Source organism: Corynebacterium sp. MSK041, assembly GCF_030232265.1.
In the GTDB taxonomy this organism is placed as follows: Bacteria; Actinomycetota; Actinomycetes; order Mycobacteriales; family Mycobacteriaceae; genus Corynebacterium.
Map to the genome: position 1 here is coordinate 1 of NZ_JASPJK010000001.1, position 57,671 is coordinate 57,671.

At 60.6% G+C, this 57,671-nt stretch carries 55 protein-coding genes and 1 pseudogene (1 of these 56 running past the window's edge); 37 read left to right on the forward strand and 19 right to left on the reverse strand.

From position 1 onward, the window contains the following. Together QP968_RS00005 and QP968_RS00010 are read left to right on the forward strand one after the other, a co-directional pair. Positions 1–279 (forward strand): HNH endonuclease signature motif containing protein (locus QP968_RS00005; protein WP_284854281.1); only part of this gene is annotated, 279 nt, incomplete at its 5' end. 287 nt (positions 280–566) lie between these two features. Beyond that, a complete protein-coding gene (locus tag QP968_RS00010) occupies positions 567–1,061 on the forward strand; it encodes a GNAT family N-acetyltransferase (RefSeq protein ID WP_284854282.1) in 495 nt (164 codons plus the stop codon). A 78-nt stretch (positions 1,062–1,139) separates the two neighbouring features. On the opposite strand, the gene QP968_RS00015 is transcribed toward QP968_RS00010, so the two are convergent. Both QP968_RS00015 and QP968_RS00020 read right to left on the reverse strand, forming a co-directional pair. Continuing rightward, positions 1,140–2,342, reverse strand: a complete 1,203-nt coding sequence (locus QP968_RS00015) for an acyl-CoA dehydrogenase family protein (RefSeq protein WP_284854284.1) — start codon at positions 2,340–2,342, stop codon at positions 1,140–1,142. 5 nt (positions 2,343–2,347) lie between these two features. Further along, entirely contained in the window at positions 2,348–3,541 is a 1,194-nt protein-coding gene (locus QP968_RS00020) for an acyl-CoA dehydrogenase family protein (RefSeq protein ID WP_284854285.1), read from the reverse strand. Positions 3,542–3,804: 263 nt separating this feature from the next. On the opposite strand from QP968_RS00020, the gene QP968_RS00025 reads away from it, so the two are divergent. The 21 genes from QP968_RS00025 (at position 3,805) to QP968_RS00125 (ending at position 22,018) form a co-directional block, all read left to right on the forward strand. Further along, the gene (locus QP968_RS00025; RefSeq protein WP_284854286.1) at positions 3,805–4,110 is read left to right on the forward strand and encodes a hypothetical protein; all 306 of its coding nucleotides are present in this window, start codon (positions 3,805–3,807) and stop codon (positions 4,108–4,110) included. 17 nt (positions 4,111–4,127) lie between these two features. Beyond that, positions 4,128–4,538: a nucleoside-diphosphate kinase gene (gene ndk / locus QP968_RS00030; RefSeq protein WP_284854287.1), complete on the forward strand. Its 411-nt coding sequence runs from the start codon at positions 4,128–4,130 to the stop codon at positions 4,536–4,538. Positions 4,539–4,682: 144 nt separating this feature from the next. Beyond that, entirely contained in the window at positions 4,683–5,066 is a 384-nt protein-coding gene (locus QP968_RS00035; protein WP_284854288.1) for a PhoD-like phosphatase N-terminal domain-containing protein, read from the forward strand. Beyond that, entirely contained in the window at positions 5,051–5,443 is a 393-nt protein-coding gene (locus QP968_RS00040) for an alkaline phosphatase D family protein (RefSeq protein ID WP_284854289.1), read from the forward strand. The genes QP968_RS00035 and QP968_RS00040 overlap by 16 nt, the downstream gene beginning before the upstream one ends. Positions 5,444–5,635: 192 nt before the next feature. After that, positions 5,636–8,491, forward strand: coding sequence for a translation initiation factor IF-2 N-terminal domain-containing protein (locus QP968_RS00045; protein WP_502870894.1), 2,856 nt, complete (start codon positions 5,636–5,638; stop codon positions 8,489–8,491). A 210-nt stretch (positions 8,492–8,701) separates the two neighbouring features. Then, positions 8,702–9,007: a 50S ribosomal protein L21 gene (gene rplU / locus QP968_RS00050; protein WP_284854290.1), complete on the forward strand. Its 306-nt coding sequence runs from the start codon at positions 8,702–8,704 to the stop codon at positions 9,005–9,007. 26 nt (positions 9,008–9,033) lie between these two features. Further along, a complete protein-coding gene (rpmA, locus tag QP968_RS00055) occupies positions 9,034–9,378 on the forward strand; it encodes a 50S ribosomal protein L27 (protein ID WP_102723117.1) in 345 nt (114 codons plus the stop codon). 297 nt (positions 9,379–9,675) lie between these two features. After that, positions 9,676–11,190, forward strand: coding sequence for a GTPase ObgE (gene obgE, locus QP968_RS00060; RefSeq protein WP_284854291.1), 1,515 nt, complete (start codon positions 9,676–9,678; stop codon positions 11,188–11,190). 3 nt (positions 11,191–11,193) lie between these two features. Further along, entirely contained in the window at positions 11,194–12,306 is a 1,113-nt protein-coding gene (proB, locus tag QP968_RS00065; protein ID WP_284854292.1) for a glutamate 5-kinase, read from the forward strand. 3 nt (positions 12,307–12,309) lie between these two features. Continuing rightward, positions 12,310–13,230, forward strand: a complete 921-nt coding sequence (locus QP968_RS00070; RefSeq protein ID WP_284854293.1) for a D-isomer specific 2-hydroxyacid dehydrogenase family protein — start codon at positions 12,310–12,312, stop codon at positions 13,228–13,230. A gap of 18 nt (positions 13,231–13,248) precedes the next feature. Continuing rightward, entirely contained in the window at positions 13,249–14,541 is a 1,293-nt protein-coding gene (locus QP968_RS00075) for a glutamate-5-semialdehyde dehydrogenase (RefSeq protein WP_284854294.1), read from the forward strand. A 142-nt stretch (positions 14,542–14,683) separates the two neighbouring features. Then, a complete protein-coding gene (locus QP968_RS00080; protein ID WP_284854295.1) occupies positions 14,684–15,136 on the forward strand; it encodes a hypothetical protein in 453 nt (150 codons plus the stop codon). 11 nt (positions 15,137–15,147) lie between these two features. Beyond that, positions 15,148–15,771, forward strand: a complete 624-nt coding sequence (gene nadD / locus QP968_RS00085; RefSeq protein ID WP_284854296.1) for a nicotinate-nucleotide adenylyltransferase — start codon at positions 15,148–15,150, stop codon at positions 15,769–15,771. Between the two features lie 85 nt (positions 15,772–15,856). Next, positions 15,857–16,333: a ribosome silencing factor gene (gene rsfS / locus QP968_RS00090; RefSeq protein ID WP_284854297.1), complete on the forward strand. Its 477-nt coding sequence runs from the start codon at positions 15,857–15,859 to the stop codon at positions 16,331–16,333. A 25-nt stretch (positions 16,334–16,358) separates the two neighbouring features. After that, positions 16,359–17,000 (forward strand): histidine phosphatase family protein, encoded by a 642-nt coding sequence (locus QP968_RS00095; RefSeq protein WP_284854298.1) that lies wholly within the window; start codon positions 16,359–16,361, stop codon positions 16,998–17,000. Next, the gene (locus QP968_RS00100; RefSeq protein WP_284854299.1) at positions 16,997–17,821 is read left to right on the forward strand and encodes a DegV family protein; all 825 of its coding nucleotides are present in this window, start codon (positions 16,997–16,999) and stop codon (positions 17,819–17,821) included. Before QP968_RS00095 ends, QP968_RS00100 begins: the two co-directional genes overlap by 4 nt. A gap of 139 nt (positions 17,822–17,960) precedes the next feature. Then, positions 17,961–18,632: a ComEA family DNA-binding protein gene (locus tag QP968_RS00105; RefSeq protein WP_284854300.1), complete on the forward strand. Its 672-nt coding sequence runs from the start codon at positions 17,961–17,963 to the stop codon at positions 18,630–18,632. Then, positions 18,632–19,999, forward strand: a complete 1,368-nt coding sequence (locus QP968_RS00110; RefSeq protein WP_284854302.1) for a ComEC/Rec2 family competence protein — start codon at positions 18,632–18,634, stop codon at positions 19,997–19,999. Before QP968_RS00105 ends, QP968_RS00110 begins: the two co-directional genes overlap by 1 nt. A gap of 5 nt (positions 20,000–20,004) precedes the next feature. Further along, positions 20,005–20,940: a DNA polymerase III subunit delta gene (gene holA, locus QP968_RS00115; RefSeq protein WP_502870895.1), complete on the forward strand. Its 936-nt coding sequence runs from the start codon at positions 20,005–20,007 to the stop codon at positions 20,938–20,940. Between the two features lie 44 nt (positions 20,941–20,984). After that, positions 20,985–21,374, forward strand: a complete 390-nt coding sequence (locus tag QP968_RS00120; RefSeq protein WP_284854304.1) for an ankyrin repeat domain-containing protein — start codon at positions 20,985–20,987, stop codon at positions 21,372–21,374. After that, positions 21,371–22,018: a LysE family translocator gene (locus tag QP968_RS00125; RefSeq protein ID WP_284854305.1), complete on the forward strand. Its 648-nt coding sequence runs from the start codon at positions 21,371–21,373 to the stop codon at positions 22,016–22,018. The genes QP968_RS00120 and QP968_RS00125 overlap by 4 nt, the downstream gene beginning before the upstream one ends. Before the next feature lie 121 nt (positions 22,019–22,139). Here the strand turns inward: QP968_RS00125 and rpsT are convergent, their stop codons facing one another. After that, positions 22,140–22,406 (reverse strand): 30S ribosomal protein S20, encoded by a 267-nt coding sequence (gene rpsT / locus QP968_RS00130; RefSeq protein WP_284854306.1) that lies wholly within the window; start codon positions 22,404–22,406, stop codon positions 22,140–22,142. A gap of 195 nt (positions 22,407–22,601) precedes the next feature. Next, a complete protein-coding gene (locus QP968_RS00135) occupies positions 22,602–23,120 on the reverse strand; it encodes a type II toxin-antitoxin system PemK/MazF family toxin (RefSeq protein ID WP_284854307.1) in 519 nt (172 codons plus the stop codon). A gap of 111 nt (positions 23,121–23,231) precedes the next feature. Here QP968_RS00135 and lepA point away from each other — a divergent pair, with 111 nt between their 5' ends. Genes lepA through QP968_RS00150 form a run of 3 tightly spaced genes read left to right on the forward strand, consistent with a single transcriptional unit; the run spans position 23,232 to position 26,600 of the window. After that, complete coding sequence (gene lepA / locus QP968_RS00140) at positions 23,232–25,103, forward strand: translation elongation factor 4 (RefSeq protein WP_284854308.1); 1,872 nt, start codon at positions 23,232–23,234, stop codon at positions 25,101–25,103. A gap of 58 nt (positions 25,104–25,161) precedes the next feature. Next, positions 25,162–26,442, forward strand: coding sequence for an alpha/beta fold hydrolase (locus tag QP968_RS00145; RefSeq protein ID WP_284854309.1), 1,281 nt, complete (start codon positions 25,162–25,164; stop codon positions 26,440–26,442). A gap of 11 nt (positions 26,443–26,453) precedes the next feature. Further along, the gene (locus QP968_RS00150) at positions 26,454–26,600 is read left to right on the forward strand and encodes a hypothetical protein (protein WP_284854310.1); all 147 of its coding nucleotides are present in this window, start codon (positions 26,454–26,456) and stop codon (positions 26,598–26,600) included. Here the strand turns inward: QP968_RS00150 and QP968_RS00155 are convergent. Further along, positions 26,597–27,487 (reverse strand): ribokinase, encoded by an 891-nt coding sequence (locus QP968_RS00155; RefSeq protein WP_284854311.1) that lies wholly within the window; start codon positions 27,485–27,487, stop codon positions 26,597–26,599. The two genes, QP968_RS00150 and QP968_RS00155, sit on opposite strands and share 4 nt — an antisense overlap. 102 nt (positions 27,488–27,589) lie before the next feature. Here QP968_RS00155 and QP968_RS00160 point away from each other — a divergent pair, with 102 nt between their 5' ends. Then, positions 27,590–28,858 carry an acid phosphatase gene (locus QP968_RS00160; protein WP_284854312.1) on the forward strand — a complete coding sequence of 423 codons (1,269 nt, stop codon included), beginning with the start codon at positions 27,590–27,592 and terminating at the stop codon, positions 28,856–28,858. Between the two features lie 5 nt (positions 28,859–28,863). Here the strand turns inward: QP968_RS00160 and QP968_RS00165 are convergent, their stop codons facing one another. The 12 genes and pseudogenes from QP968_RS00165 to QP968_RS00220 all read right to left on the reverse strand — a co-directional run bounded on the left by QP968_RS00165 (position 28,864) and on the right by QP968_RS00220 (position 44,411). Beyond that, positions 28,864–30,246, reverse strand: a complete 1,383-nt coding sequence (locus tag QP968_RS00165) for an ATP-binding cassette domain-containing protein (protein ID WP_284854313.1) — start codon at positions 30,244–30,246, stop codon at positions 28,864–28,866. Continuing rightward, positions 30,243–31,061, reverse strand: a complete 819-nt coding sequence (locus tag QP968_RS00170; protein WP_284854314.1) for an ABC transporter permease — start codon at positions 31,059–31,061, stop codon at positions 30,243–30,245. The genes QP968_RS00165 and QP968_RS00170 overlap by 4 nt, the downstream gene beginning before the upstream one ends. After that, complete coding sequence (locus tag QP968_RS00175) at positions 31,058–32,008, reverse strand: ABC transporter permease (RefSeq protein ID WP_284854315.1); 951 nt, start codon at positions 32,006–32,008, stop codon at positions 31,058–31,060. The genes QP968_RS00170 and QP968_RS00175 overlap by 4 nt, the downstream gene beginning before the upstream one ends. After that, positions 32,005–33,510, reverse strand: coding sequence for an ABC transporter substrate-binding protein (locus tag QP968_RS00180; RefSeq protein WP_284854316.1), 1,506 nt, complete (start codon positions 33,508–33,510; stop codon positions 32,005–32,007). Before QP968_RS00180 ends, QP968_RS00175 begins: the two co-directional genes overlap by 4 nt. A gap of 47 nt (positions 33,511–33,557) precedes the next feature. After that, positions 33,558–34,322: a GntR family transcriptional regulator gene (locus QP968_RS00185; protein WP_350309327.1), complete on the reverse strand. Its 765-nt coding sequence runs from the start codon at positions 34,320–34,322 to the stop codon at positions 33,558–33,560. Between the two features lie 95 nt (positions 34,323–34,417). Further along, positions 34,418–35,398, reverse strand: a complete 981-nt coding sequence (locus tag QP968_RS00190; RefSeq protein ID WP_284854822.1) for an LLM class flavin-dependent oxidoreductase — start codon at positions 35,396–35,398, stop codon at positions 34,418–34,420. A gap of 220 nt (positions 35,399–35,618) precedes the next feature. Continuing rightward, positions 35,619–36,710 carry an HNH endonuclease signature motif containing protein gene (locus QP968_RS00195; RefSeq protein ID WP_284854317.1) on the reverse strand — a complete coding sequence of 364 codons (1,092 nt, stop codon included), beginning with the start codon at positions 36,708–36,710 and terminating at the stop codon, positions 35,619–35,621. Between the two features lie 275 nt (positions 36,711–36,985). Then, entirely contained in the window at positions 36,986–38,401 is a 1,416-nt protein-coding gene (gene brnQ, locus QP968_RS00200) for a branched-chain amino acid transport system II carrier protein (RefSeq protein WP_284854318.1), read from the reverse strand. A 92-nt stretch (positions 38,402–38,493) separates the two neighbouring features. Beyond that, positions 38,494–39,576, reverse strand: a complete 1,083-nt coding sequence (locus QP968_RS00205; protein WP_284854319.1) for a phosphotransferase — start codon at positions 39,574–39,576, stop codon at positions 38,494–38,496. Positions 39,577–39,585: 9 nt separating this feature from the next. Further along, complete coding sequence (gene treS / locus QP968_RS00210; protein ID WP_284854320.1) at positions 39,586–41,328, reverse strand: maltose alpha-D-glucosyltransferase; 1,743 nt, start codon at positions 41,326–41,328, stop codon at positions 39,586–39,588. Between the two features lie 11 nt (positions 41,329–41,339). Continuing rightward, the gene (locus tag QP968_RS00215; protein WP_284854321.1) at positions 41,340–42,485 is read right to left on the reverse strand and encodes a MalY/PatB family protein; all 1,146 of its coding nucleotides are present in this window, start codon (positions 42,483–42,485) and stop codon (positions 41,340–41,342) included. A 42-nt stretch (positions 42,486–42,527) separates the two neighbouring features. Then, positions 42,528–44,411: pseudogene (locus QP968_RS00220) on the reverse strand (ABC transporter ATP-binding protein). Between the two features lie 56 nt (positions 44,412–44,467). Between QP968_RS00220 and QP968_RS00225 the strand changes: the two are divergent. Both QP968_RS00225 and idi read left to right on the forward strand, forming a co-directional pair. Then, positions 44,468–45,010 carry a hypothetical protein gene (locus QP968_RS00225; protein ID WP_284854322.1) on the forward strand — a complete coding sequence of 181 codons (543 nt, stop codon included), beginning with the start codon at positions 44,468–44,470 and terminating at the stop codon, positions 45,008–45,010. A 20-nt stretch (positions 45,011–45,030) separates the two neighbouring features. Next, complete coding sequence (idi, locus tag QP968_RS00230) at positions 45,031–45,591, forward strand: isopentenyl-diphosphate Delta-isomerase (RefSeq protein WP_284854323.1); 561 nt, start codon at positions 45,031–45,033, stop codon at positions 45,589–45,591. 22 nt (positions 45,592–45,613) lie between these two features. Here idi and QP968_RS00235 read toward each other — a convergent pair whose 3' ends face one another. Beyond that, positions 45,614–46,888 carry a carboxylesterase family protein gene (locus tag QP968_RS00235; RefSeq protein ID WP_284854324.1) on the reverse strand — a complete coding sequence of 425 codons (1,275 nt, stop codon included), beginning with the start codon at positions 46,886–46,888 and terminating at the stop codon, positions 45,614–45,616. A 33-nt stretch (positions 46,889–46,921) separates the two neighbouring features. Here QP968_RS00235 and QP968_RS00240 point away from each other — a divergent pair, with 33 nt between their 5' ends. Together QP968_RS00240 and QP968_RS00245 are read left to right on the forward strand one after the other, a co-directional pair. Next, entirely contained in the window at positions 46,922–47,089 is a 168-nt protein-coding gene (locus QP968_RS00240) for a hypothetical protein (RefSeq protein WP_284854325.1), read from the forward strand. Positions 47,090–47,095: 6 nt separating this feature from the next. Further along, positions 47,096–47,236 carry a hypothetical protein gene (locus tag QP968_RS00245; protein ID WP_284854326.1) on the forward strand — a complete coding sequence of 47 codons (141 nt, stop codon included), beginning with the start codon at positions 47,096–47,098 and terminating at the stop codon, positions 47,234–47,236. A gap of 68 nt (positions 47,237–47,304) precedes the next feature. On the opposite strand, the gene malQ is transcribed toward QP968_RS00245, so the two are convergent. Continuing rightward, positions 47,305–49,476 (reverse strand): 4-alpha-glucanotransferase, encoded by a 2,172-nt coding sequence (malQ, locus tag QP968_RS00250; protein WP_284854327.1) that lies wholly within the window; start codon positions 49,474–49,476, stop codon positions 47,305–47,307. A 172-nt stretch (positions 49,477–49,648) separates the two neighbouring features. Between malQ and QP968_RS00255 the strand changes: the two genes are divergently transcribed. The 6 genes from QP968_RS00255 to hrcA form a co-directional block, all read left to right on the forward strand. Continuing rightward, the gene (locus QP968_RS00255) at positions 49,649–51,496 is read left to right on the forward strand and encodes an AMP-dependent synthetase/ligase (protein WP_284854328.1); all 1,848 of its coding nucleotides are present in this window, start codon (positions 49,649–49,651) and stop codon (positions 51,494–51,496) included. 99 nt (positions 51,497–51,595) lie between these two features. Next, positions 51,596–53,398 carry an AMP-dependent synthetase/ligase gene (locus QP968_RS00260; RefSeq protein ID WP_284854329.1) on the forward strand — a complete coding sequence of 601 codons (1,803 nt, stop codon included), beginning with the start codon at positions 51,596–51,598 and terminating at the stop codon, positions 53,396–53,398. Positions 53,399–53,570: 172 nt separating this feature from the next. Further along, positions 53,571–54,239 carry a hypothetical protein gene (locus QP968_RS00265; protein WP_284854330.1) on the forward strand — a complete coding sequence of 223 codons (669 nt, stop codon included), beginning with the start codon at positions 53,571–53,573 and terminating at the stop codon, positions 54,237–54,239. Between the two features lie 380 nt (positions 54,240–54,619). Next, a complete protein-coding gene (locus QP968_RS00270; RefSeq protein WP_284854331.1) occupies positions 54,620–55,531 on the forward strand; it encodes a putative endonuclease domain-containing protein in 912 nt (303 codons plus the stop codon). Positions 55,532–55,551: 20 nt separating this feature from the next. Next, entirely contained in the window at positions 55,552–56,685 is a 1,134-nt protein-coding gene (gene hemW / locus QP968_RS00275; protein WP_284854332.1) for a radical SAM family heme chaperone HemW, read from the forward strand. Between the two features lie 68 nt (positions 56,686–56,753). After that, positions 56,754–57,671, forward strand: partial view of a heat-inducible transcriptional repressor HrcA gene (hrcA, locus tag QP968_RS00280; RefSeq protein ID WP_284854333.1) — the 5' portion only. 108 nt of this gene lie beyond the right edge of the window; the window shows 918 of its 1,026 coding nt (coding positions 1–918); its start codon is at positions 56,754–56,756; its stop codon lies off the right edge, out of view.

Sequence of the window (57,671 nt, forward strand, 5' to 3'; positions counted from 1 at the left end):
TTGTCACCAATGTGTCCGGTACCGGATTGTCGGCATGCGGCGGATAACTGTCAGGTCCACCACATCAAAGCCTGGTCACAGGGTGGGCTAACCAACATGGATAACCTGGCCATGTTGTGCCGGTATCACAACCGCACCAACGATGATGACCCAGAACGCAGCTACCACGGCCGGGTGGACAACATCCGGGGCGCACCAATGTGGAGATCACCCCGCGGACACATCGTCCCGAATACCGTCCACCCCTTTGGAGCAATGACACTGCTCTACGGGCGGTAACCCACCAAGTAGCCGGCATGTCCGGCCATTTGGTGTGCCCAAAAAGAGTTGGTTTGACGATGACGAATCACGCACGGCATAACCGCAGGTCGCGAAGCGCTGCGCCGCGCGATAGTCAAACCGGCCCATCAATGCACTAGGTCTCGGCGGTCAAAAAGGATTAACCAGCGTGAGGGCTGAGGGCGTGGGTGCTAATGCCGTAGAACTTAGAGCCCAGCCCACGTTCGCTCCCGAGACCGATTGCTACCCTCGTCCTGATTACCTTCATTTTGCTACCGTTGCTACCCATGAAGATTGTGCCTTGGGGCCAAGTCACGCAGATACCTAACGTTGAAGAAGACGTCTTGAAGTCAGTCAAAGATGAACAGACGGTGCGCTTCACTCATGTTCCCGATCCGTATACGGAAGACCATCTGCGTGCGTTTCTGTCTGCGCCGCCCGCAGGGGTGAGGCGCTTCGCAATCGTGCTCGAGGGGCGCTACGCCGGCAACGTTGAGCTAAGGCACACTTCGGGGCATGTCGCTGGGCTCGGATATACAACCGCACCGTGGGCGCGGGGGCGTGGCGTCATGACACAGGCGGTCCGTATCGTGACGCAGAGAGCGCACGAGGAAGGCACTCACCGTGTCGAACTTCGCGCTGCGGTAGACAACCATGCTTCGCGTCGAGTTGCGCAGCTTGCAGGCTTCAGTTTCGAAGGAATTAGCAGGCATGCTGAGTTACTGCGTGGCACATACAACGACGTGGCGGTGTACGCGCACCTCGCTACAGACAACAGTTAAAAGAATAGGGGATGCCCCCGAACTGTTCGGGCACAAGAAACCGGGCCCAGCACGTTGCCAGGCCCGGTGTTAGCAGTGCTATGAGCGGTAGGCGCTCACGCCGGTGATCGATTTGCCCACGATGAGGGACTGCATTGTGTCAGTGCCCTCGTAGGTGTGCAGGGATTCGATGTCGGCGTGGTGGCGTGCCACGTCGTTCTCCAGCAGGATGCCTACGCCGCCGAACATGTCGCGTGCGTCGGCGGACACCTTGCGGGCGCCGCGGGTGTTGTGCACCTTGGCTAGGGCTGCCTGCTTCTCGTTGAGTTCGCCGGCTTCCTCAAGTTCGAGAAGGCGACGGCAGTACAGCGCCATGGAGGTGACTTCCTGCAACATGTCAGCTAGGCGCTGCTGGATGATCTGGTTCTTCACCAGCGGGCGGCCGAACTGGACGCGGCGCTGGGCGTAGTCAAGCGCCTTCTCGTAGCAGTCAATCGCCATGCCGAGTGCCACCCACGCCACTGCGATGCGGGTGCCGGTGAGCACCTTCGCGGTGTCGCGGAAGGAGTGGGAGTTGGGAAGGCGGCGGTCGTCGGACACGCGGACGTCGTTAAGCTTGATGTGCGCTTGCGGGATGCCGCGCAGGGATGCCTTACCGACGATCGTTTCCGCCGAGTACCCCTCCTGGTCTTGGTCAACGATGAAGCCCTTGACTTCACCGTCTTCCTCATCACGTGCCCAGACGATGGTGATGTGGCCGACGGAACCGTGGCCGATCCACTTCTTCTCACCGTTGATGACCCACTCATCGCCTTCGCGGCGAGCCGAGGTTTCCAGGCCGATGGAATCGGAACCGTGATCTGGCTCGGTCAGCGCGAACGCACCGCGGATCTCCATGCGGGACATCGGGCCCAGGTACTTGGCCTTCTGCTCCTCAGAGCCGCACATGTCGATCGAGCGCATGGCCAGGCCAGACTGCACGATGTGTGCGGTGGCCGTCGACGCGTCCGTACGTGCGAACTCCATCTGGATCAGGCGGTTTGCACGAATGGAAATACCGGGCTGGCCATCGATGGAAATGCCGTCGGTGACAAGGCCACGGCGTGCTGCTTCCTCAACACCAGGGATGTTGTACTCGGCCTTCTCCCACGCCTCGTTGATAGAGGGGCGGGCGAATTCCATGAACTCGCGGGCCTTCTTCCACCACTCCAGGTCCTCACCGTCAACATCGGCGAAGACCTGGTAGTAGTCCGTCTTCGGGTTCAGCAGAGCTGCAACCCCATCTACATTCTGATCTGCCATGGCGACTAACCTGCGAATGCGCCGACGCCGGTGATGGACTTGCCCACGATGAGTGACTGCATGGTGTCCGTGCCTTCGTAGGTGTGCAGTGCCTCGATGTCGGCGTGGTGGCGTGCCACGTCGTTCTCCAGGAGGATGCCCACACCGCCGAACATGTCGCGTGCGTCAGCGGAGATCTTGCGTGCTGCACGGGTGCAGTGGACCTTTGCCAGAGCTGCCTGCTGCTCGGTGAGCTGGCCGGACTCCTCGAGCTCGAGGAGGCGACGGCAGTACAGGAAGATGGAGGTCAGGTCCTGCAGCATGTCCGCGAGGCGCTGCTGGATGATCTGGTTCTTCACTAGAGGGCGGCCGAACTGGACGCGGCGCTGTGCGTAGTCGAGCGCCTTCTCGTAGCAGTCGGTTGCAAGACCGAGGGATGCCCATGCGACGGACACGCGGGTGCCGGCCAGCACCTTTGCGCAGTCGCGGAAGGAGTTTGCGCCGGGCAGACGGCGGTCATCGGAAACGCGCACGTTGTTCAGCTTGATGTGTGCCTGCGGGATGCCGCGCAGGGATGCCTTGCCGACGATCGTCTCCGCCTCATAGCCCTCCTGGTCCTGGTCCACGATGAAGCCCTTGACCTGACCGTCAGCGGTGTCGCGTGCCCAGACGATGGCGATGTGGCCGACGGAGCCGTGGCCGATCCACTTCTTCTCACCGTTGATGACCCATTCGTCGCCGTCCTTCTCAGCGGTGGTCTCCAGGGCGATGGAGTCAGAGCCGTGGTCCGGCTCGGTCAGCGCGAATGCGCCACGGATTTCCAGGTGACACATCGGCTTGAGGTACTTTGCCTTCTGCTCCTCGGAGCCACACATGGCAATGGATTGCATAGCCAGGCCAGCCTGAACGCCGAATGCGGTGCCCATGGAGGCATCCGTACGTGCGTACTCGAAAGCCATCAGGCGGGCAGCGCGCACGGACATGTGCGGCTCCCCCTCGATGTCGATGCCATCACGGAACAGGCCACGCTTACCCGCTTCTGCGACGACCGGGATCTGGTACTCGGCAGTCTCCCAACCCTTGTTGATGTAGGGGCGGGCGAATTCACCGAACTCGCGGGCCTTCTTCCACCACTCCAGGTCCTCACCTTCAACATCGGCGAATACCTGGTAGTAGTCGGTCTTCGGGTCGAGCAGTTCGTGGACTGGGTTGTCAGCCATGAGTTCCTCTTTCTTGGATTCCGGGGAGGTCTCACCCCGTGAATGTGGAGCAAAACCATAACGCCTTCAATTGTGACTTATGTCGCAGGTGTTTACAAATGAAAGCGAGGCGATTTTTGTGGGATTGCTCGCACTCTTTTCCCTGAACGTGCGCCCTGGGCTAAAGGCGCGGTCCTAGCTTAAGTTTCGGCTTAAGTTTCGCTCTGGAATTCACTGAGCAGGAGCTGTGAAGAATTTGGTCACCTCTACTAATGTGAGACAGCATGAAAGCCCTTTACCTCATCGTTGCGGCGCTTGGCTCGATCGTGGCTATCGCTGGTGTGTACCTGGATTTTCCTCGTGTGATCAACATTGCCGCGGTTGCCTTAGCTGCCGTGGGTTTGGTTCTGTGGCTGGCGAAGAATTATGCCTCGATGGAGAGCGCTCCCATTGAATTAGATGAGGAGCAGCGCGGGGTCATCGAAGAGATGAAAGCGGACGGTGACGTGGATAAGGCGGCGCGTCAGATCCAGTTGTGGTTCCGGAATGTGAGCTATGGCGAGGCCGCGACCGTCGTGAGGGAGCTCTAGGCGCTAAGGTTGGAAATATGACTGAACGTACACTGATTCTGATTAAGCCGGACGGCGTTAAGAACGGCCACGTGGGAGAGATCATTTCCCGCATCGAGCGCAAGGGCCTGAAGCTCGTTGAGATGGATCTGCGCACCGCTGATCGCGCAACCGCTGAGAAGCACTACGAGGAACACAAGGACAAGCCGTTCTTCGGTGAGCTCGTTGACTTCATCACCTCCGCACCGTTGGTGGCTGGCATCGTTGAGGGCGAGTCCGCTATCGCCGCGTGGCGTCAGCTGGCTGGTGGCACCCACCCGGTCGAGGCAGCAACGCCTGGCACCATTCGCGGTGACTTCGCTCTGAGCGTCGGCGAGAATGTCGTTCACGGTTCGGATTCCCCAGAGTCCGCTGAGCGTGAGATTGCCATCTGGTTCCCGAACCTCTAGGAGCACGCCATAACGCTTCAGTCCCCACCAACTGGTGGGGACATTTTTATTGTTCGGTTACGCAAACATGACATAAAAAAGAAATTTTGAACTAAAACTCATTTCCGGTTGCAGGGCCTGCTAGCAGGGCTAATACTTACGCGCATGTCTAAGAATCTCCCTCGCCGCCGTTCCCTCACCGGCTCCGCTGCTGTTGCTGCTGGGGCAGCAATCTCGCAGGCTGTCCCCGCGCGGGCGCAGCTGTCCTCTACTTCGTCGGCATTGTCTTCTGCGCGTTTGCCACAAGAGCCGGCACCGGCACCGTATGCCGCGTTTATGCACGGTGTGGCTTCGGGGGATCCGATTCCGAATTCGGTGATTATTTGGACTCGTGTCACCGTGTCGCCGGAGGCAGTGCCAGGTTCGGGGCTCGGGGCTGATGTGGATGTGCAGTGGGAAATTGCGACGGATAGGGAGTTCACCAACATCGTTAGCTCTGGCATGCAGCGTGCCACCGCGCGGAGCGTGCACGTTTGTCCAACCTGCTGAAGGGGACCACACCGCACACCCTGTTCTTGACGGGTGATATCCACTCCGAGTGGGCGCATTCCGTGCAGCACAACGGGGCGGAGATGGTGTGCACCTCCATCTCGGCGCCGAATGTGGACGAGATCGTGACCACCTATACCAAGACCTACGCCCCGGAGGACAACCCGATCTCGCACCTCGTCGAAGGTGTCATGTACTCGGCTAACCCGTGGGTCAACCACGTTGACTTTGATTCCCACGGTTTCGGTGTCGCACGCGTGCAGAAGGACCGTGTGACCATGGATTTCTACCGTGTCTCGAACGTGGAGGATCCCGCCGCGCAGACGCGCCATGCGGTCTCCCGCACGTGGGTTGTTGGGCACGGTTTCCAGGCTTAAGCCCTCTTTGCTTATCGACGTTCCCACCGTCCCCGCACAAGCTATGCCACAATAGGTGTCAAGCTTTTACACACTCGTACTACCGTGCGGGCGTGGACACGCAGCTGTGCGGCGGCGGTGGATTTCTTTTCACCAGCGCCCGGCTGGTGAACGTGGACGGGTCCTGCACGGTCAATTGAATAGGAGATTTCCGTGTCGGATAAGGACGACATTGCAACCCCCGACAAGCCACGTCGTCGGGCTTCGAAGCAGTCCACTGCTGCGAAGAAAGCCGCGAAGAAAACTGCGAAGAAGACGGCCAAGAAGGCTGTAAAGAAATCTTTGAAGCAGCCTGCTGCTTCAAGGCAGTCTGCTGCTTCAAAGCAGTTGATGGACCGTTCCCAGATTCAGGACAAGACTCGCGTGTTCGCGTTGGCGAAGACTCTGGGGATGCAGTCGAAAGAACTGATCATTGCGCTGAGCGATCTGGGCCTGGTCAAGGTGGCGCAGTCCACGCTGACGCGTGCAGAAATCGAGCAACTTCTGGATGCACTGGAGCAGGCTCCTGCCACCCCCTCTGCACAGCAGGACAGCGCTGACACGAAGAGCGCTGAGAAGGAGGCGGATGAGAAGATCCGCCACCGCGTGCGCAAGGACGTGGAAAACGAGATCAATCAGATCACGGAAAAGGTCGAGGCGGATCTCGAGCAGACCATGGCTGAAGACTCTGAAGATGCACCCATCGACGTTGAGGATCTCGTCGAGGAGATCTCTGCTGAAGAAGCTGCCGAAGTTGAAGCGCACGCCGCGGAGGTAGAAGAAGCCACCGAGGTGTACGCGCCGGTCTTCAAGGCTCCGAGTGCATCCCGCAGGCGTGTGCGGCGGTCGGGCAGTGGGGCGAAGGAGAGCGTCGAAAAGCAAGAAGCAAAGCAAGAACCTGCTGAGGAGCAGATTCAGGAACCCAAGGCGATCAAGGGCTCTTCGCGCTTGGAGGCGCAGCGTCGCCGTCGCACGGAGCGGCGTGAGGAGGAACGCAAGCGTTCCCGCGTTGTCTCGCAGGCTGAGTTTTTGGCGCGACGCGAGTCCGTGGAACGCACCATGGTTGTGCGCGAACGTGCGCGCCATGATGGTCCGGGCAAGCTGACGCAGGTCGGCGTTCTAGAGGATGGCCTGCTGGTCGAGCACTTCGTGGATTCGGACGAGAGTGCCTCCATGATTGGCAACATCTACCTCGGCCGTGTGCAAAACGTGCTGCCGAGCATGGAAGCCGCGTTCATTGACATCGGGCAGGGCCGTAATGGTGTGCTGTACGCCGGTGAGGTGGACTGGAAGTCTGCTGGCCTGGGCGGTCGTTCCCGCCGCATTGAGCAGGCGCTGAAGTCCGGCGACCAGGTGCTGGTTCAGGTGACCAAGGATCCGGTAGGACACAAGGGTGCCCGCCTGACCACCCAGATTTCGCTTGCGGGCCGCTTCCTCGTGTACGTCCCGGGTGGTCGCAGCGCTGGCATTTCTCGCAAGCTGCCCGCCCCGGAGCGCAAGCGCCTCAAGGACATCCTGGCCAAGGTGGTGCCGGGTAAGGGTGGCGCGATCATTCGTACCGCTGCGGAAGGCGCATCGGAGGAAGCCATCGGCGCCGATGTTGAGCGCTTGCACACCCAGTGGGAGGCCATCCAGGAGCAGGCGGAGAAGGAAAAGAACTCCCCGGGTGCGAAGCCAGTCACTCTGTATGAGGAGCCGAAGCTCCTGGTGAAGGTCGTGCGTGACTTGTTCAATGAGGACTTCGATGCCCTCGTTGTTGATGGCAAGAAGTCCTGGAACGTCGTGCATAATTACGTTCAGTCTGTCGCGCCGGACCTGCTGGACCGTGTGGAGAAGTTCGACCGCAGCGAGCACGACGGCAAGGACGCCTTCGAGGTTTACCGCATCGACGAGCAGATTCAGAAGGCCCTGTCCCGCACCGTCTGGCTGCCGTCTGGTGGCACTTTGGTCATCGACCGTACGGAAGCCATGACCGTCATTGACGTCAACACCGGCAAGTTCACGGGCTCTGGCGGTTCGCTGGAGGAGACGGTGACCTCCAACAACATGGAGGCCGCGGAAGAAATCGTGCGTCAACTGCGCCTGCGTGACATCGGCGGCATGATCATCATCGACTTCATCGACATGATCCTCCCCGAAAACCAGGAGCTCGTCCTCCGCCGCCTCAAGGAAGCCCTCGGTCGCGATCGCACCCGCCACCAGGTCTCCGAGGTCACCTCGCTCGGCCTCGTCCAGCTCACGCGCAAGCGGTTGGGTACGGGGCTCGTGGAAACGTTCTCCACTAAGTGCGAGCACTGCGATGGTCGGGGCATCGTGCTTACCGACGACCCCGTCACCGACTCCACCCACCCCTCCGACTCTTCTGGCTCGGAACATGGCCGTAGCCGTTCCTCTCGTCGCCGTAAGCCGGCCCAGGATCCTGGCAGCCACCCAACCGCACTGGCAATGAATGCGCACGAAGATTCGCACGATGAGGTTGAGGAGACCAAGGAATCCTCCAGCATCGAAGACCTCGCCGATGCAGTGGTGTCTGCTGAGGGCACTACCGACTCCGCGGTCGAGCAGCCCAAGCGCCGCTCCTCCCGCCGTCGTGGACGCCGTGGCAGCGGTCGTGGACGTGGTCGCGCTGAGGGGCAGCAGAAGGAGCAGCAGGCCTCCGTGCCGGAAGCTGCCCAGACCACTTCTCAAACCTACGAAGAAGCACTGGAAGAATTCGAGAACTCCCCACGCCGCAAGCGCAAGACCCGCGGCAACTCCAAGTCTGACCACCGTCCGCGCCGGGAAGACTTCGATAAAACAACCCCCGCTGGTAAGCCCGAACCGGCCGAGAAGCCAGTTGAGACCGCTCCGGAAGAGAAGACGCCCGTTGTCCGTAGTACTGGCAGTCGGGGGAGGAGGCGTGCGACGAGGAGGGCGTCGACAAGCGTGCAAAGAACACCTGAGCCCACGCAACAGCAAGAGGTGAAGGAGACCGCGCCACGCACCCCCGCCCGCGGACGACGACGCGCGACGCGAAGGCGCACCACCTAGAAACGGACACACGGCGCTCACGCATAAGAGCAGTTTGGTCTTTGCGGGGGCGCCGGTGTAATCTTTGACAGTCGCTGTTTTGGGGCGCGCCTTTCGTGATTAAGCATGCGGGCGAGGCTGCCGTTAATAACCCAAAACACAATCAAGAATGTAGACAGTGGTGCCGTGGCATGCCGGCGCCGTGCGAGAAGAAGAAAGGGGTAACCCGCTATGTACGCAATCGTCAAGACCGGCGGAAAGCAGTACAAGGTTGCCGAAGGCGACCTCGTTCGGGTCGAGAAGATCGAGGGTGAAGCTGGCGATTCTGTGGCGCTCACCCCTGTTCTGCTTGTCGACGGTGCCAAGGTAACCGCCACCTCCGACGACCTGGCCAAGGTCAACGTTTCCGCTGAGATCGTTGAGCACGGCAAGGGTCCGAAGATCAACATCATGAAGTACAAGAACAAGACCGGTTACAAGAAGCGTCAGGGCCACCGTCAGCAGCTGACCACCATCAAGATCACCGGCATCAAGTAACCCGAGACGTTTAGAGAGGAACCACAATGGCAACCAAGAAGGGTGCATCCAGCACCTCGAACGGCCGCGACTCTGAGTCCAAGCGCCTCGGTGTGAAGCGCTTCGGCGGCCAGCAGGTCAAGGCAGGCGAGATCCTCGTTCGCCAGCGCGGCACCAAGTTCCACCCGGGCGACAACGTCGGCCGTGGCGGCGACGACACGCTCTTCGCGCTCGCAGCTGGCTCCGTCCAGTTCGGCATCAAGAAGAAGCGTCGCATTGTCAACATCGTCCCCGCTGACGGCGAGGGCGTCGCTTCCGAGGTCATCGAGGCTGCTAACGAGGCAGGCTTGGTCGATGACGCAGTGGTCGAGGAGAAGACCGCTACCGCGTAAGCCAGCGTGGGGCGCTTGAGTCCCACGGCCATGCTTGAAGAGCGCGCCGCGATCCCCGGGTGGGGGTTGCCGGCGCGTTTTTGCGTGGGTGGGGCGTGGGTGGCCCTTTGCCGGCTGGAAGCTGTGTAAAATTTTACATTTCCCCGGTAACTACCCTGAGATAGAAATCCCTGACCAGCAGGTTTATTTTCGGCCCGAGGACCGGGTGTCATTTTTTACACCGGCGCCGGTAGTTTCGTGTTTAAACCCCACCCGTTCGGATCCCGACCGCTGAACCCCTAGGAGAGGAGACCCACCATGGCTCAGTTCGTTGATCAGGCTGTCTTGCATTTGCAGGCCGGCGATGGTGGCCACGGCTGTGTCTCTGTGCACCGTGAAAAGTTCAAGCCGTTGGGCGGCCCTGATGGGGGAAACGGTGGGCACGGTGGAGACATCATCTTGGTGGTCTCACCCCAGGTGCACACGCTGTTGGACTTCCAGTACCGCCCGCACTTGAAGGCGAAGCGCGGCGGTAATGGTGAAGGTGACCACAGGAATGGTGCGCGCGGTGAGGACCTAGTGGTGGAGGTTCCCGTCGGCACAGTGGTGCGCAGTGCGGATGGGGAGATCCTGGCTGACCTGGTCGTACCTGGCACCCGTTTTATCGCGGCTGAGGGTGGCTTCGGTGGCCTCGGCAACGCGGCGCTGGCCACAGCGAAGCGCAAGGCCCCCGGCTTCGCGCTGAAGGGCGAGGCTGGTCAGGCGCATGACCTGATCCTTGAGCTGAAGTCCATGGCAGACGTGGGGTTGGTGGGCTTCCCGTCGGCGGGTAAGTCTTCGCTCATCTCGGTTCTCTCGGCAGCGAAGCCGAAGATCGCGGACTATCCGTTCACTACCCTGCAGCCGAATCTTGGTGTGGTGGACGTGGGCCATGACACGTTCACTATCGCTGATGTGCCTGGCCTGATCCCGGGTGCGAGCCAGGGCAAGGGCCTCGGCCTGGACTTTTTGCGGCATATTGAGCGCACCGCTGTGCTGGTCCACGTGGTGGATTGCGCGACGATGGAGCCGGGCCGCGACCCGCAGTCGGACATTGAGGCCTTGGAGGCGGAGCTGGATTCCTACGCGGAGCAGCTCGAGGCGGATGAGACCGGTTTGGGTGATCTGCGTGAGCGCCCCCGGATTATTGTGCTGAACAAGGTGGACGTTCCCGAGGCGAAGGAGCTGGCGGAGTTCCTCGAAGCTGACCTGAGGGAGCGCTTCGGTTGGCCGATTTTCATGATTTCTACCGCTACCCGTGCGGGCTTGGATGAGCTGAAGTGGGCGTTATGGGATGTGGTGAAGGCTGCTCGTAAGGCTCGCCCGAAGGTCAAGGAACAGACGGAGCGCCAGGTTATTCGGCCAAAGGCAGTGGATCGTGGGGATGATGTCAGTGTGATACCGGATCCGGACTACCCCGGCGGCTGGTTGGTCGTGGGAGAGAAGGCGGAGCGGTGGATCCGCCAGACGGACTTTGAAAATGATGAGGCGGTGGGTTATCTCTCCGACCGCCTCAATAAGGCTGGCGTGGAGGATCAGCTGCGTAAGCTGGGCGCGCATGAGGGCGATACCGTGACGATTGGGGAGATTTCGTTTGATTGGGAGCCGTCGATAGGCGGGGACCCGACGGCAGCGGGTCGCGGCCAGGATGCGCGTCTGGGGGGCACGGATCGTATGTCCGCGGCGGAGCGCAAGCGTGCGTCGCAAGCGCGCAGGGGGCTTATCGACGAATACGATTTCGGCGACGACCTCCTCAATCGCACGGAAGCCGACCGCGAACGTTGGCAGGGATAAGGCATGGATCTTCGGGAACAGATCGCGGGCGCGAAGCGGATTGTGGTCAAGCTGGGCACGAGTTCGTTGGTGGATGAATCCTCGGCGGTGTCGCAGGACAAGATTGACCGCATCGTGGATGCGTTGGAAGCGCGGATGGGGCGCGGCAGCGACGTGATCGTGGTGTCTTCCGGTGCTATTGCTGCGGGGATGGCGCCCTTGGGGCTTAAGGCCAGGCCAAAGGACTTGGCCACGAAGCAGGCGGCCGCCGCAGTCGGCCAGATTCACCTGGCGCAGTCCTGGGGGCAGTCTTTTGCCCGGTATGGGCGTGCGATTGGGCAGGTGTTGTTGACGCAGTCTGATGCGGGTGTGCGTGAGCGCGCCCGGAATGCACAGCGCACTATTGATCGGTTGCGGCAGATGGGCTCGGTCCCGATTGTCAATGAGAATGACACGGTGGCCACCACGGAGATGAGGTTTGGGGATAACGATAGGTTGTCGGCGATCGTCGCCACGCTTATTTCTGCTGATGCTCTGATTTTGCTGTCTGATGTGGATGGCTTGTACGACCGGAACCCGGCGGACCCGGGCGCACGCTTCGTGGATGAGGTGCGTAGTGGCAAGGACTTGGAGGGGGTCGTCGCGGGCGATGGCGGGCGCTTTGGCACCGGTGGTATGGCCTCGAAGGTGTCGGCGGCACGTTTGGCTACTCGTGGTGGTGTGCCGGTGTTGTTGACGTCGGCGGAGAAAATCGAGGACGCGCTGGGGGATGCCCAGGTGGGCACCGTCTTTCATACGCGCCCGGAGTCGAAGCTGTCGGCGTGGAAGTTCTGGGCGCTGTATGCGGCGGATGCAGAAGGCACGCTGTATCTCGACGAAGGTGCCGTGCAGGCTGTGACGCGCGGCGGGACCTCGCTTCTAGCGGTGGGCATCACGGATACTGAGGGCGACTTCCACGCCGGGGATATCGTGGAGATTCTGGGGCCGAATGGGCAAGCGATCGGCCGCGGAGAAACTGCCTACGGCTCAGCGGAATTGGCGGGCATGCTGGGCAAACATACGGACGAGCTGCCGGCTCATCAGCGTCGTTCGGTGGTGCACGCGGACTACTTGTCCAATTATGCCTCTAGGCTCTAAGGCATGAAGTTTGCAATTTTGCCAAGGCCCTGGACCCAGACCGTCGCTGAATTGGAAGCGGAAGGGCACGAACATGTGACCCTTGAGGGGAACCCGGATGTGCTCATCTATCACGGTGGGGCAGAGGACTTCCCGGAAGAGGTTCCGGAGTCAGTGCAGTTTGTCCAGTTCGCGTGGGCGGGCATTGATGCACTCGCTGAGGCCGGAATTCTCAAGCGTTCAGGTCTGCGGTGGGCAAATGCTGCTGGGCTTTACGACGACAACGTGGCCGAGTCCACCCTCGCCCTCTTGTTGGGGGCGTTGCACCAGTACCGGCGTGTAACGCGGGATGGGTCGACGACGCGGGATATTGCGCATGAGACGCAGTACCTGGTGGAGGATAAGACGGTGGCGATTGTGGGGGCAGGGGGAATTGGGAAGAAACTGCTGTCCTATATGGCCCCGTTTGGCGTGCACACGATCGCGGTGAACCGTTCTGGCCGCCCAGTGGAGGGTGCGGATGAGACAGTCCCGATGGCGGACATCGAGTCCAAAAACGTCTGGGGCCGCGCGGACGTGGTGGTGCTGCTTGCCCCGCTGACAGAATCCACCCGCGGTTTGGTCAATGCGGATGTGCTTGCGCAGATGAAGGAGACCGCGGTACTGGTCAATGTGGCCCGCGGACCATTGGTGGTCACGGACGACCTGGTGGAGGCACTCAACAACGGCACGATTGCGGGTGCGGCGTTGGATGTGACCGACCCGGAGCCACTACCGGCCGATCACCCGTTGTGGGACTGTGACAGGTGTTTGATGACACCGCATACGGCCGGCACCCCGCGCTTTGGCAAGCAGCGCATCGGTGGATTGACCCTGCGAAATTGGGAGGCGTTGCAGCGCGGGGAAGCAATGCCCACCGAAGTTGATGTGGAGCAGGGGTATTAGGCGCTAGGATCGGGCCTCATGACTGACGCAACACGTGCCACTGACCGTGAGGAAGAGCGCGCTGAGGTTCTGGCCAAGGCGCACGTAGCCAAGGACGTGGCTCCGGTGGTGGCCACGCTGTCAACGTCGGCGAAGAATGAGGTGCTTCTCGCCGCCGCCAAGGAGCTGGTGGCGCGCACGGACGAAATCATCGCGGCGAACGAGCGCGATATTGCTGCTGGGCGTGAGGCGGGGCTGTCCGACTCCCTCATTGACCGGTTGGCGCTCGACGCTGGTCGCGTGGAGGGGATTGCTGGGGGGTTGCGTCAGGTGGCGTCGCTCGAGGACCCGGTGGGGGAGGTGCTGCGTGGTTCGGTGATGCCGAATGGCATCAAGATGAAGCAGGTCCGCGTCCCCTTGGGCGTGATGGGCATGGTTTATGAGGCGCGCCCGAATGTCACGGTTGATGCGTTTGGCCTCGCCCTGAAATCCGGCAACGTGGCGTTGCTGCGTGGCTCCAAGTCGGCGCGCCACTCGAATGCGCAGCTCGTGGACATCCTCCAGGATGTGGTCGCGGCGCATGGTCTGCCACGTGAAGTTGTTCAGCTCTTGCCGTGTGAGACGCATGATTCCGTGCAGGATCTCATCACCGCGCGCGGTCTCGTCGACGTGGTCATCCCTCGTGGTTCTGCACGGCTTATCGACGCAGTCGTGACCGGCGCCACCGTCCCCGCCATCGAAACCGGCACGGGTAACTGCCACTTCTACATTGACCGGGATGCGGAGCTGGATTCCGCGATTGAGATGCTCCTCAATGGCAAGACCCGCCGCTGCTCGGTGTGCAATGCAACGGAGACCGCGCTTATCGACGCCGGATTGGACGTCGCAGATCAGCTCCGCGTGGTGGAGACGCTGCAGGGGGTTGGGGTGAGGGTGCACGGGGACGTCGATAAGCTTGCTGCGATTGGCGCGCAGAACGTGGAGGCCGCAACCGAAGCTGACTGGTCTGATGAGTATCTCTCCATGGACATCGCTGTAGACATCGTCGATGGCGTGGACGGGGCGATCGCGCACATCGCGCGCTACTCGTCGGGGCACACGGAGGCGATTGCCTCGCTCAATGCGTACACCTTGCAGGAGTTCGCGGACCGTGTGGATGCAGCGGCGGTGGTGCTCAATGCATCGACGGCATTCACCGATGGTGAGCAGTACGGGATGGGTGCGGAGATTGGTATTTCCACCCAGAAACTGCATGCACGTGGCCCGATGGCGCTGCCGGAATTGACCAGTACGAAGTGGATTCTTGAAGGTACGGGACAGACCCGTCCATGATGGTGTGTGCGTGGTCACTCAATGTGTCATACGTACATTGAGTGAGTATGATGAGCGGTAATTGAGGCATTAGTTGCAATGTCCACGACTTGCTGGAGTTGTGGGCTAACTACACCGCCAACTTGAACGTAAAGGAAAGGTCATGCGCCCTATAAAGACGGTTGCTGTTGCAGCAGTAGCATTCGCAACCACGCTTGGGCTTCTACCTGTGACACCTGTTGCCAGCGCGCAGACGGAAACTAACGTGAACGCAGAAAGCGATTGGAATGCTGTTGAGCGCCCGCCTGCGTTCGAAAAGGGTGGCGCGGTTTGGGTATTGATGAACGGTGTCTATGTGAGAGTAGACAAGATTCCGGATCTACCGGTTCCTCCCCCAGACCGTGGGGCAGAGGACCCGCAAAAGCCTGAGCCAGGATCAAACTCTAAGCCGGATGGCTCCTCAACGACGACCGCTGGGAACGTGATCGCCTGGGTCGCACCACTGCTGATCATTGCGGGAGCTGTAGCTGCCGCCGCTGCAGTCTTTCGCCACCAGTTCCCCACAGGCCGGTTGATGGTGTACTTCCAGCCGGGTGATCATCTGGGGAACCACTAGGGCTTGAACCTATGTCTGATCAATCTGCCATGTCTGACTACGCTCCCCGTCGCATTGGCATCATGGGTGGCACTTTTGATCCCATCCACAATGGTCACCTCGTTGCCGCGAGTGAAGTAGCGGATATTTTCCAGCTGGATGAAGTGGTTTTTGTTCCCACGGGCCAGCCGTGGCAGAAAGCGGGGAAGAAGGTCTCGGATGCGGAAGACCGCTATTTGATGACGGTGATTGCTACCGCCTCCAACCCCCGCTTCAATGTCTCCCGCGTAGACATTGACCGCCCGGGCGCCACCTACACCGTGGACACGCTCCGGGACATGCGGAAAAAATACCCGAAGGACGAGCTGTTCTTCATCACCGGTGCGGATGCACTGGCCTCCATCATGTCGTGGCATGACTGGGAAGCCATGTTTGAGCTGGCGGAGTTCGTGGGTGTCACCCGGCCGGGTTATGAACTCGCTGAAGACATGCTGCCCGTGGAGCACCAAGAACGTACCCACTTGATTGAGATTCCGGCGATGGCGATCTCCTCCACCAACTGCCGTGAGCGGGCCGCTGCCGGTCGCCCCGTGTGGTACCTGGTGCCGGATGGGGTGGTCCAGTACATCGCCAAAAACAACATGTACCGGCAATAAGTGGCATATTCCCTGTGTTTCATGGGAGTATAGGGCGGTTGAAACTCTTAAACCTTAAGTTTTTGAAGAAAAGGATTGCCCCAGTTTGACTGCTTCGGACACCGCCCGCGACCTCGCCGTCATCGCCGCTAAAGCTGCCGATGAGAAACTTGGCAGCAACATTGCCGTGATCGACGTCTCTGACGTCTTGGCTATCACCGACATCTTCGTGGTTGTCTCCGCTGATAATGAACGCCAGGTTGCCTCCATCGTTGAAGAGGTGGAAGACCAGTTGACCAAGGCCGGTGCTGAGCCAAAGCGCCGTGAGGGAAACCGTGAATTCCGCTGGGTCCTGTTGGACTACGGCCTGTTTGTCGTGCACATTCAGCGCGAGGCCGAGCGTGAATTTTACGGTCTAGACCGCCTCTACGCTGACTGCCCGCGCATTGAGGTGGAGGGCGTAGAGCCGTATGTTCTCCCCGGTGAATTTTCCACGAGTGCGGATGGTGCCAACGTACGCACGCTGGACAACATCGAGGACCTGCCTTTGGCGGGTGAAGGTCCCAGCAATGATGACGAATAGACACGACTAGCCACGGATGACCACTATGACGCGACGACTGATCATGCTGCGCCACGGCCAGACCACCTACAACGCTGGCCGTCGTATGCAAGGGCAGCTCGATACTGAGCTGTCGGAGACAGGGGTCGCGCAGGCACGCGCTGCTGCTCAATGGGCGAAAGATTACGGGATTATCCGCATCATCTCCTCTGATTTGGGGCGTGCCAGCCGGACCGCGGAGATCATTGCCGCTGAACTGCGTTTGGACGTGGAACTCGATCCGCGGTTGCGTGAAACCCATTTGGGTACGTGGCAGGGAATGACCCACCAGGAGGTGGACGCTGAGTTCCCAGGTGCGCGCGCGGCGTGGCGCCACAGTCCGGCCTGGGCGCCACCGGGTGGGGAATCGCGGTTGGATGTGGCGAGGAGGGCGAGGCCGGTCGTCGATAAGCTGATGCGCGATTTCGACGACTGGGATGACAACGCCGTGCTCTTCGTTGCGCACGGCGGCACGATTTCGGCATTGACCTCGAACTTGCTTGAGTTGGATGAGGCGCAATACCCGCTGCTCAAGGGCCTGCACAACACAAATACCTCGCAGCTTTTGGCGCGTCCCGCATTTGAAGGCACGCCGGGCAAAACCCAGTGGTACCTCGAGGCATGGAATCAGGGGCTGGGTGCGCCATGACCATTCGTATTGTCACCGACAGCTCCGCTGGAATCCCGCCGCACGTCGCAGAGGAACTGGACATTACTGTCCTGGACCTTCACGTCACACGCGATGACACTGATGAGGCGGATGGCAAGAAAAGCGAGGCCCAGGGGACCTCGGGGTTGAGTGCCATTGAGCTCGCTGCCGCGTACGCCCGCCAGCTGGAGCGCTGCAACGATGAGGGCATTGTTGTACTCCACTTGTCCAAGCGGTTGTCCGCCACATGGTCGGCTGCGGTGAGTGCTTCAGCAGTTTTCGACGACACCGTGCGCGTCGTAGACACCTCCGCCGTGGGTATGTCCCTGGGTTTCGCGGCCATCGTTGCCGCATCGTTTGCGCGCGCCGGTGCGGATGTGGATGGCTGCGTGAATGCTGCGAAAGGTGCGCTTGCCCTGTCGGAGACGTGGTTGTACCTTTCCCAACTCGATGACATCCGTAAATCCGGCCGTATCTCCGCTACGACCGCGGTGTTGTCCGCAGCCCTGCTAGCCACAAAGCCGATCCTGCGCGTGCACGACGGCAAACTGGAGCTGGCTATTAAGACGCGTACGCAGAAGAAGGCCTTTAGCAAACTCGTCGAGCATGTTGTTAAGCGTGCGGACGGAATGCCGGGCTATGCAGCCGTGCAGTACGCCGGGGACCGGGAAGGTGCTGAGACGCTCAAGGGCATGCTGGAAGAAGCTCTGCCGGAAGGTTCCACCGTGGGCATTTACCCCCTAGGTGAAGTGGTCACGGTGCACACGGGTGAGGGTGCGCTTGGCCTGTCCGTGTTCTTTGCTACCCCGACGGTGGAGTAGCCACGTCTGTCCACTTCAGTGGGCAGATTTTCCAGTTTCTGTGGATAAAACCGTGTTTAGATGACGTGTCACTACGGTTATCCACACCCCTGGCCGTGAGTCCTTTTCGCCGTAGTCGCTGACGATTAGCGTGGCGGACATGGCACCACCAACCGCAGTTGACCGGCTCAAAGAGCTCACCCGCCCAACGGGTGAAGAGGAGCTCATGCGGGTCACCTACCCCACGCCGCGATTGCGCATTGCCCCGCGGACAGCGGCGGCTGCGGTCGGGTGCGTGGTTGCGGTGTGCCTCCTGGCTGTCGGCTGGTCCAGCCTGCGCAGCCCCGATGCAGCTACCGACGCCCCAGAACCGCTGTGGAGCACCGCCGCCGAAGCCAACGAACTACCGGGACAGGTTGTGGTTGCCGTGGTGGGGGCCGTGGAACAACCGGGCCTGGTCACCCTTGATCAGGGCGCTCGTGTGGCCGATGCGCTGGACAAAGCCCGACCGTTGCCCGATGCGGATTTGATCAGCGTGAACCTGGCTCAGCTCCTGGTTGATGGGCAGCAGATCCACGTTCTGACCCAGGGGGAGGTGCCCGCGTCGGGTGTGGTGCCGCAGCCAGGCCAGCCGGGTGGGGCGGGGATTTCACTCAACTCGGCCACGGCGGCGGAACTCACTGAGCTGCCCGGAGTGGGGGAGGCAACCGCAGCGGCGATTGTGGCGCACCGGGAATCTGCTGGGCCGTTCACCGCGGTCGAGCAGCTCATGGATGTGAAAGGGATTGGCCCTGCCAAGTTCGAGGCAGTGAAAGATCTGGTGACACTCTGATGAGTGAGCTCCGTCTGGTTCCGGCGGCGCTATGCGCATGGGGTGCGGCCCTTGCTGTGATCGTGGCGGGCCCGTGGGCAGGGCTCATCGTGGTCGCCGTTGTTGTGCTTGTGCTGTTTCTCATGCGTGAGCTCGGCCAAGCGATCTTGGCTGGTGGGATCGGGGTGTGCTCGCTGGCATTGTCGTGGTGGCGAATGGCAGCGGCGCAGGCGTTCAACCCTCATGCAGGCATCACCGGATGGATCAGCGGTATGCCCAAGGAATTGGATTCCGGGAGTTGGTTGGTCCGCGTGCGGGTGGAGGGGTATCCCACACCCGTGCCGGTGTTTGCCGAGTCCTTGCCGGAAGGGACAGTGCCTGGTGCAATGGTGGCGGCCTCGGGGCAGGTGACAGATCCTACGCGGCCGGGGATCGCGGCGTTTGTGATCAATGGCGAGGTGGCACTGCTGCACCCGCCTGAGGGGTTTGCTGCTTTTGCTGCTGGCGTGCGGGAGCGTTTTTCCGCTGCGGTAGCGGAGCATGTTGGGCCGCACGCCCAGGGCATCATTCCGGGGATGGTGCTGGGGGATGTGTCCTTTCAGTCGGCGGAGGAGCAGCAGGCGTACATCGATACGGGGCTGAGCCACTTGAGCGCGGTCAGTGGTGCGAACTGTATGTACGTGGCCACAGCGGCGCTCCTCGTGGCGCGTCTGGCGCGTGGTGGGTTGCGGGTGCAACTGGCGGCGGCTGGGGTGGCTCTGCTGGTGTATGCCGGACTCATCGGCCCAGAGCCAAGCGTGCTGAGAGCAACCGTGTCCGGACTCGTTGGATTGGTAGCGGTGATTAGCTCCAGCCGCGCGGAGCCGATCCATGCGCTGAGCTTGGCCATCATCGGGCTCATCTTGGTGGATTCGGATCTGGCGGTGAACTACGCCTTCGCGTTATCGGTGGTGGCTACGGGCAGCATCGTTGCGTTGTCACCGCTGATCTATCAGGCGTTGGGGCGCACTGGGTGGCCAGACATTTTCGTCCGAGTGTTGTCCGTGGCCATTGCTGCGGACATGGCCACGGCACCCCTCATCGCCGCCATGGTGGGCCGAGTGCCAGTGGCGTCCGTGTTGGCCAATGTGGCGGTGAGCCCCGTGACGGGGATTGTCACAGTGCTGGGTATGGCCGCCGCGATCTTGTCGCAGATCAGCCATGTCCTGGCGGCCCCGTTGTTGTGGGTGATTGCGCCCTTAGGTGGCTGGGTGCGCACGGTAGCGGAGGTGGTATCGCGTAACCCGCATGCCACGGTGGAGGTGGGCCCGGCGCTCGTGATGGTGTGTTATGGCTGGATCTTCGCTGCTTTCATCGTTGCACGCGGGAGAAGCCGGAGAATACAATGAGCCGCATGTCCAGCCACAGTCCCGTGCATTTTGTGGTTGGCGAGGATGAATTTCTCGCCGAACGCGCAACGCAGGCCATCATCGACCAAGCAAGCCCCGAGGCTGAGGTCACTGTTTTGCGCGCCGGGGATGTGACGGAGGGCGAGCTGCTGCAGGCCACAAGCCCGTCGCTGTTTGCGCAGGAGCGCGTGGTGGTGATCAAGGACACTGAACTCGCCGGTAAGGAGCCCGCGGAGCTGCTCCTGCAAGCCGCGGTTGATCCCGCGCCGGGCATGACGTTGGTGATTGTGCACAGTGGCAAGGGCCGGAACAAGGCGTATGTACCGAAGTTCCGTAAGACCGCGGAGGTTCATGAGGTGGGCACGCTCAATCAGCGTGAACGCCAGACGTGGGTGCAAAATGAATTCCGCCGTCGCGGGGTACGCCCCACACCAGATGTTGTTGGGGCATTGTTGGAATCCGTCGGTTCGGATTTGCGCGAGTTGGCGTCCGCGATCGAGCAGCTTATCGACGACACATCGGGCGACCTCACCGTCTCCGACGTCCGCGCCTACTACACCGGCGTGGCGGAGGTCTCCGGCTTTGATATCGCGGACCAAGCGGTGACGGGCCGGGTTGATCGCGCCTTGGCCAGCACGCGCCGGGCACTGCAGTTGGGTATTAGCCCGGTGGCCATCACGGCGGCATTGGCCAACAAGATCGGTGATATTGCGAAGCTCTACCAAACCCGAGGTAACCCGGACCAGATTGCGCGGGAGATTGGCATGCACCCCTTTGTGGCAAAGAAAACTATGCAGATTGCCCGGAACTGGTCGGGTGATGCGGTGAGCCGTGCGGTGATCATCGTTGCCCGGCTTGATGCGGAGGTCAAAGGGCAAGGCGGGGACCCAGAGTTCGCCGTGGAGGACGCCGTGAGGCGGATCGCCACCCTGGCGCGCTAGCCACACAGGTGTCTTATGTCCAACGCGTGATAGGGTGCCTCTCCGTGACCGACCACAACATTCCGGATGACGTCCGGGACTTTGCCACGCGCCTTTTCACCATGGCGCGCGAAGGCGACCTCACGCTGTTGGACTACATCGACCACGGTGTGGATGTGAACCTGTCTAACCAGGACGGCAACACGTTGCTCATGCTCGCGGCGTACGCCGGGCAGGAGGAGTTGGTGAGGGGACTGGTGGGGCGTGGGGCGGACGTCGATAAGCAAAATATGCGTGGACAGTCGCCTTTGGCTGGAGTGGTGTTCAAGAAAGAGGATGCCATCGTGGACATTCTTCTGGCGGCCGGAGCGGACCCACACGCGGGTACACCTGATGCGATTGCGACGGCACAGATGTTTGAACGCGCGGACCTCGTGGAAAAGATGCAGCAGTGAACCCCGCCGACCTTGCGGCGATCGTCGCTGTGAATGTGGTGGGCGCTGCCTCCCCCGGCCCCGACGTGGTGCTGCTTACCCGGATGGCCACGCGCTCACGCAAGCACGCCATGTCCGCGAACCTGGGCATCCACGTTGGGGTGCTCATGTGGACATCCCTCACGGTTTTTGGTGCGGCCGCGCTGCTCACCGCGTTCCCATGGCTGCTGGAACTCATTCAGGTGCTTGGCGGCAGCTGGATCGTATACATGGGCATTTCCGCTGTGCGTCAAGGGTGGCGTGACCGCCTCAACCCACCTCTGGATCTTGAGGAGGCCGTGCAGCGGCTAGGCTCTGTCCGCTCCGCCTTTACAACAGGTGTGGCCACGAATCTGTCCAACCCGAAGATCGTTCTCTTCCTCGCCGCGCTCGTTGCACCGCTGCTGCCGATGTCCCCAACAGTGGGGGTCGCGCTCACGGTCATTGCCGCGCTGTGGCTGTCTTCTTTCCTGCTGTTTGTCGGGTACTGCACCCTCGTGTCCACCGACCGGGTGAGACGTAAACTCTTCCATGCCGGCCCCTACATTGACATGGGTGCCGGCACCTTCTTCATCATTGCCGGCACCCTGCTCATTGTCCGCGGGCTGCTTGGTTTGGCTGGGTAGCCGCCCTTTAGTCCAGGAAGAACGAAACTACCCAGTTGGTCGCCTGCGCCTGTCCACCTGCCACCCAAACAACAAAACCCTGCCCCGCGATGATGCGGAACAGGGTAGGAGCTAAGAAGTTTTACTTGCCCAGCTTGTTGAAGGCCTTGGCCATGTTGGACTTCTTGTTAGCCGCGTTGTTGCGGTGGAAGACACCCTTGCTCACAGCCTTGTCCAGCTTGCGGGAAGCAACGCGCAGCTGTGCTTCGGCTGCGGTAGCGTCGCCAGCCTCGATCGCTGCGTTGAACTTACGGATCTCGGTGCGCACTGCGGAGCGGATGCTCTTGTTGCGCACACGGCGCTTCTCGTTGGTGATAACGCGCTTCTGCTGCTGCTTGATGTTTGCCATGATGTACCTCTTGACGTATCTGAAGTTCGAAAAAATTACTGCATCCGCCCGTTTATGCGCCACAACTTGTTGCAGGGCCACAAACCCAAGGTCCTGTCTGTGGCGTGTGACGCACCAGCACGAAGGCCGGAGCGAATAACGGGTAAACCCTAGCAGGTGGTGCGCGCGCGGAGCAAAACTGCGCGGGCCAAAAGGTTAGGCCCAGTCGAAGTGCTTCCGTAAGTGATCCGCAATCCGGTCGAAGCGTCGTGGCGGGAACAGTGCACCGCGACGGCGAAGGTCGGTTTCGGGGATAGCCAGTGTTTTGTCCAGGCGTACCCAGCAAGGTTCGCCGGTGGTTTTCCATTCGCCGCTGCCGATGGGGAGCCATGCGTCATCATCAGCGTGGTCGTCATTAGAGGAGATGAGCAGGCCAAGGACGTCTTGGCGCTCACGGCCGACAACCAGCATGGAGCGTTCCCGCAGGGGGGTGGCAGGCACGTAGAACCACACCACCTCGCCGGGTTCAGCCTGCCCGTCCATGTCAGGTGCATAGAAAATACTGCGCGGAATGTCAGCGGTGGGGAACACTTTGGTGCGTGCGGGGCGACGATGGTGCTGGGTGGGGGAATTGCCCAGGCGCTCATTGAGCAGCTTCAGGCCTTCTTCCAGCGGGGTCCGTTGCCGCCGGAGTGTGCCCTTTCCCGCCCATTTGGGGCGCCGCCACATAGCCATGGTTCTCAGCCTAGATCGTTCGCCGAATGTGTGACAGTTATTGGGGGTATTTGGTGGGGCGTCGTGAAGCATTTTCCTGCTTATGCCAAGGCCACGGTAGAGTGAGGCGCGATGGCCAAGAACACCAATTTTGCATTGCAGACCTTCACGGATCCAGCGAGGATCCGGAACTTCTGCATCATCGCGCACATTGATCACGGTAAGTCGACGTTGGCGGACCGCATTTTGCAGCTGTCCAATGTGGTGGATGAGCGTGAGATGCGCGACCAGTACCTCGACAGCATGGATATTGAGCGTGAGCGCGGTATCACCATTAAGGCGCAGAACGTGCGTCTGCCGTGGGTGCCCAAGACCGGCGCGCATGCAGGTGAAGAGATGGTCCTGCAGATGATTGATACGCCCGGTCACGTGGACTTCTCCTACGAGGTCTCGCGTTCGCTCGATGCGTGTGAGGGCGCGATTTTGCTTGTCGACGCCGCCCAGGGCATCGAAGCCCAAACCCTGGCCAACCTGTACATGGCCATGGAGAATGACCTGGAGATCATCCCGGTTCTGAACAAGATTGACTTGCCGGCGGCGGATCCGGATAAGTATGCCGAGGAGATCGCCCACATCATTGGCTGCGAGGTTGAAGATGTGTTGCGCGTGTCCGGTAAGACCGGCCAGGGTGTGCCGGAGCTGCTGGATCGCGTGGTAGAGCTCATCCCGTCGCCGACCGCCCCGGGTGCTGCCGATGGTGGCGTTGGTGCGGATCTTCCGGCACGTGCGCTGGTTTTTGACTCGGTCTATGACACGTACCGTGGCGTGGTCACCTACATCCGCATGATGGACGGCAAGCTGGAGTCCGGCCAAAAGGTTCAGATGATGAACACGGGCGTGACCCACGAGATCCTGGAAATCGGCATTGTGTCCCCGACGATGCAGAAGACCAAGGGCCTCGGTCCGGGTGAGGTGGGCTACCTCATTACCGGCGTGAAGGACGTCCGTGAGACGCGTGTGGGCGATACGGTGACGTGGGCGTCGAAAGGCGCGGAGGAACCTCTCGCGGGTTTTGAGGAAGTCAAGCCGATGGTCTATTCGGGCCTGTTCCCTGTGTCCCAGGAGGATTTCCCGGCGCTGCGCGAGAGCTTGGAGAAGCTCCAGCTTAACGACGCCTCCTTGACCTGGGAGCCCGAAACCTCCGTCGCCTTGGGCTTCGGTTTCCGCTGTGGCTTCCTGGGCCTGCTGCACATGGAGATCACCCGCGACCGCCTAGAGCGCGAGTTCGACCTGGATCTGATTTCCACCGCACCGAGCGTGACCTACCGCGTCATCGCGGAAGATGGCACGGAGTCGATGGTGCACAACCCGTCTGACTGGCCAGGCGGAAAGATCCCCGAGGTCTATGAGCCGACGGTGAACATGACGATCATCGTGCCACAGGAATTCGTGGGTACGACGATGGAGCTGTGCCAGTCCAAGCGCGGCCAGATGAAGAACATGGAGTACCTCTCCGAGGACCGCGTGGAGCTGCGCTACATCATGCCGCTCGGTGAGATCATCTTTGATTTCTTTGACATGCTGAAGTCCCGCACCAAGGGGTATGCCTCCCTCAACTACGAGGAAGCGGGCGAGCAGGAAGCAGACCTGGTCAAGGTGGACATCCTCCTCCAGGGTGAGCCGGTGGATGCGTTCTCCGCGATCGTGCACCGTGACTCGGCTCAGTGGTACGGCAACAAGATGACCAAGAAGCTCAAGGAGCTCATCCCCCGCCAGCAGTTCGAGGTGCCCGTCCAGGCTGCGATCGGTTCGAAGATCATCGCGCGTGAGAACATCCGCGCCCTGCGCAAAGACGTTCTGTCCAAGTGCTACGGCGGCGATATTTCCCGTAAGCGCAAGCTGCTGGAGAAGCAGAAGGCCGGTAAGAAGCGCATGAAGTCCATCGGTTCTGTCACCGTGCCGCAGGAAGCATTTGTGGCAGCGCTGTCCACGGACGAGGAGTAGGCGGGACGAAAAGCTGCCCCGCCAAGGGGGTAAAGCGTGGGGCGTTATGCTCGGGGACATGGTCTCTACGATTATTCCGCCCGGAGTTCGCGTTACTGAGCACGTTCTGGACGTGCCGTGGGACCGCGAAAAACCTGAACTAGGCACGTTTGAGCTCTTCGCCCGTGAGCTTTCGTCACTTGAAGGTGACGGGAGTGCGAAGCCACCGTTGCTGTTTCTCCAGGGTGGCCCAGGTAATGCGGCGCCACGGGTCATGCAGGGGTGGATCCCGGAAGCGTTGAAGCACTACACGGTGTACCTCCTGGATGAGCGGGGTACTGGCCGTTCCGGGAAGATCGATCGGACAACGCCGGAACTGATCCGCACGGACATTATTTCCAAGCTGCGGTGCCCCGATGTGGTGGCGGACGCAGAGGCATTGCGTGAACACTTGGGGTTTGAACAGTGGGATGTGTTGGGTAATTCTTTCGGGGCGCTGTGCACGGCCAGCTACCTGTCGTACTACCCGGAGGCAATTGGGCAGGCGTACCTCACGGGCGCTGTGCCCCAGATTGGTTGGACACCGGTGGAGTACAACACAGTTAGCCTGGACTTGCTGGAAAAACGCGTGCAGGAGTTCTACGCCGCGGTGCCGTACGCGGAGCGGACCGTGCGGGAGGTCTGCCACCACTTGGACAACACAGAAGAGATCCTGCCCACGGGGGAGCGGCTGAGTTCCCAGCGCTTCCGTTTCATTGGTGTGGCGCTGGGGGAGGAGCTGGGTTTCCACAATCTCGCCGTGCTGTTGGAAGAACCTTTCATCCGTCGCGGTGGGGAGAAGCATTTGCGAGGGGACTTCCTGGGCTGGATGAGCCAGTACGTGGGCCTTCAGGGCAACCCATTGTGGGCGGTGCTGCACGAAACGCTCTTCGGTGCCCCGGGAGTGAGCACGAACTGGGCGGCGCACCGGGCGGTGGAAGGCCGCGCCGGGTTCGCGCTGGATGCGGATCCAACAGATGAGAAAGAGCCGTTCTACCTGCTGGGCAACCACTTCTTCCAGCATCACTTTGAGGAAGATCCGGCGCTACGCCCGTTCCGCGATGTGGTGCATGAGATGCATGCGAAGACGGACTGGTCGCGCGTGTTCAACGAGGAACAGTTGCGGGCAAACACGGTGCCGGCGGTTGTTGCCCTCTATGAACGTGACATGTTCATCCACTTTGACCGCGCCGTGAATGTGGCGAAGCAGATCGGCGGGATGAAGGTGTGGTCCCACCCCACCTGGGACCATGATGCGATTTATCTCCACGGGCAGGAGCTGTTTCAGGGGGTCTTCGACACGGCTCGTCGCGTGCCGTAGATCAGGGGCCTATGATCATGCCTATGGATGCGTTCCCCCACGAGCAGATCCAGCTGAGCACGGCTGAGCTCGAAGTGTTTCAGGGTCTCACGGAGATTTTTGAGGTGCGCCAGGAGCATGTTCTTGACCCCGCACTGATGCTGTACATCACGCGTTAAAGCTCCGGCAGTTCGTCCTCCGGCCAGGGGTAGGACGGCTGTGCGCCGGGGCGGGTGACGGCGAAGGCGGCGACGCGGGAGGCGTGCTGGGAGGCGTCGATAAGCGATGCTCCCTCGCGCAGTTTGTGGCACAGCGCGCCGGTGAACGCATCGCCTGCACCCACTGTGTCAACGGGGGTCACGAGGGCTGCGGGGATGTGGGTGGAACCGTGCGCATCCGCGATGGTTGCGCCGTCCGCGCCGTACGTGATCACCACGGAAGGCACACCCGCACGGACAAGATCAGATGCGGTGACCGGCGCCTCAAGGCCCAGCTGGCCTGCGACAAGCGTGGCCTCATGCTCATTGAGCACCAGCGGATCTGCAGCAAACAGCACCGCGGGGTCCACGGGGATCACCGGCGCAAGATTGACCACGACCCGCGCGCCGGCGGCCTGGGCGATCTCCACGGCACGCTCGCAGCCTTCCGCGGGGATCTCGCCCTGCAGCAGAAGGATCTCCGCACGCGCAATAAGGTCTGCATGCTTATCGACGATCCCCCTTCCCACCCTCGCATTCGCCCCCGAAATGACCATCACGGTATTTTCCCCGTCGGCTGCCACGGTGATGACGGCTAAACCAGTGACATCGTCGAGGATTTCCACCGCGGTGAGGTCCACCCCAGCGTCCGTGAGCAGCGCGGTTGCTGCGGCCGCATTCGCATCACGGCCCACAGCGCCAACGAACGCAACGGGGGAGCCCAACCGGGCTGCGGCGACGGCTTGGTTGGCGCCTTTACCGCCGGCCGTGATGCCCCCGCCACTGCCCAAAAGTGTCTCCCCGGGGTGCGGGTGACGTGGGACATTGACGGTGAGGTCAGTGTTGATGGATCCGACAACCACAATCATGCGCACAAGAGTAGCGGGGTAGTGGCGTACGGGTTAGTCTGATCGAGAAATTTCCCGTATCTCACGTCATGCGACGCGTGCTCATTAGGTCTTGGAGTTCCCATGAAACGCGCCCTTCTCACCGCTGTCGTTGCAGCAACCACTGCGATGAGCGCACTGTTCGGTGTGGTGGCAGCCCCCGCCGCAACCGCGCAGGATCTGCCGTTTACCATCCCGCAGCTGCGTGACCCGGCTACTGGGTGGTACAGCGGTCAGGTGCCTACGCACATCCACGGAGCACCGGTGCCAGTCCCGTTTAGCCCGGACTACCTGGTGGGCTACATCTCCGACAGGTCGGCCTACGAGCATGGCATTTATGCGGAAGTCAACCGTTTGTTCCCGGAGCTGCGCGATAGGCGCCCAGATGTGATGGACTCCAACCGTGCGCAGGTTGTGGCTATCAATAATGCAGCCGAGTCGGACCCGGCACGGATTCACAATGCTCAGATTGACGCATCCGCGTCCTCCGAGGAGCTGCTCTTCGCGTTGTCGGACGCACTCGGTGAGGAATTTGGCACGCACTTCCGCACCGCGCTGACAGAGGGACGTCTACCTAAGACGCAGTTCCTGCTGGGCAATGGCTACCTGGCCCGCACCGGTGGTGTTGCTAGCTCCACCTTCGTTGAGAAGGAAATGTTCAAGTACCCGCGTCCGCATGTGGTGATGCCGGACAAGATCAAGCGCTACAACCCGCCGGGGAAGGAGCTGTACCTGACGTCCAAGTCCTTCCCATCCGGCCACACCAACCAGGCGACGTTGATGACATCGCTGCTGGCCTACATGGTTCCTGAGGTTGCCCCGCAGCTGCACTACCGTGGCGCACTGGCTGGCAACAGTCGTGTTGTTCTGGGCGTGCACTACCCGTTGGATGTCATCGGTGGTCGTATGTCTGGCCAGGCCGCAGCAGCGGATCGTCTCAACGACCCAAGGATGCGCGACGCACTGAACCAGGCGGCTGCTGAGCTCCGCGCGGAGATTGAGTGGCGTGCCGGCAAGCCGATCAAGGACCTGGTGGCATCCGACAACCCATTTGTTCCCACCGCAACGGCAGTGTCACAGGCAAGCGTGTGGAACAACTACGAGTTCGAGCCGATCTACCACCGTGACGCTCCGATGATCGTGCCACAGGCAGCACCGACCTTGATCGCGGCTTCCTTCCCAGAGCTGAACCACCACCAGCGCGCGCAGATCATCGCGCAGACCGCTACCGCAGCGGGCAACCCACTGGACTGGCAGGGTCCTGGTGGATCCTGGCAGCGTGTGAACCTCGCGGCAGCATCCGCAGCGAAGATCAGTGTTGCGCCGGACGGTTCCGTCACCGTCCTGAATTAAAAACGCTAGAGCGTCGGAATAGCCCGCAGCAGCGAGCGAGTGTACTCGTGCTGCGGGTTTTCCCATACCTCTTCTGTGGGGCCGGTTTCCACCAGGCGTCCCTCGTGCAAGACAGCGATGGTGGGGCAGACCTGTCGCACCACGGAGAGGTCGTGGGAGACGAAGATGAGGGTGAGGTCGTCGTTGATGACGAGGTCGTCGATAAGCTCGAGCACTTGCGCGCGCACGGAAACATCGAGCGCGGAGACCGGCTCATCCGCAATGAGAATCTCTGGGCGCGGTGCGGCTGCGCGTGCGATGGAGATGCGTTGACGCTGGCCACCAGAGAATTCGTGTGGGAAGCGCGCGCCGACACCCTCAAGGCCGACCTGGGCGAGTGCCTCGTCCGCCCGAGTACGTGGCACACCCGCCTCCCGGATGGAATCGGCCACGCGGCGGCGCGGATTGAGGGAGGAGTAAGGGTCCTGGAACACCATCTGAATGCCGCCATCGACCGTGACGGTGCCCGAATCAGGCTCGTTGAGGCCCGCGATGAGGCGCAGCATAGAGGTCTTGCCGGAACCCGAACCACCCACGAGGCCGATGCGTTCACCACGCCGAACAGTGAGGGAGACATCATCGAGCGCCAACGTATCGCCGCGCTGCCACGAGACATTCTCAAGGCGAATGATGGGCTCCCCAACGGGGCGAACGGCGGCGGGTGCGCCGGGCAGTGAGGCGGCAACGAGTTGCGCGGTGTAGTCCGTGGCCGGTGCGTCCAAGTTCGCGTCCGGGTCCACGATTTCGCCCTTGCGCAACACGAGGATGCGGTCCGTCATCTGGCGGATCACACCGAGATCATGGGTGATGAACAGCAGCGCCATGCCACGCTCGCGCACGAGCCGGTCGAGCAGCTCCAGAATCTGGCGTTGCACCGTGACGTCGAGGGCGGTGGTCGGCTCATCACAAATAAGCAGGTCCGGGTCACCCGCGATGGCCAGCGCAATGAGCACGCGCTGCCGCTGACCGCCGGACAGCTCATGCGGGTAAGCGCCAGTGCGCGTGATGCCCACTTCGTGGAGGAGCTCCCTCGCGCGCTCCAGGCCACACGCTTGCGCCACTTGCTTCTCGACGCTCATCAGCGGATCCAACGCCGTCATCGGCTCCTGGAAGATCATGGCTACCGTATTGCCTCGCAGCGCGCGCGAAGGCTCCTGGCCTTTGACCAGGACCGTGCCCTGCACTTCCAGGGAAGGGTGGAGCAGCCCCATGATGGTCATGGCCGTCATGGACTTCCCGGAGCCGGATTCACCGATGAGTCCCACGCGCTCACCGGGAGCGATGTCAAAGCTGATGTTGTTCAGGATGCCGGGAATGGTCAGGCTGTCCACGGTGACAAGGTTGCTCATCGTGCCCTCCTTGGGTTGAGCGCATCACGCAATGCGTCGCCGAGCAGGTTGAAGCCGAGCACCGCGGCGGCGATAGCCAGGCCCGGCCACAACGCCAAATGTGGGGCGGTGGCTAGATATGCCTGGGAGGACTGGAGCATTCGGCCCCAGGAGGCGTACGGCGCTGGGGTGCCCAGCCCTAGGAAGGACAAGCCAGCTTCCGCGAGGATGGCTAGAGCTAGCGCCACGGAGACCTGCACGGTGAGGGTGGCAGTGATATTCGGCAGCACATGCCGCCACGCAATCACAGGCCCCGGGACTTGGGAGACGCGCGCGGACAAAATGTAGTCCTGCGACATCACCTGCATGGCGCCAATCCGGGACACACGGGCAAAACCAGGGATACCGGCGATACCGATGGCTAAAACCACGATCCACATGGAGGCGCCAAACACAGCGGTGAACACGATGGCTAGCAGCAGGGCGGGGAAGGCCAGCAACAGGTCGTTGCTGCGCATGATTATCTGATCCACCCAGCCACGTGACATGCCGGCCCATATTCCCAAGGGCACACCAATGAGGGCGGAGAGCGCGACTGACGCCACCGCGACGAGCAGAGAGATACGCGCACCATCCATGATGCGACTGAGCATGTCACGCCCATACTGGTCCGTGCCCAACCAGTGTTGAGCGCTGACCCCTTCCAAGCGGTGCTCCGGGATTGCGTGAACGGGATCGTAGGGGGTCCACACGAAGGCGAGCACCGCCATGATGGCGACAATCCCAACGAGCACCGCACCAACTCCAAACTGCGCCCGCAGACGAGCCTTTTTCATGCCTGCCTCCTCAACCGCGGATCAATGATGCGGTACAGCACATCCACCAGCAAGGTCACCGCCAAGGTGAACACCACGAGCAACATCATGAGGGTTTGTACGGTAGTCAGGTCACGCGTGGCCACCGCATCGAGCAGCATCGAACCAATACCGGGGATAGCAAAGACACGCTCAATCACCACCGCGCCCACAATGAGGGACGTCAACTGCAAACCGGTGACGGTGAGAACCGGCAGGGCAGCATTGCGCAGCGCGTGCCGGTACAGCACCTTGCGGGTGGACAGCCCCACCGCTCGGGCAGTGCGCACGTAATCCTTACCCATTTCTTCCAGCAGGGCGGAGCGCACGTACCTGGTCAAAATCGCCGCCTGGACCAAGGTGAGTGCCACCACTGGCAGAACCAAGTGAGCAACGAACCCACCAAAATCTGCATTCGGCGGAACCCACCCGTTGGCAGGTAGCCAGCCCAGCCACACAGAAAACACCGCGACAGCCAGGATGCCCACGAGGAAGCTCGGCACCGCGATGCCCACCTGAGTCAGTGCGGAGACAACGGCAGCATCAGCCTTACGGTTCCTGCGCGCCAAGTACGTGCCCACCGGAATAGCGATGAGCAGGGACAGGACCATGGCGCTGACCGTCAAGATGAGGGAGACCTGCACACGGTCCCACACCAATGGCGTGATGTCCTGCTTACTGGCCAAAGACACACCAAAATCACCGGTGAGAAGCCCGCGCATCCAGTCCAAGTACTGCACAACCAAAGGACGATCGGTACCCAATTGTGCGGCGAGCTTAGCCACATCCTCGTCGGATGCCGTCACCCCCAGCGCGATGCGCGCCGGGTCACCGGGCACCGCACGCAACAGAACGAAGATGAGGATGCTAGCGGCGCCCAGCATGACTAGGAAGCGGAGGAGAGAACGCGCAATATTCATAATTGTCATGGCGTCCCTTCCTTCCGCACACCGGAAAGCACAAGCCCGTCGGTGATTACATTCGGGTCAACACCGCTCACCCCTGGTGCAGTGACCACGATGTTGGGCATATTCACCAACGTGAGTGCACCCGCATCCGCCATGATCGTGTCCACGGCGGCGCGCATGTGGGTGATTTGTTGTTCGGGGGTGCCTTCGTCGGCAAGCGAAAAGCTTTCCCTCACGCTCGCGGAGTCATACCCCAGGTAATAATCGGGGCTCCCAAACAACGTTTGCATGTCACGCGGTTCCACATGCGCGATGAGGGAAGCCTGGTAATCCCCCTGTTTGAGTACTTGGCTCAACCACACAGCGGGGAATTCCACCGTTTCAAGCTTTACTTTGAAGCCAACGTCCTTGAGCTGGGAATAGATGAGCTCAGCCGCGTCCTGGGCATAAGGCAAGGATGGGATAGTCAGGGTGACTTCAGGTTCACGCCCGGCCAAAAGATCGCGGGCTTTGTCGGGGTCGAAGGGGTAGTAATCCTTCTTCTCAGCCCACGGATCCGTCGGGGGGACGGGTGCACCGCCGGTATCCGTAGCCAGGCCGGACCAAACAACATCATCGAGAGAGGCGCGGTCGATGGCGTAGGCGACGGCTTGGCGCACCTTCGGGTCGTCGAAAGGCGCGCGCTTGTTGTTCAAGCTGAGCAGGACCTCACCGTTGGTGGTGCCCACCTGCACGTTGAACGTCTCCGGCAAGGTGCGCAACAGTTCCGGTGCTTGGAGCGCCCACACCATGTCCACATCCCCAACGCGCAAAGCGTTGACACTCGATACTGCATCAGCGAAGTAGCGGATTGCCGCGTCTTGGGCAGCGGGAGTGCCCCAGTAATCCTCGCGGGCATCAAAGGAGATCGACTCCCCGACAGCGAAATGCTTCACCGTGAAAGGGCCTGTGCCCACCGGGTCCGTGGCCAGAGTGTCTATCCCACCCGGCGTCATCATCGCGCCAGTCAGAGTGCCCATGGACCACAGCCAGCTATTCGACGGCGCCTTCAACCTCACCTTCAACGTCAGCGGATCCAGGACCTCCACATGCTCAACGGGGGTCATCTGCTTGGATAGGCCATTCGTCCAAGAGTCCAACACGTACTGAATGGAAAAAGCCGCTGTTTCAGCAGTGAATGCATCCCCGTTGGAGAAAGTCACACCATCTTTGAGATGGAATATGTACTCCAGCCGGTCATCGCTTACATCCCAGCTTTCGGCGAGGAAGGGTTGGGGCTGCCCGGTGTCGCTGATACGCACGAGCGTTTCGTACACATTGCCCATGAGCGCCTGCGGGATCGCGGCACCGGAGGTAGTGGTGAAATCCAGGGAGGCGGGTGCAGCAGTGGTGGCAACGATCACGCTGCCCGGCGCAATCCGGCCGACATTCGTGGACGTACTACCAGCTGAACAACTGGCTAAAAGCCCTGCGCTTAAAATTGCGCCAATGCGCACGCCCACTGTCGTGCCGTGATGCTTCATGGGGATTCAGGCTAGCCGGTGAAGTGCGGGCGAACCAATTAATATGCTTAGTTTTGTGGGTTTTTCAGCCCGAGTTTGACGGGCACGGAGCCGCCGCGCACGTTGGACTGGTTGATGGTGATCACGTCACCGCGTACGGCATACTCGGCGTATTCAACGGGCTCGCCCTGGTACGTGGAGGCACGCAGCGTGACATGGAACAAGGGTGCGCCTTCGGCGATTTCCAGCAACGCGGCTTGATCAGAATCGGCTTGCGCGATGTGCGCTGTGCGAACAATGTTGTCCACGTGCGCGCCCATCTCCTCCAACTGCTTGTGCACGGGCAGGCTTTGCGGCGTCAACGTCATCAACGGTTCGCCCCACTTGGTGGGGAAGACGAGCTTTTCCACCATCACGGGGACATCATCCGCGGTGCGAACGCGCATAATTTCAACGACCGACTCATCTTTGTCAATGTCCAAGGCATCCGCGACGGCTTCAGAGGCGCGTTCACGCGCGATGCGGATGATCTTGGCGCCAGCTTTACGGCCTTCCTCTTCGATGAAGGCCGTGGCGGACAGGAGTGCCTCGAAGCTGTTAGACAGCTGCGTGGACAGGACCATTGACCGACGCCCACGACCGGAGGACACAAGTCCCTCAGCGCGCAAGGTGGCTACCGCTTGGCGGACAGGGCCACGCGAAGAGCCGAACTTTTCACACAACTCCGCTTCGGAAGGAAGCTGATCACCAGGAGCGAGATCGCCGGAATGGATTAACTCTTGCAAGTATTCCGCGATCTCAACATGCTGCTGGCGGGTCTGTGACGTTGAAATGTCTCATCCTCCTCAAAGCGGTGTTTGATTTCTTGTGTGAGACTAACACGAACCTGAGTATTAAGTATGGAAGTACAGTCACAGCGAGGAATTTGCTAAGCGTTAGCCAGGATTTCCATAGATCGCATTGCCTCCTCATGGGTGGGGGCCTGCAAGGAAATCATCAATTCATCCGCCTGGGCGAGCTCCTTGAACTGCTCAAGGTAGGCCACGACTGCTGGCCCTTCACCTTGAGCGGTGTAGCGCAACATGCTGATGATCTGACGGCCTTGCGGAGCAGCCAGAATAGCCTCGAGCTGCTCATCATTGATCCTTCGTCCTTGCTGGCCAAGGAAAGCGCGCACACGCTGGCGGTGAACCAATTCAGTTTGGCGCTGTGCATCTTCCTCGGAATCCGCTGCGGTCACATTCACGGCCGCGATGACGTACGGCTCCTCGCAGTACTGCGAGGGCTGGAAGTTCGCGCGGTAATACGCCGTGGCTTCCTCCAAGTGGGTGGGTGCGAAGTGTGAGGCAAATGAGTAGGGCAGACCCAACTTTGCCGCCAGAGATGCGCCAAACATGGAGGACCCCAGAATATGAATAGGCACATTCGTCCCCGCACCCGGAACTGCTGTCACCCCGGGGATGATTGGATCGCCCGCAAGATAAGCCTGGAGCTCCAAAACATCATTGGGGAAGTTTTCTGCCGAACGCGGATCACGCCGTAACGCGCGCCCCAACGTCTGCTGGTCCGTACCCGGGGCCCGCCCAACACCGAGGTCAATGCGGCCCGGATACAGCTCCGCCAAAGTGCCAAACTGTTCCGCGATGACATAGGGCGCGTGGTTGGGCAACATCACGCCGCCAGCCCCTAGCTTGATCTTCTCCGTCTTTGCGCCAATGTGGGCAATGAGAACAGCGGGGGAGGAAGACGCAATGGTGGACATATTGTGGTGCTCGGAGTACCAGATGCGGTCAAAGCCGAGCCTCTCCGCCTTCTGCGCCAATTCCACAGAGCGCTCCATGGACTGACCGGGAGTTTCGCCTTTGCGGACAAGGCAGAAATCCAACAATGACAACGGTGTGCGCGACATGAATGTGGAAGCCATATTCCTTACAACGCTAATGCTTCGTAGTCATTCCGCGTTGAAAAATGCCGGGGTGTGGTGGTGATGGGGCGCCACGACTACCCGGTTTGACTATCGCACTGTGCAGCGTTCGGCGACCTGCGGTTATGCCGTGCGTGATTCGCCATAGTCAAACCAACCGATTTCGGGCACACCAAATGGCCGGACATGCCGGCTACTTGGTGGGTTACCGCCCGTAGAGGAGTGTCATTGCTCCGTAGGGGTGGATGGTGTTGGGGATGAGGTGTCCGCGGGGTGATCTCCACATGGGTGCGCCCCGGATGTTGTCTACCCGGCCGTGGTAGCTGCGTTCGGGGTCGTCGTTGGTGCGGTTGTGATACCTGCACAACATCGCAAGGTTATCCATGTTGGTTAGCCCACCCTTCGACCAGGCTTTGATGTGGTGGACCTGACAGTTATCCGCCGCATGCCGACAATCCGGTACTGGGCAGGTTGGTGACAACGCTCTGGCTAGGTCGCGTTGTTTCTGGTTGGCAAACCGTTGCGTGTCATACAGGTTGACCGCACCTTGTTGTGGGTGGAACATCGCTACTTCTAGTACGTCCCCAAAATTTTGGGCCAAGTATTCCGCACCGGTCATGGTGGTGCCATCCGTTAGCCCCAGGATGATGTCATCGCCTACACCACGGATGATTTTGATGTGTTCTTCTAGTGGGATCAGGATCAAGGGGCGGGGCACAGCAGGAGCAATACTCTGGGTTGGTGTGTCCTCAGTGTCGGGGCGAAGGCCCAGGATGGTCATGAATGCTTCGTACATCTGTGGCCCGGCCGGCCCATCGCCGGTGATTTTTTGGCGTAGTGCGTACTCGATGGCTGCCATGTCGTGTTCTGGGCCCATAATGTTCATGGGGCGGGACTGTTTACGTGAGCGACCAAACCGGATTGTTGGCTCCGGGGCAGGCGTGTCCACTTCGGGGATGATGTCTTTCGCCCGACGCTGCAACGTCTCATAATTACCTGGAACAGACAGCAACGCTAGGCGTAGCCGCCACTTCTCGGCGGGGTCGGTGATCCCGGCAAGACATGATTCGATGTAGGCAAGCTGATCCAAGGACTTCTTCGTCGAGCGTGCCACTGTAATCGCGTTGGCTTGCTTGCGGGTGAACTTTGTTTTCCCGTAGTAGACCTTGTGGACGTTGGTCCATTCGCGCACAAGGGCGGGTTTGCAGCCAGCGTCGAGGAGCACCTGGGCATCAAAGGATGCCAAGGTCTCGATCGGGTTGGTTAAACCCGTAACTAGTGCTGCAAAAGTGTTCATGCCACGCACACTAAACCGAAAACCAGAAACGTGCAGCTAAGGGCCAAAAAGCCTGTGGATAACCCAAAAACTATCCACAGGGGGTGCGCGCGATAGCGCACGCCGGAGAGCACGGAACATAGCCCTCACCAGCGGGAACAGGGCGAGTTCCCAAACCAGCAAAAAAGTTTTTGGTTACTTGGGGCGGAAGCAAACCGGATGGGCAAGTTGTCCTTGTGGCGGACGTAAAAAACGGGCCCCCGGAGGGACCCGAATTTTTTCAACCGAGGTGGTGCTTAGAGCTTCGCCTCAGCGGTGTCAGCATCTGCGCTGTCAGCATCTGCGCTGTCAACCGGGCGGTGTGTAGAGAGGTCCATTGGTGGGACGGGGCGGGCTACGTCGATAAGCGCGCCAATGATGAAGGCAACACCGGTAGGTAGGAGCCAGCCAAGGCCTTCTGCTTCCATCGGGGACCAGTTCACCAGCGGGGAGAGGGCGTCTGCGCCCCAGCCGAGGGAGATGAAGGTGCCGATTGCGGACCACACGACTGCAACCCAGATGGGCAGGAAGAAGCCGTAGCGCATGCGGGTGCGGCTGCGGAAGAGCGGTTCGATGATGGTGACGAAGATCAGGGCGATGGCCGGCGGGTACAGGAAGCCGATGACCGGAGCGGCGATGGCCATAACGAAGGACAGGCCCTGCGTTGCGATGATCGCGGAAGCGACTGCGAAGATCACGGCCCAGGTGCGGTAGGAACCGGCGAACTGCTCAGAGAAGTACTCCGCAGTAGAGGTGATCAGGCCGATCGCGGTGGTCAGGCAGGCGAGGAGGACGATCAGGGCGAAGATGATCTGGCCGGGTTTGCCCATCATGTTCAAGGCGGCGTCGGCAAGCAACGGTGCGCCAGACTCGTACTGGTCTGCGCCCGGCATGGAGCGGCCGATGAGGCCCAGGCCAACGTAGATGAGGGCCAGCATGATGCCAGCGCCGAGGCCGGCGAGAATGGTGGCGCGAACCAGGGGCTTGCCTTCGCTAATGCCCTTGTAGCGCAGGGAGGAGATGATCACGATGGAGAATGCCAGGGCGGCGATGGAGTCCATGGTGAGGTAGCCCTCCAGAACACCGGAGGAGTACGCGTTGGTTGCGTAGGTTTCCGTCGGGGTGAAGTTCTGGTTGCTCAGGGTGAAAATGGCTAGGGTGATCATGATGACCAGCAGCAGGACGAGCGCGGGGGTGAGGAAGCGCCCCAGGGTGTCGGTGATGGTGGTCGGGTTCCAGGACAGTGTCAGGGCGATGCCGAAGAAGACGATGTTGAAGATCGCTGCGGGGACGAGGCCTTCCCAGCCGAAGACCGGGGTCATAGCAACTTCGAAGGACACAGCACCAGTACGTGGCAGAGCGTAGAAGGCGCCGATGGACAGGTAGGCCAAGATCGGGAAGATCACGCCGAAGATGGTGCCTGCGCGCTGCGCGAGGTCACGGACGTTGGAGCCGGACAGCGCAATGGCAATCACGGCCAGGACCGGCAGGAGGGCGCCAGTGGTGAGGAAGCCCAGGATTGCGGGCCAGAAGTTGTCGCCGGCTTGGACAGCCAACATGGGCGGGAAGATCAGGTTGCCGGCGCCGAAGAACATCGAGAACAGTGCAAGACCTGTGAACAGGATTGCGGTCCGCGAGCTCCCCTTGCCAGTGCCTTGAGACGCTGTAGACATCGTTCCTCCAGGGAAATGACGGGGTCGAACAATTAGTAGGTGACACCCTAGCATCTCACTGCGCGAGATCAATATCCTATCGGGTGAAAAGTTTAAGCTAGGTCACTCACAAGGCTCTTCAGCGCGCCCAGGGGGATCTCCAACCAGTCGGGCCGGTTATTTGCTTCGTACACCACCTCATAGGCAGCTTTATCCGCGATCAAGGAGCTGAGAATCGGGTTGTCGGTAGTGCCGTATCCCGCAAGAAGAGCGCTCACATTGGCATGCCCGCCCATTGCTTCCGCGTAGCCGAATGAGCGGACCATGCCCGCAACATCGCGCAATGGGTGGTCGGGTTGCCGGCGTTGTTCAAGTGGTCGCGCGGGTTCGCCTTCAAAATCGATGAGGTACCACCAGCGCGGCTCCTCAGTGAGCAAGGTTTGCCCCAAGTGCAGATCGCCGTGAATGCGCTGAATGGCCACCGTGTCATCGGGGATGGTGTCGTACAAAGCGCGCAGAGCATCCTCATAATCGCGGAGGACATCAGCGCGTTTCACCAGTTCACTGAGACGCGAGTGCAGCATGTCGCGGATGCGCGCACCCGGGACATCTTCGTGCCCGAAAGCGTCTGCGAGTGCGTCGTGAACTGTGCGAATAGCGGCACCGAGCGCAAAGCAATCATCATCGGACAGGCCCTTATCCAGCGCGTATTGGAAGCCATCGTGGCCGCCAGCAATGAAATCTTGCAGCATGGCCAACGTGCGCCCATCACGCACTACGTATCCCCGCACACCAGCAACATGCGGGCAGTCCGCGATACCGCTGAGCAGTTCCACGTCCGGATTGAGGCCTTCCTCCAATTTACGGAAGACCTTCAGAATGTACTTGTTATCCACCACCAGCGAGGTATTCGACTGGTCCGCGCGCAACGGCCGTGCGTTCGCTGCAGGGAACTGCCCTTGCACCTCACCAAAAGCAGCCAGGTTGTCCAGGTAGGCTTGCGCGCCGGCCTCAGTGTCCAGGATGTCTTCGTCGAGATGCTTATCGACGACAACCTGGTACACATCCCGCACACCCCCATGCAGAACCTCCATCAACTGCCAGGCGTATGTGCCGGCAGCCACCTCCACCGTGACAGAAGCGGAATCAATGGGTTCAGATTTAGCGCCATAAAAGCGTGTGGAATGCAGATCCATGAGGGGGTCCTAGTTGTCGGAGATGTCGAACCAAAAGTGGCCATGTGGTGCCAAGGTGACCAGCCATGGCAGTTCACCGATGGCGGGGAATTCCACGTTGCCGGACAGTTCACGCGGTGTCACGCCGGCGAGGTGGCTTAAGTTCATCTCCACCGGTTGGGGGAGGGAGCTCATGTTATTCACGCATAGGATACGTTCGCCTTCGAACTCACGGATGAAGGCCAGCACCTGCGGGTTCGGGTGATCCACCTCCTGGTAGTCACCACGGCCGAAGGCCTTGTACTGCTTGCGAATATGCACGCGTTCACGCACCCAGTGCAGTAGGGAATTTTCACGTTCCATTTGGGATTCCACGTTCACGGCCTGGTAGCCGTACGTGTCATTGCGGATGGCAGGTAGGTAAAGCTGCTCCGGTTGGGCACGGGAGAAACCACCATTGCGGTCCGCGCTCCACTGCATCGGCGTGCGTACACCGTCCCGGTCCGGCAGCCAGATGTTGTCACCCATGCCAATCTCATCGCCGTAGTAGAGGAATGGTGAACCAGGCAGGGAAAGCAACAAAGCGTGTGCCAATTCAAGGCGGTCACGGTGACCACCCAGCAACGGTGCTAAGCGACGGCGGATGCCCACGTTTGCGCGCATCCGTGGTTCTGAGGCAAAGGTGGCGTACATGAAGTCACGCTCCTCCTCAGTCACCATTTCCAGAGTCAGCTCATCATGGTTGCGCAGGAAAATGCCCCACTGGGCGGTGTCTGGAATATCCGGGGTCTCCCGCAAAATGTCGATAATCGGCTGCGCCTTTTCCTGACTAATGCCCATGAAGATGCGCGGCATGACGGGGAAGTGGAAGGCCATCTGGCACTCATCGCCCGAGCCGTCCTCACCGGAACCGAAGTACTGCACCACTTCATGGGGCATCTGGTTGGCTTCGGCGAGAAGGAAGCGGCCGGGATACTCTTCGTCGAAAAGCGTGCGTACACGTTTGATGAATTCGTGGGTTTCCGGCTGGTTCTCACAATTCGTGCCTTCGCGCTCGAAGAGGTACGGGATCGCGTCAAGGCGGATGCCGTCCATGCCTAAGTCAAGCCAGAAACGAATGACATCAATGATGGCGTCCTGCACTGCCGGATTGTCATAGTTCAGATCCGGCTGGTGGGAGAAGAAACGGTGCCAAAAGTACTGCTTACGCACCGGATCATATGTCCAGTTGGATTCCTCGGTGTCAATGAAGATGATGCGTGCTTCGCTGTACTCCGATGGATCATCCGTCCACACATAGAAGTCCCCGTATGGGCCCTCCGGATCGCGGCGTGATTCCTGGAACCACGGGTGCGCATCGGAGGTGTGGTTGATGGGAAAGTCCGTGATGATGCGGATGCCTCGCTTGTGCGCCGCGTCCACCAGCGAGATGAAATCCTCAACCGTGCCAAATTCTGGCAGGACCTTCCGGAAATCGCGGATGTCATAGCCACCATCCCGCAGCGGTGAATCATAAAAAGGTGGTAGCCAGAGGCAATCCACACCGAGCCACTGCAGGTAATCCAGCTTCTCCTCAACACCCTTCAGTGTGCCGGAACCCGTACCGTCCGGGTCATAAAAGGCGCGCACGAGCACCTCGTAGAAGACAGCATCCTTGTACCACTCCGGGTCAGGGCGCTGCCAAGGCTCACTGCCGGGAGCGGGAGCCGGGGTTGCATACTCGCTGGCATCAGCCTCGATGATGAATCCTTGCGCGTCAGTGTGCTCCTTCATGCACACCGAGGTTACCCAGCTGTGCGAATAGCTGCAGACATCCGCTCCACTGCCTCCGCCAAGATTTCCGGGCTCGTGGCAAAGTTCAAGCGCACATGATGTTCACCACCGGCACCAAAGGTTGCGCCCTCATTGAGTGCGACCTTTGCGTTGCGGCGCAGCCACTGTGCTGGCAACGGATCACTGCCAATCGCCGTGCCTTGGAAGTTCAGGAACATCAGGTAGGTGGCATCCGGTCGAGTGAACTCAATTCCGGGGATGGCATCGGGAAGCTTATCGACGAGCCAGTCGCGGTTCTTCTGCAAAGCCACCAACTGAGCATCAAGGGCTTCGGTGCCGTGGCGGTAGCAGGCCTGTGCACCCACGATGCCCAAAGTGCCCGTGCCATCCTTGGCCACACCAGTGAGTCCATCCCAGAGCTTCACATCCTCGGCATTGGAAAACACAACCTGGGCGCACTTCAAACCAGCGATGTTCCACGCCTTTGATGTGGCCGTCACCGTGATACACACGTTGGCAGCCGTGTCGCTCACACTCGCGGCGCAGACGTGGCGGTTGCCGCCGGTGGGGTAGACGATGGGCGCGTGGATTTCATCCACGAGCACCCGTGCACCGTACTTATCCGCAATGGCGCACAGCTGCGCGAGCTCCTCTTCATCAAAGAGGTAGCCCCACGGGTTATTCGGTGCGGCGAGCAAGATGGAACCAGCACCGTTTTTGAATGCCGCTTCCACCTCCATGAGGTCAAGCCCGTTCTTTGCACCCACTTCCACCATCTCACGGCCGGCGGTCGCCGGGATTTCCAGGAAGGGTGGGTAGGAGGGCACCGGCACAACAACAGCGGAATCGGGTTTAGTGAAGTACTCGACGCCTAAGAGCATTCCGCGTACAACATCCGCAACCGGGAATACCCACTCCGGGTTCGGGCGCCAGCCGTAGCGCTGAGCGTAGAAATCACTCAGTGCCGGCCCTAGGTCATGATGCGCCGGGGTGTAGCCGAACATCTCTCGGTCTACCGCATCCTGGATCGCGCGTTTCACCGGCTCAGCGGTGGGGAAATCGCTTTCGGCCACCCACAATGGCAATACGTCGTCGCTGTATTGGGTCCATTTGCGGGTGCCGCGGGCACGGAGGGTTTCGAGACTAGGGAACTGCATGGGGGCCACTGTACAACCCAGTCGGGGGCGGGCCTCCGAATACTATTCAGACTCTTCTTCTGTTTCTTCGTCCTCCAAGGCTCCATCCCGCAGGCCGAAGGCCTTGAGTCGCTTGCGGTCAGCTGCGGAAGAGGATGCGGTGAGGGCCAACAGTTAGGAATAGATACCGCCGGAGACAGCCAGTTTAGCCGGGGAACCAATCTCATCGATGTGGCCGTCTTTGAGGGTGATGATGGTGTCGGCATCGGCAATCGTCGATAAGCGGTGCGCGATCATGATGGTGGTGCGATCCTTCATCAGCTCCTCCAAGCCGGCTTGGACCGCACGTTCTGACTTCGTATCCAACGCCGATGTTGCCTCATCGAGCACCAAGATCGGCGCGTTCTTGAGCATCGCGCGGGCCACGGCAACACGCTGCTTCTGCCCACCCGACAAACGCAGACCGCGCTCACCGATGACCGTGTCATATCCTTCTTTGAACGAGGTGATGAAGCCGTGCGCGTTCGCGCGCTTGGCCACAGCGATGACCTCCTCATCCGTGGCATCCGGCTTGCCGTAAGCGATGTTTTCTCGGATCGTGCCGGAGAACAATGCTGGTTCCTGGAAAACCACGCCGACGGATGCACGCACCTGCTCAATATCGGCGGAATCAATGTCCGTGCCGCAGACTGACAGCGTGCCTTCATTGATGGGGTACAGGCCCATAAGCAGGTTGACCAGCGTGGACTTACCGCCACCAGACTCACCGACGAGCGCGATCTTCTCCCCGTGCTGCGCAGTGAAACTGATGTCATCCAACACCGGCTCACCAGCGTTGTAAGCAAAGGACACCTGATCAAAGCGCACCATCGGCTCCTGCTCCGGCAAAGCTGGCACCGCGGTTGTATCCAGCACCGGCACATCCGATGCTGCCGTCGCGGCAACCACCTGAGTGTTGGCAGATTCCTCCACCTCTTCATCCATCACCTTGAAATAATCGCGCGAACCGGCAATAGCGCGCTGCGCGGAATCCACCAGCCAGCTCATCATCTGCACCGGGTGCTGCGCCATGGCAACCAACTGGACCAACATCACCATGTCGCCGATGGTGAAACGGCCGTTCAAGGTTTCTTTGAACAGAAGCAGATAAATGCCAAAGAAGATGACGTTCATGGCCATGCCACGGGCAACATCCATGGAGTGCCACCAGCGTGACTGCGGTTTAGTCAGCGCAATGGTCTCACCATAATGGCCACCAAACTTATCTAGTTCCCGTGTCTCCGCCACGAAGGACTTGGTCACCTTCACCTGGCCAACAACCTCAGCGAAACGGCCATTAGCAAGGTCGATCTGTTCGTTCTTGCCTTTCTCATACTTCTGCCAACGCTTTGAGGTCAACGCGGTGAGGCCAAGGTAAATAGGGAAGAGCAGCAGAAGCAGAATGGTCAGTGGCCAATAGAAATAGGCGGTGATACCTAATACCGCAATCACCTGCAAGAGCATCGGGAGCAACGTGTTGGAAAAGCTCTGCACCGTCTGCGTGATGTTCATGATGGAACGGTCCAACCGGGCAATGATCGTTCCGGTGACCTGGCCGTCGAAGTACCGCTGGGGGAGAGACAACAACTTGGCAAAATACCGGGTGGACAGCACCTGACGGATGCGGGCTGCCACCACATCACCCAGGTATCCCCCCACGTTGCGCATGAGAGTGTCCACCGACTGCGCTGCAAACAGAGCGACGGCCAGCAACAGGATCGTGGTTATCTCTGCACCGGCTGCATCCGGGCCTTCCTGGAAGGCATCGACGATAGTATTCGTCGCCTCACGCAGAATAAATGGTGAGACCAAAGCCAAACCGGCGGTCACTGAAGAGATAAGAATAATGCCCAAGTAGTAGGGCCACAGGGCGGAAGCACTACGAAGAACACGGAATAAAGGTTGCACGGCCTTCAACCTACACGCGTGCAACAGAGGTGCTGTTGGGCTGTAGAGTAATGGCCATGTCTGCTCACACACTCCGGGTCGCTGCCGTTGGTGCCGTGGCCTGCTTGGCTTTCACGTTGTCCGGCTGCGTTAGCGATGATGGTGTGGAAGGCCAGGATGGCACAATCACACCAACCACGGGCGTGGCCACCGAAACGGAAGGCCCTGAACCTTTTGAGGTTGAGAAGGTCAGCCCGAAAGAAACCACCGAGATTTCCGGTGAGTCTGTGGAGGACCCGGCCATGCCCGTGTCCTACAAGTGGCAGGGCACACGTGCTGCTTCGGGTGGCACAGTGGTGACCGTTGCGGTGCACAACACCTCTGATTCGCCAATGCCCGTGGACGCGCTTGAATCCCCCACGTTGACCTACAACGGCAACCAGTCCGCGCGGAGCATGAGCGCCGAGTCCGCGGGGCTTGAATTCGAGGGGTTGGATCTGCCTTTGGGTGCTGGCGCCACAATGAACGTGCAATATGCCTTTGATGTGAGTCCGGGGAGTCTCTCCCAGGCAGAGTTCCACATTGGCAACGTTGTCTTCACCGGCAACCTCAACAACTAATCAACGGCTAGGGAACACGAATGACAGGATCTTCAGAGCATATAGAGCAGGTTGTTCTGCTGGATGAGGCCGGTCAGCCGATCGGTGCCGAAGCGAAAGCGATTGTTCACACCGACGCAACGCCACTGCACCTCGCGTTTTCTACCTGGCTTTTCAGTGACTCTGGGCAGCTCCTTCTCACCCGCCGTGCTGTGAGCAAGAAAACCTGGCCGGGTGTGTGGACCAACAGTTTCTGCGGTCACCCCGGCCCCGGTGAATCGGTGGAAGACGCGATTGTTCGCCGCTCTATTGAGGAGCTGGGACTCAATCCCGGTGACATTGCGGACCTGCGCCCGGTGTTGCCGGACTTTCGCTACCGCGCAGAGGATGCGTCCGGCGTGGTGGAAAATGAAATCTGCCCGGTGTATGCCGCGCGTTTGGTTGCTGGCGCGCAACTGAATCCGAACCGGGATGAGGTTGAGGAGTTCAGGTGGGTCGACCCCAAGGACCTTGTTGCCGCGGTTGAACTCACACCATTCGTCTTTTCGCCGTGGCTCGTGGAGGAGATTGCGGACGCACGCTTGCGCTCTGTCTGGCGCTAGCACCCCGGCCTTCGCCGGGCAGCTAGGACTTACGTGTAAACACCCCACGTAGGTACCCCAGTGGATCAGTGACAATCTCGGCATTATTGCCGGAGAGGTCCACGCGCAGCACATTCTTCTCGGCGCCATACGGTGTCCAGCCCGGTTCACCGGTGGTGACGTAGTGGATGAGGCAGGCGTTGAGTCCAGCGCCAGCTGGGTAGGGGGCGGCGCCGAAGATGGGGGCGAGTTCGGCGCAGTGCCGTGCACGCGTGGTTGAGTCGGAGACAAGTTCCACCTGCCAGACGGTGCCAGGTGCGCGTTGCGCAACATCATCGACCCAGCGGCGGATGAGATTTGCGGAGAAGAACTCACCGGCAACATGCTTGGGGTTGCGTGCTTTAAGGCGTTTCAAAAACGGCCGGTACATGCCGGGTTTCAGTCCGATGAGGAAACCAGGCAGCACCATGGTGAACCACCCGGCCCTGACCTTGTCTTGTATGATGGTGCTGTCAAATATCTCCTCCTCAACGGTGGTGATCACCAGATCCACGTCCGCCATTTCTTCCGGTTCCAGTGGAGTAGGGCCCAACGCCATGTCGGTGAAATAGCGTGCGCGCGCCGTGCGGTAGGCACGTTCCAGGACCTTCGGTTTAGCGCGGTTCAGAGCACGGCGGGTCAGTGGGATACCGGCACCGGCACGGATGGCGGACTTGCGCTGGGCATAACTCATCCGCGGGAATGCGGGGGAGAGGGCCACCGCACGGCGGAAAGCACCGCGGTAGTGGTCTTTGCGCATGAGCCACAACACGATGGCTGCGCCAGCCGAGTGGCCCGACAAGGTTACGTTCGTGGGATCCCCGCCAAAGGCCTCAATGTTCTTTTGCACCCACTCGAGGCCCAGCGCCACATCATCCACAGCACGGAAGTGGTGCGGCTGATCATCGTGGAAAACAGCCAGGCCAGGTAATTTCATCCGGTAACCAATGCGTACGAGGATCACGCCGTTCGTGGCGAGTGCTTCGCCGGGGGAGGCCTCATCCGTATGGTCGCCCATTTCAAAGCGCCCACCGTGGATGTGTACCAGCACCGGCAGATCGTCTGCGTCGGTGGCGCCAGCGGGAGCGACGATGGACAGGGCGATGGCGTCGGGGCGCTCCCGGGTGGCGTCGATAAGCAATCCCTTCTCCGCGGGAACCGCATCGTCGAAGGGCGCGGGAATGTGTGAGTACCCAATCGAATGAAAATAGGCGGTGGAGCCGCGGGCAACCCCCACTACCGTCCCAGCTGGGCACGTCACTTCAACGGGTGAGTTCATGGCATCACAGTTTAACCGGGTAGTTTAGGGTGCGTGATCGACATTGGATTCAGCCTGACTCAGGCAAGCCCCTGGGTGCAGCTGCCCCTCGTTCTCCTCTTCGCGCTGCCCGCGGCTGTCGTCGCCGCCGCTGGTCTGATGCGTGGGGTGGACTGGCTCGCTGCAGTTTTGGGGGATTCCACACAAGGCGACGTAGAGTAGGTTTTTATGGCTAACCCCGAAGACCTGCGCAGGGAAGATCAGAAGCTTCCCAAGGCACGCAGGAAGTACCCGCGTTCGCGCGTCACCCAGGCACTGTGGGTGCTCATTGCGCTCGTGCTCATCGCGGGTGTTGTCAGCATGCTGTAGATGCTCACGATGCCAACAGGGCATCTCAAGGGATTCAGGCAGCTAGAGCACGTACAGGATTAAGGCATCTAGCTTCGTAGCGGACGGGCAGATGCTTCCGCCATTGTGCGGAAGAGCTCGATGTTCTCCAGATCCTCAATGAGCACGGCTTTGCCTTCCTTGTCGCACAACGGCACGCACCAGTTCTTGTACTGCTCTGCGTTGGTGCCAGGCAGGTTCTGAACCCGTTTGTCACCCACCATGTCCACCAGGTTGGTGCAGGTGAGAGCGGAATTTGTGCCGGCGATGAAACGGGTCAGGCCTAAGACGAGTTCATCCACATCGCCACGTTCATCGCGGTCCAATCCGGCGAAGTGTTGATCCGCCAGATCTGTTCCGGCGAAGGCTCCGGATTCACGCGCTGTGTCCAAGACGTCGCACTGCCATGCCACATCGGTGGCGTCGATGTCCTCAAACGCGTCGCTCATAAGCCCCAGCTCATTGCGCAACGCATTGTGGGCGCCGGACAGGTAGCCTGCGGTGGGTGGCAGATCGTGCGTGCCAATGGAGGATAGTGCCAGGTGGCGGTACTCCTGCTGGCCCAGCGGACGGCCGTCAGTGGGGGAGCTTTCAAACCAGATGACGGATGTGCCCAGCACGCCACGATCACGCAGAACATCCTGGACCCACGGCTCGAAGGTACCCAGGTCCTCACCCACAACAACCGCGCCGGCGCGCTGCGCCTCCAACGCGAGGATGCCCAGCATCGCTTCATGGTCGTAGTTCATATACGCGCCATTGGCGGGTGTGGACATGCGCGGGATCCAGAACAGGCGGAACAGGCCCAAGATGTGGTCCACGCGGATGCCGCCGGAGTGGGAGAGCACGGTGCGCAAAAGATCACGCCACGGCTTGTAGCCGACTTCAGCCAGCTTGTATGGGTTCCATGGTGGCTGGGACCAGTCCTGGCCTTGCTGGGAGTAGCCGTCCGGCGGGGCGCCGACCGAAGCGTCCGGTACCAGGACCTTGCGCAGCGTGTGTGCATCTGCCCCGCCCGGGTGAACGCCGACCGCCAGGTCCGTCATGATGCCAATGCGCATCCCGGCTTGCGTGGCTTTTTCCTGGGCGGCAGCGCGTTGCCGGTCGGCGACAAACTGTAGCCACATGTAGAAGCGGGCGAGCTCTTCTTGCTGTTCAACAGGTACAACGATGCGGTGCTTATCGCCGGCGGCGCGCGTATCCCGGTCAATCTCTGCCTGTGCGCACCACTGAGCAAAGGTCACCAGGCCCTCGCCCTGATCCGCAATGAACGCGTCAAAAGCGTCATGGTCGCCGGATTCCTCGAAGAGGAAGTACAGCTTCTGCAAGGCGGCCAGCTTGGTGTCAAAGATCGTGTTGCGTTCAATGAAGTCCGCGGAGCGGTTACGCGCTTTCAGTTCAGTGGACAGTTCGTTGATCTCGCTGCGCGTCTCTTCGTCGAGAAGCACAAATTCCGGCACATCTTCCACCGCAATATAAATGGGGTTCACGAACCTGCGCGACGTGGGCAGATACGGTGAGTCTTCCACGGGAGGGAAAGGTTGCGCCGCATGAACCGGATTGATCAGCAGGTAATCAGCGCCGTGACGTGCAGCCACCACGGCGAGTTCGCCCAGGTCGTGGAAGTCGCCGATGCCCCAGGACTGCTCCGAGCGAACGGAATACAGCTGCGCCATCATGCCCCACGCGGGATTCTGCACAAGCTCAAGATTCGTGTTCAGCACCCGCGGCGTCACCACAAGAGTGCACTCTTGTGCGATGTCAGCTTGCTCGCTTGTCGACGCCAAATGGATCCTATGCCACCCCACCGGCAGATCCCCGCGGGTGTGGAAGGATGCTTCGCCCCATTCGATGCCATCACGCCATGTGGGCGGATTCCAGTTTTCATCCTGGTAGACGGGGGAGGTGGAACCATCCTCGAGCGTGATCCACACGTCGGCGGGGGCACCCTCTGGGACGTGGATGGCGAAGGATTTTTCCTCCCCCTCACGTGCCACCACAACTGGTGGTAGGGGACGAGTTGCCCAGTGACGCTGCCATGCGTCGAGTGCCTCAGTGAGTTCTTCTTTTGAGGGGTCGTCCGACAAAGGGACGTCGAGAGCCTGAAGTAGCGTGACCAGGGATTCGCGCGGTGACGCTACGGTCTCATTGGTCAGCCCACGGTACGTGAGGGAGAAGCCATAGGCGGTTGCAAGATTCTCGAGGAGGTCGGTGTCAGCCACACTGTCGCATTCTGCCAAAGAACGCCGGCGATCGCTTCATCTTAGTGAGACTCAGCCTAGTTTCTCCTGCAAAAGTGGCTGGCTAAGTGTGCGTTACCCGCCACACACAAGGTACGGTTTTGTATTGTTCGACACACCGCGAAGGTCGTGAAAAGTAGCGAAAGGTAGGTCCGTGACTACTCCCAGCAAGACGTATTCCACCCCAGCAGGCTTTACGCTCGCGCCCGACGAGAACTGTCTGACGCTCGTAATTAAGCAGTGCACGGAGAATCCCGACAAGGTGATGTTCTCCCGCCCTGATGGCCATGACTGGGTAGAAGTGACCGGCCGTGAGTTCATGGAGCAGTTCCGTGCCGTAGCTAAGGGGCTGGTGGCTAATGGCATTGAGTTCGGTGACCGCGTGGCGCTCATGGCGGATTCCAGCTACGGCTGGGCCGTCATGGACTTTGCTATTTGGGCTGCCGGCGCATCGAGTGTGCCGGTCTACCCCTCTTCGTCAGAGCACCAGGTGCAGTGGATCGTGGAGGACTCTGGTGCTCGCATCGCGGTCACGGATACAGAGGCGAACCGGCAGCTCTACAACAACCTGTTGTTGGGTGAAGATGGCACGCCGCGACTGAAGGATTCACCGTCCCAGCTGCTGCGCACGCTATCCTTTGCGGAGGATGCGCTTGAGGTTCTCGCTGAGGATGGCAAGGACGTTGAGGATGCAGTTATTGACGATCGCATTTCCCGCATCCAGCACGACGACCTAGCCTCGCTGGTGTACACCTCCGGCACGACCGGCCGCCCCAAGGGCTGCATCCTGACCCACCTGGTGTGGGCGCATGAGGCAGTAGCGCTGTTGACCCACCCGATTGGTCACACCATTGCTACCCGCCCGGACGTCCGCTACGTCACCATCCTGCCCCTGGCCCACGTTCTAGCTCGTGCCGTTGCCTTGGCTTCCACCATTGCTGGTGCGCACCAGATTCACTGGTCTGACACCCGCACCATCGTCATGGGGCTCCAGCGTTTCCAGCCGCACATGCTGCTGGGTGTGCCGCGCATCTTTGAGAAGGTGCGCGATGGCGCCTACAACAAGGCTGCCGATAGCTCCGACTTTGCGGCGCGCACCTTCCTTCAGGCGGAGAAGGCCGCGGTGGCCTACTCCAAGGCGCTGGATACCCCGGAGGGGCCGTCGCTGTTCCTGAAGGCGAGGCGCGCCATCTTTGACCGCCTTGTGTACAAGAAGCTGCGCGATGCGGTTGGTGGGGAAGCCGAATTTGCTATCTCCGGTGGCTCTGCACTGTCCAAGCACCTCAACCACTTCTTCCGCGGTGCGCGTTTGCCAATCTGTGAAGGCTACGGGCTGACCGAAACCGCTGCTGCTGCAGCCGTGAACTTTGGTGAGGAAACCAAGATCGGTACCGTGGGCAAGCCTCTCAACGGTTACTCCGCAATGATCAATGAAGACGGTGAGATCTGCTTCAAGGGCGACGGTGTGTTCAAGGGCTACTGGAACAACCCGGAAGCCACCGCTGAGGCGATCAAGGATGGCTGGTTCTGCACCGGCGACTTGGGTGAGATTGATGAGGACGGCTACATCACCATCACCGGCCGCAAGAAGGACCTCATTGTCACCGCCGGCGGCAAGAACGTCTCGCCTGGTCCGATGGAGGACATTCTGCGCGGTGATCCGCTGATTTCCCAGGCGCTGATCGTCGGCGATGGTAAGCCCTACGTTGGTGTGCTAGTCACCCTCGACGAGGACGAGCTGCGCCGCTGGAAGGAGCGCAACAACGTTCCGGAGTCCACCCCGCTGCGTCAGTTGGTGAAGACGCCGGAGCTGCGCGCTTACGTCCAGGATGCTGTGAATGAGGTCAACCGCACGGTCAGCCACGCGGAGCAGATTAAGAAGTTCCGTATTCTGACCAGGGATCTTTCGGAGGATTCCGGCGAGATGACCCCGACTATGAAGATCAAGCGCAACGTGGTCTTTGAGCGCTACAAGAAGGACATCGATCGCTTGTACCGCTAATTGTGGCGTAGTTAACAAAAAGTTTCTGAAACCGCCACGAACACACCCCCTTCACGGTATTTTTACTTTGCAAAGTACCTCGAAGGGAGTTTTACTGTCATGGCCCTGTCCACCTACACCACTCCGGCACCATTCACCGTCGCGCCGGATGAAAACTGCTACTCGGCTCTCGTGGCTAATGCTGAGGCCCGCCCGGACACAGTGTTGTTCACCAAACCCGAAGCTCACGAGTGGCGAGATGTCACTGCGGCTGAGTTCGTCGCCGAGGTGCGCGAAGTGGCCAAGGGGCTCATCGCTTTGGGCGCGCAGAAGGGCGATCGTGTTGCCCTTCTTTCTGGTGCGCGCTACGAGTGGGCAGTGGTGGACTTTGCCATCATGGCCGCCGGCCTGACCACCGCCGCGATCTACCCCACGAGCTCCCTGGACCAGGTGCAGTGGATCGTCGAAGATTCCGGCGCCGTCATCGCGATCGGGGAGCGCCCAGAGCACGGCAGCATGTTCTCCTCGGTCATCGATTCGGATCTCCGCGAGATTATGCTTTTCGACGATGAACCCGGCGCCATCGCCACCCTCAAGGAAGCCGGCCAGTCCGTCACTGACGCTGAGCTGGATGAGCGCATCGCCGGAATCCACCACGATGACATTGCCTCCTTGGTGTACACCTCCGGCACCACCGGCCGTGCCAAGGGCTGCATGATCACCCACCTGAACTGGATCTTCCAGATTCGTGGTCTTTTGGCTCACCCGGCTGGCCAGGTGGCTCACCGTGGCAACAAGGTGGTCACCTACCTGCCCCTGGCTCACGTCATGGCGCGCTCCGTGCACCTGGCCGCCACGATCGGTGAAACCACCCAAACCCACTGGCAGGACGTGTCCACCATTGCTGCTGAGTTCCAGCGCGTGAAGCCGGATCTCGTGCTTGGTGTGCCGCGTGTGTATGAGAAGGTGCGCGACGCTGCCCGCAGAAAAGCATCCGATGGCTCCGCGATCGGCGCGAAGATCTTCGCTGACGCGGAAAAGACCGCCATCGCCTACTCCGAGTCGCTGGACAAGGGCGGCCCTTCGCTAGTGTTGCGCGCGAAGCGAGCGCTCTTTGACAAGCTCGTCTACTCCAAGATCCGCGAGGCCCTCGGAGGCAAGGTGTCTTACGGTATCTCCGGCGGCTCCGCACTGGGCATCCCACTCGGCCACTTCTACCGCGGTGCCGGCCTGCCGGTCTATGAGGGATACGGTCTCACCGAAACGTCCTCCGCCGCCGCACTCAGCTTCGGCGATGACCGCAAGATCGGCAGCGTGGGCAAGCCCATGATGGGCTACACCGTCAAACTCACAGAGGAAGGCGAGATCTGCTTCTCCGGCCCCGGCGTTTTCACCGGGTACTGGAAGAACGAGGAAGCTACCAAGGAAGCGCTTATCGACGGCTTCTTCCACACCGGCGACCTCGGCCACCTCGACGATGACGGGAACATCTTCATCACCGGCCGCAAGAAGGACATCCTGGTCACCTCCGGCGGCAAGAACGTTGCCCCGCAGCCACTCGAGGAGCTGCTCCGCCAGGATCCGCTCATCTCCCAGGCAGTCGTGGTTGGTGACGGCAAGCCGTTCATCGGTGCCCTCATCGCCCTTGATGAGGACGCGCTTTCGACGTGGAAAGCGGAGCGTGGCATCGATCCGGACGAGCCCACCTACCGTCTGGCCAAGCGCAATGACCTGCGCATGGAAATGCAGGACGCCATCAACCGCACCAACCAGGCAGTGAGTAATGCGGAAGCGATTAAGAAGTTCCGCATCCTCCCGCGCGACCTCACCGAAGCAGACGGCGAACTGACCCCGTCCCTGAAGGTGAAGCGTCCGGCGGTGCTGAAGAGCTTCGACCACCAGATGCGCAAGCTCTACCCGTAGAACTACTCACCCCGCTATGGTCCCCGGCCTTGTTGCCGGGGACCATTCTCCTTTTGGCACGAGTTTTAGTCTCTGTTTGATGCTCTTCCGGCGCGCCGTACAGGAACCTGTGAATTTCTGGCTTAATGTTGGCCACCGAACCCACTAACCCGGTCAACCCAAGGAGGCGAGTGTGCACCGGACCGCTGCGACGCTGCGCCACCGCGAGCTGACCCAAGAGGTCTACAACATCGGCGACGAAGTTGCCGAATACATCGAGCACATCGCCGAAGCTATCGCCGATTACGATGGCGAACTTACCGACGATTGCCTCGCAGAATTCGCCGAGATTGTCGATGACGCACGCATTGATGCCCGTCGCGTCGTTGGTGAACTGATCGGCCTACGCCAAGCGCTCGTATCTGGGGTCCGCGCTGGGTCTATCTCCGCGGCGTTGCCCGCCGAAGAGCGCATTCCCGAACCTGAGCGCCTCGACGCCTCCGGGCTTTTCGAGCTTTTCCCTCTTCCTTCCCCCTCCCCGGTGAAGGACATGACGGAAGCGTGCGTCCAGCGTACCGACCTTATCGTCCAGCATCTCGGTGAAGTGGTGGACTACACCCTCGAACAAACCGACATGGTCGCGCAGAACCTCGCCGCTGTGTCCCTGCCACACCTCTACGCTCGTGTTGGTGAACTGGTGGAATCTGCCGTTGACGGCTGGCTCGACGCTGTTGCTGCTGAGCATCCCGGCTTCACCCGCGCTATGCGCGGCTCTAACCCACCGAAGTTCCTGGAGGAACGCGCGCGTGTGGATGCGATCGTGGCCAAGGTCGCTGCGAAGCGCTCCCGCCGCGGCGCCTAGTGTGTTCCTGGCCCGTTTCGGTTCCTGACCACCTCGGTTCCTGACCACCTCGGTTCCTGACCACCTCGGTTCCTGACCACCTCGGTTCCAGCTGACGCCCCCCCTAGCCGCCCCAAACCGCAAACCCCAATAAATGTTTTCAAATAAACCAGGATGGGCCGCCAGATTTTTGCGGAGACTGATGCTGCCACTTGGTTTATTTGAGTTCATTTATTGCAGTTGATTTATTGCAATTCATTCATCACGGTTTGGAAGACAATGAACCGGTGGACAACAGCGGAAAGGCACCAGCTTGTGGATAACCAAGCGAATTCCACAGGGGTTAATTGGTAAAGCTCGACAAACGGAGCGTCATCACCGAAGCTGTGTTCATGGGGGACATGAGACGAGCGGAATTGGCTGCTTTGATTATTAACTTGCGGACCATGGCGGGGCACAACCGCGAGGTGTTGGCGGGTATCCAGGACGGGTCGGTGACTCTGCTGAGTAGGGACAAGGCAATTCGTACAGAGTGCTACCAGGATCTGCCGGACTACGAGAAGGCGTTTGTGCGGGCTTACGCGGTGGGATTGGGTGCGCATCGGGCGGTGCTGACGGGGTATTCGGCGGCGCGCATACACGGAATGTGGGTGGCGGGCAGTGCTCGCGAGCCAGTTGAGTTGGCGCTGGCGGAGATTCCGCCGCGGGCGCAGTGGCAGTCCGGGACCCTGTACCGGCGGCTGGCATTGGCAGAGGAGGAAATTCTGCACGTGGGTGGGGTGCGGACACCGCGGTTGTTTCGGGTGTTTGTGGAGATTGCTCGGCATCACGGGTTTATCGCCGGCCTGGTGGCGGCGGATTGGTTGAGAGGGATGGGGATGGATCTCGAAGAAATGCGCAGGCAGGTTGCGTTGCTGGGGCCGGTGCGAGGAGTGCGGAATGTGCGTGACGCGGTGGAGTTCTCCGTGGCCTGTTCAGAGTCGCCGTTCGAGCCATACGCGCGGGGTTTGCTCATCCGCGCTGGGTTGAATGTGCAAGCACAAGCATTGCTTTGCGACGGCAAATACCGCGCCGATCTCCTCGTCGAAAGCTGGACGGTCGTGGAGATCGACGGGGATGTGAAGTACTCGGGTGAGTATGGGGAGACGGGACAGGTGTTGTTGGAGGAGAAGAAGCGGGAGAACCGGATCCGGAACGAGGGGGTGTCGGTGTTGAGGTACTCTCCAGCGGAGTTGTTGCGGGACCCAGCGAAGTTTGTGCGGGAGGTGCAGGCGGAGGTTGAGCGGAACCGGGCTAAAGGTGCGGTGGCGTGAGTCTGCTTAGACTGGCACGTATGAGTTCTGACGCTTTTGGCGTGTACGTGCACGTCCCGTTTTGTTCGACGCGGTGCGGGTACTGCGACTTCAACACGTATACCCCGTCGGAGACAGAGACGAGCTATGCGGCGTACTTGGATGCGTTAGAGCAAGAGCTGGAGCTGGCCGCGCGAGAATACGGGCAGGAGGGCCAGCCGGCGGACACGGTATTCATTGGTGGGGGAACACCATCGCTATTGGGGGCGGACGGTTTGGGCAGGATCCTCGCACGGATCCGGAACACATTTGGCCTCGCCGAGGGGGCGGAGGTGACCACGGAGTCGAATCCGGAGTCGACCAGTCCGGAGTACTTCGAGGGGCTCAAGACGCATGGGTTCACGCGGGTGTCGTTGGGGATGCAGTCCGCGTCCACGCCGATTTTGAAGGTGTTGGACCGGCAGCACACGCCGGGCCGGGCGGTGGCAGCAGCGAAGGAAGCGCAGGCAGCAGGGTTTGCGCACGTGAATTTGGACCTCATCTACGGCACGCCGACGGAGACGGAAGATGACGTGAAGCGCAGCTTGGAGGCGGTGCTGGAGGCGGGGGTGGATCACGTGTCGGCGTATTCGCTGATTGTGGAGGATGGCACGGCGATGTCCCGGAAGATCCGTAAGGGCGAGCTGCCGGCGCCGCAGGAAGATACGTATGCGGACCGCTATGAGCTCATCGCGGACACACTGGAGCAGGCCGGCTATGGCTGGTACGAAGTATCCAATTGGGCGAAGGAAAGCGGGGAGTGCCGGCACAACCTCATCTACTGGCGCGGCGGTCACTGGTGGGGTGCGGGGCCCGGGGCACATGGCTATGTCAACCGGACGCGGTACATGAACGTGAAGCGCCCAGAGCGCTACAACCAGATGCTTGCCGGGCATGAGCTGCCCATTCATCGCACGGAGACCATCACCGATGAGGAGCACCACTTTGAGCAGATCATGCTGGGTCTGCGGCTCAAGGAGGGGATCCCTGCGGGGTGGGTGGGGGAGGGGGCGCGGGGTGTCGTCGATAAGCATGTGCGCGCTGGGCTGCTTGAGGTGGATGAGCGGATTCGGGTGACGGATGCGGGCAGGCTTTTGGCGGACGGGATCATCACGGACATCTTGGCGGCGGAGTGATCCGACGCTAGACTGGCTTAGCAGTCGACGCTTTAGAGTGCTAAATGAGTGCTAAGGAGGGCGCGAACATGGCTAGTCCTGCACGCGAACGTAGGCAGGCGGTTCTGCGCGCGATCGTGGCGGACTACATCGCGATGCAGGAGCCGGTCGGATCCAAAACCCTGGTGGAGAAGCACAAGCTCCAGGTCAGTTCCGCAACGATCCGCAACGATATGGCGGTGCTTGAGACGGAGGGCTACATCGCGCAGCCACACGCGAGCTCGGGGCGCGTACCCACGGAGAAGGGCTACCGCGCCTTCGTCGATGCGATCAATGAGGTCAAACCGCTGTCGCTGCCGGAGCGTCGCGCTATTTCGGATTTCTTGGAATCCGGCGTTGACCTAGAAGACGTGATGCGGCGTTCGGCGCACTTGTTGGCGCAACTCACGCGCCAAGCGGCGGTGGTGCAGCTGCCCACGTTGTCGGTCTCACGCATCAAGCATTGTGAGGTTGTGGCGCTAACGTCGCGTCGCCTGTTGATCGTGGTCATCACGGATAACGGCCGCGTGGATCAGCGCAATGTTGAGCTCAGTTCGCTTATCGACGAATCCGGCGTCACCTACCTCCGCGACCTCCTCAACGGAGCCCTGGCCGGCAAGACGATGTCGGATGCGTCGAGTTCCCTGGCGCTCTTGGCAGCTGATCCGCCACCGGCGGTTGCGGACCACGTGACGCGGGCGATCGCGGTGATCATGGACACCTTGGTGGATACTCCATCGGACCGCGTGTTGATCGCGGGGGCGGCGAACCTGGTGCCAAAGACGACGGATTTGCTGAGCGTCGTGGAGGCACTGGAGGAGCAGGTGGTGGTGCTCAAGCTGCTGGCTAATCTGCCGGAGCTGGGTAATGTCTCCGTGGTTATCGGCAAAGAAAATGAGGATGAGGATCTAGCGAAGGCCAGTATCGTGACCACCAGTTATGGCGCCGCGGGGGAGACGTTTGGTGGT

Excerpts from the sequence above, each read along its gene's own strand:
- QP968_RS00010 (WP_284854282.1), top strand. The coding sequence starts at position 567 with ATGAAGATTGTGCCTTGGGGCCAAGTCACGCAGATACCTAACGTTGAA.
- QP968_RS00015 (WP_284854284.1), bottom strand. The coding sequence starts at position 2,342 with ATGGCAGATCAGAATGTAGATGGGGTTGCAGCTCTGCTGAACCCGAAG.
- QP968_RS00020 (WP_284854285.1), bottom strand. The coding sequence starts at position 3,541 with ATGGCTGACAACCCAGTCCACGAACTGCTCGACCCGAAGACCGACTAC.
- QP968_RS00025 (WP_284854286.1), top strand. The coding sequence starts at position 3,805 with ATGAAAGCCCTTTACCTCATCGTTGCGGCGCTTGGCTCGATCGTGGCT.
- ndk (WP_284854287.1), top strand. The coding sequence starts at position 4,128 with ATGACTGAACGTACACTGATTCTGATTAAGCCGGACGGCGTTAAGAAC.
- QP968_RS00035 (WP_284854288.1), top strand. The coding sequence starts at position 4,683 with ATGTCTAAGAATCTCCCTCGCCGCCGTTCCCTCACCGGCTCCGCTGCT.
- rplU (WP_284854290.1), top strand. The coding sequence starts at position 8,702 with ATGTACGCAATCGTCAAGACCGGCGGAAAGCAGTACAAGGTTGCCGAA.
- rpmA (WP_102723117.1), top strand. The coding sequence starts at position 9,034 with ATGGCAACCAAGAAGGGTGCATCCAGCACCTCGAACGGCCGCGACTCT.
- obgE (WP_284854291.1), top strand. The coding sequence starts at position 9,676 with ATGGCTCAGTTCGTTGATCAGGCTGTCTTGCATTTGCAGGCCGGCGAT.
- proB (WP_284854292.1), top strand. The coding sequence starts at position 11,194 with ATGGATCTTCGGGAACAGATCGCGGGCGCGAAGCGGATTGTGGTCAAG.
- QP968_RS00070 (WP_284854293.1), top strand. The coding sequence starts at position 12,310 with ATGAAGTTTGCAATTTTGCCAAGGCCCTGGACCCAGACCGTCGCTGAA.
- QP968_RS00075 (WP_284854294.1), top strand. The coding sequence starts at position 13,249 with ATGACTGACGCAACACGTGCCACTGACCGTGAGGAAGAGCGCGCTGAG.
- QP968_RS00080 (WP_284854295.1), top strand. The coding sequence starts at position 14,684 with ATGCGCCCTATAAAGACGGTTGCTGTTGCAGCAGTAGCATTCGCAACC.
- nadD (WP_284854296.1), top strand. The coding sequence starts at position 15,148 with ATGTCTGATCAATCTGCCATGTCTGACTACGCTCCCCGTCGCATTGGC.
- QP968_RS00095 (WP_284854298.1), top strand. The coding sequence starts at position 16,359 with ATGACGCGACGACTGATCATGCTGCGCCACGGCCAGACCACCTACAAC.
- QP968_RS00100 (WP_284854299.1), top strand. The coding sequence starts at position 16,997 with ATGACCATTCGTATTGTCACCGACAGCTCCGCTGGAATCCCGCCGCAC.
- QP968_RS00105 (WP_284854300.1), top strand. The coding sequence starts at position 17,961 with ATGGCACCACCAACCGCAGTTGACCGGCTCAAAGAGCTCACCCGCCCA.
- QP968_RS00110 (WP_284854302.1), top strand. The coding sequence starts at position 18,632 with ATGAGTGAGCTCCGTCTGGTTCCGGCGGCGCTATGCGCATGGGGTGCG.
- holA (WP_502870895.1), top strand. The coding sequence starts at position 20,005 with ATGTCCAGCCACAGTCCCGTGCATTTTGTGGTTGGCGAGGATGAATTT.
- rpsT (WP_284854306.1), bottom strand. The coding sequence starts at position 22,406 with ATGGCAAACATCAAGCAGCAGCAGAAGCGCGTTATCACCAACGAGAAG.
- QP968_RS00135 (WP_284854307.1), bottom strand. The coding sequence starts at position 23,120 with ATGGCTATGTGGCGGCGCCCCAAATGGGCGGGAAAGGGCACACTCCGG.
- lepA (WP_284854308.1), top strand. The coding sequence starts at position 23,232 with ATGGCCAAGAACACCAATTTTGCATTGCAGACCTTCACGGATCCAGCG.
- QP968_RS00145 (WP_284854309.1), top strand. The coding sequence starts at position 25,162 with ATGGTCTCTACGATTATTCCGCCCGGAGTTCGCGTTACTGAGCACGTT.
- QP968_RS00150 (WP_284854310.1), top strand. The coding sequence starts at position 26,454 with ATGATCATGCCTATGGATGCGTTCCCCCACGAGCAGATCCAGCTGAGC.
- QP968_RS00155 (WP_284854311.1), bottom strand. The coding sequence starts at position 27,487 with ATGATTGTGGTTGTCGGATCCATCAACACTGACCTCACCGTCAATGTC.
- QP968_RS00160 (WP_284854312.1), top strand. The coding sequence starts at position 27,590 with ATGAAACGCGCCCTTCTCACCGCTGTCGTTGCAGCAACCACTGCGATG.
- QP968_RS00165 (WP_284854313.1), bottom strand. The coding sequence starts at position 30,246 with ATGAGCAACCTTGTCACCGTGGACAGCCTGACCATTCCCGGCATCCTG.
- QP968_RS00170 (WP_284854314.1), bottom strand. The coding sequence starts at position 31,061 with ATGAAAAAGGCTCGTCTGCGGGCGCAGTTTGGAGTTGGTGCGGTGCTC.
- QP968_RS00175 (WP_284854315.1), bottom strand. The coding sequence starts at position 32,008 with ATGACAATTATGAATATTGCGCGTTCTCTCCTCCGCTTCCTAGTCATG.
- QP968_RS00180 (WP_284854316.1), bottom strand. The coding sequence starts at position 33,510 with ATGAAGCATCACGGCACGACAGTGGGCGTGCGCATTGGCGCAATTTTA.
- QP968_RS00190 (WP_284854822.1), bottom strand. The coding sequence starts at position 35,398 with ATGTCGCGCACACCGTTGTCATTGTTGGATTTCTGCCTTGTCCGCAAA.
- QP968_RS00195 (WP_284854317.1), bottom strand. The coding sequence starts at position 36,710 with ATGAACACTTTTGCAGCACTAGTTACGGGTTTAACCAACCCGATCGAG.
- brnQ (WP_284854318.1), bottom strand. The coding sequence starts at position 38,401 with ATGTCTACAGCGTCTCAAGGCACTGGCAAGGGGAGCTCGCGGACCGCA.
- QP968_RS00205 (WP_284854319.1), bottom strand. The coding sequence starts at position 39,576 with ATGGATCTGCATTCCACACGCTTTTATGGCGCTAAATCTGAACCCATT.
- treS (WP_284854320.1), bottom strand. The coding sequence starts at position 41,328 with ATGAAGGAGCACACTGACGCGCAAGGATTCATCATCGAGGCTGATGCC.
- QP968_RS00215 (WP_284854321.1), bottom strand. The coding sequence starts at position 42,485 with ATGCAGTTCCCTAGTCTCGAAACCCTCCGTGCCCGCGGCACCCGCAAA.
- QP968_RS00225 (WP_284854322.1), top strand. The coding sequence starts at position 44,468 with ATGTCTGCTCACACACTCCGGGTCGCTGCCGTTGGTGCCGTGGCCTGC.
- idi (WP_284854323.1), top strand. The coding sequence starts at position 45,031 with ATGACAGGATCTTCAGAGCATATAGAGCAGGTTGTTCTGCTGGATGAG.
- QP968_RS00235 (WP_284854324.1), bottom strand. The coding sequence starts at position 46,888 with ATGAACTCACCCGTTGAAGTGACGTGCCCAGCTGGGACGGTAGTGGGG.
- QP968_RS00245 (WP_284854326.1), top strand. The coding sequence starts at position 47,096 with ATGGCTAACCCCGAAGACCTGCGCAGGGAAGATCAGAAGCTTCCCAAG.
- QP968_RS00260 (WP_284854329.1), top strand. The coding sequence starts at position 51,596 with ATGGCCCTGTCCACCTACACCACTCCGGCACCATTCACCGTCGCGCCG.
- QP968_RS00270 (WP_284854331.1), top strand. The coding sequence starts at position 54,620 with ATGAGACGAGCGGAATTGGCTGCTTTGATTATTAACTTGCGGACCATG.
- hemW (WP_284854332.1), top strand. The coding sequence starts at position 55,552 with ATGAGTTCTGACGCTTTTGGCGTGTACGTGCACGTCCCGTTTTGTTCG.